The 57,671-nt window shown below is 49.4% G+C and carries 47 protein-coding genes, 1 tRNA gene, 2 pseudogenes and 1 CRISPR repeat array (2 of these 51 only partly in view); of the genes and pseudogenes, 24 read left to right on the top strand and 26 right to left on the bottom strand.

Going from position 1 to position 57,671, the window contains the following annotated elements; all coding sequences use genetic code 11:
- From ACTHSN_RS04800 to ACTHSN_RS04785, 4 genes are all read right to left on the bottom strand, one after another.
- On the bottom strand, window positions 1-1,249 hold the 5' portion of the coding sequence (locus ACTHSN_RS04800) for an NAD(P)/FAD-dependent oxidoreductase (protein WP_070461595.1). 47 nt of this gene lie to the left of the window's left edge; the window shows 1,249 of its 1,296 coding nt (coding positions 1-1,249); the start codon lies at window positions 1,247-1,249; the stop codon falls past the left edge of the window.
- Between the two features lie 148 nt (window positions 1,250-1,397).
- On the bottom strand, window positions 1,398-2,285 hold the full coding sequence (locus ACTHSN_RS04795; RefSeq protein ID WP_063076460.1) for an ABC transporter permease subunit: 888 nt from the start codon (window positions 2,283-2,285) through the stop codon (window positions 1,398-1,400).
- Window positions 2,285-3,250: an ABC transporter permease subunit gene (locus tag ACTHSN_RS04790; protein ID WP_070749865.1), complete on the bottom strand. Its 966-nt coding sequence runs from the start codon at window positions 3,248-3,250 to the stop codon at window positions 2,285-2,287. The genes ACTHSN_RS04795 and ACTHSN_RS04790 overlap by 1 nt, the downstream gene beginning before the upstream one ends.
- A gap of 15 nt (window positions 3,251-3,265) precedes the next feature.
- A complete protein-coding gene (locus ACTHSN_RS04785; protein WP_107810818.1) occupies window positions 3,266-4,390 on the bottom strand; it encodes an ABC transporter ATP-binding protein in 1,125 nt (374 codons plus the stop codon).
- A gap of 477 nt (window positions 4,391-4,867) precedes the next feature.
- Between ACTHSN_RS04785 and radC the strand changes: the two genes are divergently transcribed.
- Window positions 4,868-5,542 carry a RadC family protein gene (radC, locus tag ACTHSN_RS04780; RefSeq protein ID WP_049344162.1) on the top strand — a complete coding sequence of 225 codons (675 nt, stop codon included), beginning with the start codon at window positions 4,868-4,870 and terminating at the stop codon, window positions 5,540-5,542.
- A gap of 59 nt (window positions 5,543-5,601) precedes the next feature.
- Here the strand turns inward: radC and ACTHSN_RS04775 are convergent, their stop codons facing one another.
- The 4 genes from ACTHSN_RS04775 to ACTHSN_RS04760 all read right to left on the bottom strand — a co-directional run bounded on the left by ACTHSN_RS04775 (window position 5,602) and on the right by ACTHSN_RS04760 (window position 10,417).
- The gene (locus tag ACTHSN_RS04775) at window positions 5,602-5,880 is read right to left on the bottom strand and encodes an NF038104 family lipoprotein (protein WP_049344164.1); all 279 of its coding nucleotides are present in this window, start codon (window positions 5,878-5,880) and stop codon (window positions 5,602-5,604) included.
- Window positions 5,868-6,200 carry a hypothetical protein gene (locus ACTHSN_RS04770; protein WP_049344250.1) on the bottom strand — a complete coding sequence of 111 codons (333 nt, stop codon included), beginning with the start codon at window positions 6,198-6,200 and terminating at the stop codon, window positions 5,868-5,870. Before ACTHSN_RS04770 ends, ACTHSN_RS04775 begins: the two co-directional genes overlap by 13 nt.
- A 147-nt stretch (window positions 6,201-6,347) precedes the next feature.
- Window positions 6,348-7,043: an aquaporin Z gene (gene aqpZ, locus ACTHSN_RS04765; protein ID WP_107867623.1), complete on the bottom strand. Its 696-nt coding sequence runs from the start codon at window positions 7,041-7,043 to the stop codon at window positions 6,348-6,350.
- Between the two features lie 329 nt (window positions 7,044-7,372).
- Window positions 7,373-10,417, bottom strand: coding sequence for a DNA translocase FtsK (locus ACTHSN_RS04760; protein WP_440365128.1), 3,045 nt, complete (start codon window positions 10,415-10,417; stop codon window positions 7,373-7,375).
- A 164-nt stretch (window positions 10,418-10,581) separates the two neighbouring features.
- On the opposite strand from ACTHSN_RS04760, the gene ACTHSN_RS04755 reads away from it, so the two are divergent.
- Together ACTHSN_RS04755 and ACTHSN_RS04750 are read left to right on the top strand one after the other, a co-directional pair.
- The gene (locus ACTHSN_RS04755) at window positions 10,582-11,259 is read left to right on the top strand and encodes an energy-coupling factor ABC transporter permease (protein WP_039862495.1); all 678 of its coding nucleotides are present in this window, start codon (window positions 10,582-10,584) and stop codon (window positions 11,257-11,259) included.
- 81 nt (window positions 11,260-11,340) lie between these two features.
- Entirely contained in the window at window positions 11,341-11,700 is a 360-nt protein-coding gene (locus ACTHSN_RS04750; protein WP_003679592.1) for a CrcB family protein, read from the top strand.
- A 76-nt stretch (window positions 11,701-11,776) separates the two neighbouring features.
- Here ACTHSN_RS04750 and ACTHSN_RS04745 read toward each other — a convergent pair whose 3' ends face one another.
- The 5 genes from ACTHSN_RS04745 to ppx form a co-directional block, all read right to left on the bottom strand.
- Window positions 11,777-12,466: a suppressor of fused domain protein gene (locus tag ACTHSN_RS04745; RefSeq protein WP_004520782.1), complete on the bottom strand. Its 690-nt coding sequence runs from the start codon at window positions 12,464-12,466 to the stop codon at window positions 11,777-11,779.
- Between the two features lie 112 nt (window positions 12,467-12,578).
- Entirely contained in the window at window positions 12,579-13,205 is a 627-nt protein-coding gene (locus ACTHSN_RS04740) for an NAD(P)H-hydrate epimerase (RefSeq protein WP_004520781.1), read from the bottom strand.
- Between the two features lie 22 nt (window positions 13,206-13,227).
- Window positions 13,228-14,142 carry a tRNA pseudouridine(55) synthase TruB gene (truB, locus tag ACTHSN_RS04735; protein WP_440365127.1) on the bottom strand — a complete coding sequence of 305 codons (915 nt, stop codon included), beginning with the start codon at window positions 14,140-14,142 and terminating at the stop codon, window positions 13,228-13,230.
- A 69-nt stretch (window positions 14,143-14,211) separates the two neighbouring features.
- Window positions 14,212-14,583, bottom strand: coding sequence for a 30S ribosome-binding factor RbfA (rbfA, locus tag ACTHSN_RS04730; protein WP_070504737.1), 372 nt, complete (start codon window positions 14,581-14,583; stop codon window positions 14,212-14,214).
- Window positions 14,584-14,670: 87 nt separating this feature from the next.
- Window positions 14,671-16,179 (bottom strand): exopolyphosphatase, encoded by a 1,509-nt coding sequence (gene ppx / locus ACTHSN_RS04725; RefSeq protein ID WP_004520779.1) that lies wholly within the window; start codon window positions 16,177-16,179, stop codon window positions 14,671-14,673.
- Window positions 16,180-16,351: 172 nt separating this feature from the next.
- Between ppx and ACTHSN_RS04720 the strand changes: the two genes are divergently transcribed.
- The 3 genes from ACTHSN_RS04720 (at window position 16,352) to ACTHSN_RS04710 (ending at window position 19,089) form a co-directional block, all read left to right on the top strand.
- Window positions 16,352-16,975, top strand: coding sequence for a lytic transglycosylase domain-containing protein (locus ACTHSN_RS04720; protein ID WP_039863563.1), 624 nt, complete (start codon window positions 16,352-16,354; stop codon window positions 16,973-16,975).
- A 202-nt stretch (window positions 16,976-17,177) separates the two neighbouring features.
- A complete protein-coding gene (locus tag ACTHSN_RS04715) occupies window positions 17,178-18,560 on the top strand; it encodes an MFS transporter (RefSeq protein ID WP_308538276.1) in 1,383 nt (460 codons plus the stop codon).
- A 1-nt stretch (window position 18,561) separates the two neighbouring features.
- The gene (locus ACTHSN_RS04710; protein WP_004520776.1) at window positions 18,562-19,089 is read left to right on the top strand and encodes a single-stranded DNA-binding protein; all 528 of its coding nucleotides are present in this window, start codon (window positions 18,562-18,564) and stop codon (window positions 19,087-19,089) included.
- A 73-nt stretch (window positions 19,090-19,162) separates the two neighbouring features.
- On the opposite strand, the gene ACTHSN_RS04705 is transcribed toward ACTHSN_RS04710, so the two are convergent.
- From ACTHSN_RS04705 to argB, 5 genes are all read right to left on the bottom strand, one after another.
- Window positions 19,163-19,870, bottom strand: a complete 708-nt coding sequence (locus ACTHSN_RS04705) for an SIMPL domain-containing protein (protein ID WP_039862478.1) — start codon at window positions 19,868-19,870, stop codon at window positions 19,163-19,165.
- A gap of 112 nt (window positions 19,871-19,982) precedes the next feature.
- Window positions 19,983-20,474, bottom strand: coding sequence for a DUF1841 family protein (locus ACTHSN_RS04700; protein ID WP_049335876.1), 492 nt, complete (start codon window positions 20,472-20,474; stop codon window positions 19,983-19,985).
- A 101-nt stretch (window positions 20,475-20,575) separates the two neighbouring features.
- Window positions 20,576-20,851 carry a cell division protein FtsB gene (ftsB, locus tag ACTHSN_RS04695; protein WP_003679613.1) on the bottom strand — a complete coding sequence of 92 codons (276 nt, stop codon included), beginning with the start codon at window positions 20,849-20,851 and terminating at the stop codon, window positions 20,576-20,578.
- A 23-nt stretch (window positions 20,852-20,874) separates the two neighbouring features.
- Entirely contained in the window at window positions 20,875-22,161 is a 1,287-nt protein-coding gene (gene eno / locus ACTHSN_RS04690) for a phosphopyruvate hydratase (RefSeq protein ID WP_004520772.1), read from the bottom strand.
- Between the two features lie 261 nt (window positions 22,162-22,422).
- Window positions 22,423-23,310, bottom strand: coding sequence for an acetylglutamate kinase (argB, locus tag ACTHSN_RS04685; protein ID WP_004520770.1), 888 nt, complete (start codon window positions 23,308-23,310; stop codon window positions 22,423-22,425).
- Between the two features lie 174 nt (window positions 23,311-23,484).
- Here argB and ACTHSN_RS04680 point away from each other — a divergent pair, with 174 nt between their 5' ends.
- Window positions 23,485-24,615, top strand: a complete 1,131-nt coding sequence (locus tag ACTHSN_RS04680) for a M14 family metallopeptidase (protein ID WP_004520769.1) — start codon at window positions 23,485-23,487, stop codon at window positions 24,613-24,615.
- A gap of 74 nt (window positions 24,616-24,689) precedes the next feature.
- Window positions 24,690-25,550, top strand: a complete 861-nt coding sequence (gene lgt, locus ACTHSN_RS04675; RefSeq protein WP_004520768.1) for a prolipoprotein diacylglyceryl transferase — start codon at window positions 24,690-24,692, stop codon at window positions 25,548-25,550.
- Between the two features lie 77 nt (window positions 25,551-25,627).
- Here the strand turns inward: lgt and trkA are convergent, their stop codons facing one another.
- The 5 genes and pseudogenes from trkA to ACTHSN_RS04650 form a co-directional block, all read right to left on the bottom strand.
- Complete coding sequence (gene trkA / locus ACTHSN_RS04670) at window positions 25,628-27,040, bottom strand: Trk system potassium transporter TrkA (protein ID WP_440365126.1); 1,413 nt, start codon at window positions 27,038-27,040, stop codon at window positions 25,628-25,630.
- A 94-nt stretch (window positions 27,041-27,134) separates the two neighbouring features.
- Complete coding sequence (locus tag ACTHSN_RS04665; RefSeq protein ID WP_070460288.1) at window positions 27,135-28,586, bottom strand: DASS family sodium-coupled anion symporter; 1,452 nt, start codon at window positions 28,584-28,586, stop codon at window positions 27,135-27,137.
- Between the two features lie 212 nt (window positions 28,587-28,798).
- A complete protein-coding gene (locus ACTHSN_RS04660; RefSeq protein ID WP_070460286.1) occupies window positions 28,799-30,052 on the bottom strand; it encodes a complex I 51 kDa subunit family protein in 1,254 nt (417 codons plus the stop codon).
- Window positions 30,049-31,674 (bottom strand): FAD-binding protein, encoded by a 1,626-nt coding sequence (locus ACTHSN_RS04655; protein WP_440365125.1) that lies wholly within the window; start codon window positions 31,672-31,674, stop codon window positions 30,049-30,051. Before ACTHSN_RS04655 ends, ACTHSN_RS04660 begins: the two co-directional genes overlap by 4 nt.
- Window positions 31,674-32,312, bottom strand: a pseudogene (locus tag ACTHSN_RS04650) (4Fe-4S dicluster domain-containing protein). Before ACTHSN_RS04650 ends, ACTHSN_RS04655 begins: the two are co-directional and overlap by 1 nt.
- 851 nt (window positions 32,313-33,163) lie before the next feature.
- On the opposite strand from ACTHSN_RS04650, the gene ACTHSN_RS04645 reads away from it, so the two are divergent.
- Window positions 33,164-34,687 (top strand): fumarate hydratase, encoded by a 1,524-nt coding sequence (locus tag ACTHSN_RS04645; RefSeq protein WP_070460281.1) that lies wholly within the window; start codon window positions 33,164-33,166, stop codon window positions 34,685-34,687.
- A gap of 154 nt (window positions 34,688-34,841) precedes the next feature.
- Window positions 34,842-34,918 (top strand) — tRNA-Pro (locus tag ACTHSN_RS04640).
- A gap of 154 nt (window positions 34,919-35,072) precedes the next feature.
- Here the strand turns inward: ACTHSN_RS04640 and ACTHSN_RS04635 are convergent.
- On the bottom strand, window positions 35,073-35,864 hold the full coding sequence (locus ACTHSN_RS04635; RefSeq protein WP_070460278.1) for a formate/nitrite transporter family protein: 792 nt from the start codon (window positions 35,862-35,864) through the stop codon (window positions 35,073-35,075).
- A 246-nt stretch (window positions 35,865-36,110) separates the two neighbouring features.
- A complete protein-coding gene (gene yciA, locus ACTHSN_RS04630; RefSeq protein ID WP_003680677.1) occupies window positions 36,111-36,545 on the bottom strand; it encodes an acyl-CoA thioester hydrolase YciA in 435 nt (144 codons plus the stop codon).
- Between the two features lie 124 nt (window positions 36,546-36,669).
- Between yciA and pip the strand changes: the two genes are divergently transcribed.
- The 13 genes and pseudogenes from pip (at window position 36,670) to fghA (ending at window position 53,338) form a co-directional block, all read left to right on the top strand.
- On the top strand, window positions 36,670-37,599 hold the full coding sequence (pip, locus tag ACTHSN_RS04625) for a prolyl aminopeptidase (RefSeq protein WP_070460276.1): 930 nt from the start codon (window positions 36,670-36,672) through the stop codon (window positions 37,597-37,599).
- 122 nt (window positions 37,600-37,721) lie between these two features.
- Entirely contained in the window at window positions 37,722-40,010 is a 2,289-nt protein-coding gene (locus ACTHSN_RS04620; protein WP_107791806.1) for a CRISPR-associated helicase/endonuclease Cas3, read from the top strand.
- Between the two features lie 93 nt (window positions 40,011-40,103).
- Window positions 40,104-41,426 (top strand): hypothetical protein, encoded by a 1,323-nt coding sequence (locus ACTHSN_RS04615; RefSeq protein WP_107768948.1) that lies wholly within the window; start codon window positions 40,104-40,106, stop codon window positions 41,424-41,426.
- A gap of 159 nt (window positions 41,427-41,585) precedes the next feature.
- A complete protein-coding gene (cas5c, locus tag ACTHSN_RS04610) occupies window positions 41,586-42,260 on the top strand; it encodes a type I-C CRISPR-associated protein Cas5c (RefSeq protein ID WP_107768949.1) in 675 nt (224 codons plus the stop codon).
- Entirely contained in the window at window positions 42,257-44,047 is a 1,791-nt protein-coding gene (gene cas8c, locus ACTHSN_RS04605; RefSeq protein ID WP_107768950.1) for a type I-C CRISPR-associated protein Cas8c/Csd1, read from the top strand. Before cas5c ends, cas8c begins: the two co-directional genes overlap by 4 nt.
- 11 nt (window positions 44,048-44,058) lie before the next feature.
- Window positions 44,059-44,931 carry a type I-C CRISPR-associated protein Cas7/Csd2 gene (gene cas7c / locus ACTHSN_RS04600; protein WP_107768951.1) on the top strand — a complete coding sequence of 291 codons (873 nt, stop codon included), beginning with the start codon at window positions 44,059-44,061 and terminating at the stop codon, window positions 44,929-44,931.
- A 14-nt stretch (window positions 44,932-44,945) separates the two neighbouring features.
- The gene (gene cas4, locus ACTHSN_RS04595; RefSeq protein WP_107769078.1) at window positions 44,946-45,596 is read left to right on the top strand and encodes a CRISPR-associated protein Cas4; all 651 of its coding nucleotides are present in this window, start codon (window positions 44,946-44,948) and stop codon (window positions 45,594-45,596) included.
- A 46-nt stretch (window positions 45,597-45,642) separates the two neighbouring features.
- The gene (locus ACTHSN_RS04590) at window positions 45,643-46,623 is read left to right on the top strand and encodes a hypothetical protein (protein ID WP_107768952.1); all 981 of its coding nucleotides are present in this window, start codon (window positions 45,643-45,645) and stop codon (window positions 46,621-46,623) included.
- Between the two features lie 175 nt (window positions 46,624-46,798).
- Window positions 46,799-47,812, top strand: a complete 1,014-nt coding sequence (gene cas1c, locus ACTHSN_RS04585; RefSeq protein ID WP_107768953.1) for a type I-C CRISPR-associated endonuclease Cas1c — start codon at window positions 46,799-46,801, stop codon at window positions 47,810-47,812.
- A 74-nt stretch (window positions 47,813-47,886) separates the two neighbouring features.
- Entirely contained in the window at window positions 47,887-48,180 is a 294-nt protein-coding gene (gene cas2, locus ACTHSN_RS04580; RefSeq protein ID WP_070460254.1) for a CRISPR-associated endonuclease Cas2, read from the top strand.
- 189 nt (window positions 48,181-48,369) lie between these two features.
- Window positions 48,370-50,668: a CRISPR direct-repeat array (repeat unit 32 nt; unit sequence CCAGCCGCCTTTAGGCGGCTGTGTGTTGAAAC).
- Between the two features lie 343 nt (window positions 50,669-51,011).
- Window positions 51,012-51,272: pseudogene (locus ACTHSN_RS04575) on the top strand (CRISPR-associated helicase/endonuclease Cas3); the annotation flags it as partial.
- Window positions 51,273-51,365: 93 nt separating this feature from the next.
- On the top strand, window positions 51,366-52,502 hold the full coding sequence (locus ACTHSN_RS04570) for an S-(hydroxymethyl)glutathione dehydrogenase/class III alcohol dehydrogenase (RefSeq protein ID WP_070461659.1): 1,137 nt from the start codon (window positions 51,366-51,368) through the stop codon (window positions 52,500-52,502).
- An 8-nt stretch (window positions 52,503-52,510) separates the two neighbouring features.
- The gene (gene fghA, locus ACTHSN_RS04565; RefSeq protein WP_107810904.1) at window positions 52,511-53,338 is read left to right on the top strand and encodes an S-formylglutathione hydrolase; all 828 of its coding nucleotides are present in this window, start codon (window positions 52,511-52,513) and stop codon (window positions 53,336-53,338) included.
- Window positions 53,339-53,490: 152 nt separating this feature from the next.
- On the opposite strand, the gene rtcR is transcribed toward fghA, so the two are convergent.
- Window positions 53,491-55,119, bottom strand: coding sequence for an RNA repair transcriptional activator RtcR (gene rtcR / locus ACTHSN_RS04560; protein ID WP_070461661.1), 1,629 nt, complete (start codon window positions 55,117-55,119; stop codon window positions 53,491-53,493).
- 1,118 nt (window positions 55,120-56,237) lie between these two features.
- Between rtcR and ACTHSN_RS04555 the strand changes: the two genes are divergently transcribed.
- Window positions 56,238-57,671, top strand: the 5' portion of a protein-coding gene (locus ACTHSN_RS04555) for a vWA domain-containing protein (RefSeq protein ID WP_070461662.1). Its footprint extends 141 nt past the window's final position; 1,434 of the gene's 1,575 nt are visible here — the first part of the coding sequence; its start codon is at window positions 56,238-56,240; the stop codon falls past the right edge of the window.

The raw sequence follows: 57,671 nt of genomic DNA, 5'->3' as shown, positions 1-57,671 counted from the left end.
CGAGTTTGCGCAGGAATGGTTGGGTGATGATGTTGCTGTGGCGCAGTTGCTCGAAAGGTTTCAGACGGCCGTCATCGCCCATGATGGCTTCGGCAATCGCCAAACCGGCAATGCCGGTAATCGCCATGCCGTGTCCGGAATAGCCTTGGGCGTAGAAAACGGTAGGGGCGAGGCGGCCGAAATGTGGGGCGAGGTTGCGCGTAATGTCGCATTCGCCGCCCCAAGAATGCTCGATTCTGATATCGGCAAGTTGCGGGAAAACTTTCAGCATATCTTGGCGGACGAGTTCAGTCATGCGGTCAGGGTCATCGATAAACTCGTTGTCTTTGCCGCCGAAGAGCAGGCGGCCGTCGGCGCTGAGGCGGTAGTAGTCGAGGACGTGGCGGTTGTCGCAGATGGCCATATTATTGCGGATCAGGTCTTTGGCGCGTTCGCACAGTGGCTCGGTGGCGATGATAAAGGTGCTGACTGCAATGGCTTTTTGTTCCAATACTTTGAATTTTGGGTGTAAGCCTGCATAAGTATTGACGGCATAAACGAGGTTTTTGCACTCAACACTGCCATTGGGCGTATGAACCAGCCAGCCGTTATCGCATGGCTCGATACGCGTCATCGGGGATTGCTCAAAAAGTTGTGCTTCTGCATCGGTTGCCGCTTTGGCAATGCCTAGGGTGTAATTGAGTGGGTGTAAGTGGCCGGATAAAGGATCAAATTGCGCGCCTTGATACATATCGCTGGCAAGTTGCTGCTTCAGCGTGGCTTTATCCCAAAGCTGGTAATGGCTTGCGCCATAATGTTTTTGAGCGTGTTCGTGCCATTGTTGCAATTCTTCCCAATGCTGAGGACGGACGGCGACGGTAGCGTAGCCGCGTTGCCAATCGCATTGGATATTGTGTTTTTGAATGCGGGAGTCAACCAGTTCAACGGCTTGCAGAGATTGCTGCCAGAACCATTGAGCCTGTTCCAAACCGACTTGTTTTTCGATTTCTTCCATGCCGCAGGCAAAGTCGCTGATGACTTGTCCGCCGCTGCGGCCTGATGCGCCGAAACCGATACGGGCGGCTTCAAGTACGATGACTTCATGGCCGTTTTCGGCAAGCGGTAGGGCGGTGCATAAGCCGGACAGGCCACCGCCGATAACGCAGGTTTCAGTTTTCAGACGGCCTTCCTGCGTCGGATAAGACGGATGGGGATTAGCCGTGCTGACATAGTAGGAAGGAAGGTATTCTTTGAAGCTGGGATTGATCATGATTTGAGCTTTAGGTTGGTTTTCACTTCATTGAAATTGGTTTTCAGACGGCCTGGAATGTGGGTTTGGGTTCAGGCCGTCTGAAAGGATAAGATGCAGTTAATAAAACAGGCTGTTCCGACACTTTATCGGACAGCCTGTCTGCATATTAGGCGGCTTTCTCGGCTGCCAATTTTTCTTGGCGGTAGGCTTCGGCAGCCTCGCGTTCCCGTTTGGTTGCCTGACGCATCATCCAGTAGTTGACGACAATCACCAGCGTACCGATGATACCGATCAGGATGGTTGCCAAAACGTTCATCTGAGGGTCAAGACCGAGTTTGATTTTGGAGAAAATTACTTGCGGCAATGTCGATGAACCCGGGCCTGACAGGAAAGAGGTAATTACCAAGTCGTCCAAAGACAGGGTAATGCCCAAGAGGAAGCCGGAAGCAATCGCAGGGGCAATCAACGGCAGGGTAATCACGAAGAAAATCTTCAGCGGACGGGCACCCAAGTCCATAGCGGCTTCTTCCAAGGATTGGTCCAATTCCACCAAGCGCGAACGGATAACGACGGTAATGTACGCCATGCAAAGCGTGGTGTGGCCAAGGAAGATAGTGAAGAAGCCGCGATCGAAGTAGAGCGATTGCAGCAATTCACTGCCTTGCAGGAACATTTGCACCTGAATAATCAACAGCAGCATGGACAAACCGGTAATCACATCAGGCATCACCATAGGCGCGGAAATCATACCGGCAAACAGGGTGCTGCCGCGGAAGCGTTTGATACGCGCCATGGCGTAACCAGCCAATGTGCCGAGTGCCACGGCGGCAAGTGAGGAAACGATGGCGATACGCAATGACAGCCAGGCTGCTTCCAAGATGGTGTCGTTTTCCATCAATGCGCCGTACCATTTGGTTGAAAAACCGCCCCAAACGGTAACCAGTTTGGATTCATTGAAAGAATAGACGACCAAAACCACCAGCGGAATATAGAGGAATGCCAGCGAGAGCAGGAGCATCAGTTTCAAGAACCAGGATAATTTGGTTTTCTGCATTATTTGCCTCCTTCTTCCAATTCGCGGTTTTCATAGTGCTGGAACAGGGCAATCGGTACAACCAGCAGGGCAACCATAACGACGGCGACGGCAGAAGCCAGCGGCCAGTTGTTTTGGTCGAAGAATGCCTGCCACAATACTTTACCGATCATCAGGTTTTCAGAACCTCCCACCAATTCAGGAATCACAAATTCGCCGACGGCCGGCACGAAGACCAGCATAGAGCCTGCGATGATGCCTGTTTTGGATAAAGGCAGGGTAATGGTAAAGAACGATTTGATCGGACCTGCGCCCAAGTCGGAAGCGGCTTCGAGCAGACGGTTGTCCAGTTTTACCAGTTGTGTGTACAGCGGCAAAATCATAAACGGCAAATAGGCGTAAACCATCACCAAATTCAGTGAAAAAGCATTATAGAACAGGTCTAAAGGCTCGCTAATGATTCCATATTTGATTAAGAAATTGTTGATGATGCCGTTGTGACCCAATAAGCCCATCCATGCGTAAACACGCAACAGGAAAGAGGTCCAGAAAGGCAGCATGATCGCCAACAGCAGGCCGTTGCGCGCAGCCGGATTGGCGCGTGAAATGGCATAAGCGGTTGGATAACCAATCAGCAGGCAGATGATGGTCGTCGTCAGCGCAGTCTTAATCGAAGACCAGTAGGTCATCAGATAGATATTGCTGTTTTCACTGTCGCCAAACGGATTGAGCGTATTCCAAAAGTTTTGGAAGATGTCGGCGTAGTTCTGATAGCTGATGGCAATGTTCAGACGGCCTAAGTCTTCATCAATCGTCGTCAACGGCGTAAATGGCGGAATGGCGATTTCTTGTTCAGCGAAGCTGATTTTCAAGACGATGGCGAACGGAATCAGAAACAGCACCAAAAGCCAGATATACGGCACGGCGATGACCGCACGCTGACCCGGGCGGCGGAACAGTTTGTTTTTCAGTTTTTTAAGGTTCATCTCATTCCCCTTAAATTAACGGAACAACGGAGTCGGTTGGTTTTCCGGCCAGCTGATATAGACGGTTTCGTCCCAAGTCGGCGGCGTGATGTTACGCACGTACCAATAAGGTGCGGGAACTTGGCTTTTGACGACGCGGCCGTTGGCGAGTTTGATGTGGTAGATGGCGAAGCTGCCCAAGTAGGCGATTTCTTCCACTGTGCCTTTTGCCCAGTTGAAGCTGCCCAAGTGGTCGGGTTTTTCTTTGTACAAATCAATATCTTCGGGACGGATGCTGACCCAAATGTCTTGTTCGCTCGGGCCGCCCAGACCGTGGTCGATGCGGACGTGGTTTTCCAAGCCTTCGCATTCGATGACGGCATAATCGGCATGGTCTTCAATCACGACGCCGCTGAAAATATTGGTTTCGCCGATAAATTCGGCAGTAAAGCGGCTGTTTGGATAGTCGTACACATCGCTAGGCGTACCGACTTGTTGCAACTGACCGTCGGACATAATGGCGATGCGGGTCGCCATCGTCATCGCTTCTTCTTGGTCGTGGGTAACCATGATGCAGGTTACGCCGACTTGCTCCAGCGTATTGACCAATTCGAGCTGGGTTTGTTGGCGCAATTTTTTATCGAGTGCGCCCAAAGGTTCGTCAAGCAGCAGGATTTTAGGACGTTTTGCCAGGCTGCGCGCTAAAGCGATACGCTGTTGCTGGCCGCCGGAGAGTTGGTGCGGCTTGCGTTTGGCGTATTTGGTCATTTGCACCAGGCGCAACATTTCTTCGACGCGGGCGTCGATTTCGCCTTTAGGCATTTTGTCTTGTTTCAGACCGAAAGCGATGTTTTGTTCAACACTCATGTGTGGGAACAGGGCATAGCTTTGGAACATCATGTTGATTGGGCGCTCGTACGGAGCAAGCTTGGTAATGTCTTGGCCGTCGAGAATGATTTTGCCCTGATTTGGGCTTTCCATGCCTGCCAACATGCGCAGCAGCGTGGATTTGCCACTGCCTGAGCTGCCCAAGAGGGCAAAGATTTCATGTTGGTAAATGTCCAAGTCGATGTTATCGACAGCGTAATTGTCACCAAACTTTTTCACCAAGCCTTGGATTTGCAGATAAGGTTTGGCTGAAGACGCAGTGGTTGCGGTCATAATGGCAATACTCCAAAAAGAAAGACGAGTACCGGCAAAACGGATTTTCGAATGGGCGATAAAAAGCTGTTTGATTGCTGGCGGGAGTCGGACGGAGGCCGTCTGAAACTCTTGTAAAGCGCACGGGCAGCGTGGATAGAAAGCAATTTAAGCCTAAGCTTTTGCTCTCGGCAAACTCAATATTATATTAGCCTAAGCCTCATAGGGGCAATATGAAATTGCTTGTATCGGCTGATTTGAAACAAATAGGAAAGGAAAGGCAGGCAGGGAAATAAGATAGTAAAAATGGGTAACGTTGTTTTTCTGCACAAAAGGGGGTAATTATTATCTATATGTCTTAAATAATTATTCAAAATAGAATAAAATACGCAAATTGCATTTATTTACTAAACCCATAATGGATTACGTTTTATATCGGGCGAGGCGGTTTTACTCGGAATTAAAACTAAATCCGCTATATAAATAAAAAGGGAAAACATGAGTATCAAAGAATGGCCCGAAGGGGAGCGACCGCGTGAGAAGCTCTTAGCGCACGGTGCGGCGGCATTGAGTGATGCGGAGTTGCTGGCGATTTTGCTGCGTGTCGGAACGCGTGGTATGAGCGCGGTTGATTTGGCACGTTATTTGTTGAGTGAGTTTGGCAGTTTGGGGAAGCTGATGAGTGCGGATGCCAAAACACTCGCTGCTTATAAGGGCATGGGTTTGGCAAGCTATACTCAATTTGCTGTGGTCAAAGAAATCGGGCGGCGGATTTTGGGTGAAGATTTGCAGGAGCAGATTGTTTTGTCAAACCCGAAATCGGTTGCGGATTATCTGCGCCTGCATCTTGGGCATGAAAAAATCGAGGTTAGCGTTGCTTTGCTGCTCAATCGTCAAAATCAATTGATTGCGGTACGGGAGTTGTCGCGTGGTACGGTGGCGGAAAATACGGTTTATATCCGTGAAATCGTCAAATTGGCATTGGATGAATACGCCGACAGTTTGATTTTGGCACACAACCATCCGGGCGGTTTGGCAAGGCCGTCTGAATCTGATGTGCAGTTTACAGAGCGTTTGAAACAGGCTTTAAGTTTGGTCGATATTACGCTGTTGGACCATTTTATCGTGACGGCAAAAGAAACCTGCTCTTTGCGCGAACAGGGCTATATGTAAGGATGAATGTTCAGACGGCCTCAGTAGGATTGGTTACCTTGCTGAGGCCGTCTGAAGGATTATTGCGTTACTTCGTCGGAGGATTCTTCTTTATAGACGATTTCTTCCGATTTTGGTTTTCCTTTGCTCTTTTCTTTTTCTTTTTCTTTATCCTTGTCTTTTTTACCGTCGGGAATGGCGGCATCAATCACTGCCCCCGTTCCTTTGACAACCAACTTTCCGGCAGTCAGGACGGTTGTGGCGGCCAAATCGACAGCCGCACCTACAACGCAGCCGTTAAGCGTCAGGCAAAGGGCAAGTGCCGGAATCAGGCGTTTTGTGCATCTCAATGGCTGCATCCGCAGTGTCCTTCGTGATGATGGCCGCATCCGAGTGCTTCTTGCCAAGCATCATCATCACCGTCAAATTCTTCAACTTCGTCAAATTCGCCGTTTTCTACCATGCTTACCAGCTCTTCCAGGCTTTCTGCGCCTTTTACCCAAAAGCAGGGAATATCGGGTGGTGTGTCGGGGGCAAGCAGGGCGGCCTGTTGGTTGTGCCAAGCAATCCAATAGCCGTTTTGCGTTTGTACGAATACGGCATCGGGATGGATGGTTTCGTTTTCGGTATTGACCAGCATTCTGTCAGCGATATCGGTTTGAAAAGGTAAGGTTTGCATGATGGTTTGAGAATGTGGGAAAAGAAAGTATTGTAACATGGCAAAAACAAACGCACCGTCTGAGTCAGGCGGTGCGTTTGTGTCTCGGCAACTTGGGTGCAGTCGGTTTAGAGTATCAGCCGCACCGGGAATGTCATTCCGTCAAGATTATTTGTCGTCATTAGCCAAAACGAAGCGGTAAATAGCCGCGCCAACTGCTGCGCCGGCAATAGGAGCCAACCAGAACAACCATAGTTGTTCAATAGCCCAGCCACCTTGGAACAAGGCAACGCCGGTAGAACGTGCAGGGTTAACGGAAGTATTGGTTACAGGAATGCTGATTAAGTGAATCAGGGTCAGACCCAGGCCGATGGCGATAGGGGCAAAGCCGGCCGGAGCCAGTTTGTCGGTAGAACCCATGATGATGATCAGGAAGAATGCGGTCAGTACGAACTCGATCAGTAACGCTGCCATCATGTCGTAACCGTTAGGAGAGTGTTCGCCGAAACCGTTGCTGGCAAAGCCGGAAGCAACAGCATCAAAACCAGTTTTACCGGAAGCAATCAGATACAGAACGCCCGCAGCGGCAATCGCACCGATAACTTGGGATACGATGTAAGGCAGCAGGTCTTTACCGTTGAAACGGCCACCGATGAAAAGGCCGACGGAAACGGCAGGGTTGAAGTGGCCGCCGGAAATGTGGCCGACAGCGTAAGCCATGGTCAGTACGGTCAAACCGAACGCCAAGGCGACACCGGCAAAGCCAATGCCAAGTTCTGGGTAGGCTGCTGCCAAAACTGCGCTGCCGCAGCCACCGAATACCAGCCAGAAAGTGCCGAAAAATTCTGCAAAATATTTTTTCATTTGTTTTTCCTCGTAAAGGGTGGGGTGTTGCCGAAGGCATGAATCATAATAAGATTGCTTCTAATCGAAAAACGGATTTACCTGTTTTTTCCGGTCTTGACAAAAGGCCGTCTGAAATGAATAGGGATATATCTGGCAGGTCGAGTTTTGTTTATTGAGGCTGGTTTTATTTAATAGCGAGGCAAATGCCGTTAATGGAAAAGCCTTTGGTTTTGTAGATAATATTATTTATAGATTATTAATTTGATCGGAATCTTTGAACCCATTATCTGATTTAAAAAGGCCGTCTGAAAAGTTTTCAGACGGCCTTAATTTTAAACAAGGATAAATTAATCCAGATGGTCGCTGCTTTGCGCCAAGATGGTGCGGTTGCCATTGTTTTCCGCCGGGGAAACAATACCGTCGGCTTCCATTTGGTCAATCAGGCGGGCAGCGCGGTTGTAGCCGATGCGTAGTTGGCGTTGGATATTGGAAATGCTGGCCTTACGCGATTTTAAGACAACGGAAACGGCTTCGTCATACATGGGGTCGAGGTCGCTGTCGTTGCTGCGGCTGGTGCCGGTAAAGTCCTCGGTCGAACCGCTGCTTAAAATATCGTCGATATAGTCAGGCGTGCTGAATTGTTTCAAGTATTCCACTACGCGGTGTACTTCGTTGTCTGATGCGAATGCGCCGTGTACGCGTTGCGGATAGACGATGCCGGGCGGCAGGAACAGCATATCGCCTTGGCCGAGCAGGTTTTCCGCGCCCATTTGGTCAAGAATCGTGCGGCTGTCGATTTTGCTGGACACTTGGAAGGCAATGCGTGTCGGAATATTAGCTTTAATCAGGCCGGTAATGACATCCACGCTTGGGCGTTGGGTGGCAAGAATCAAATGGATGCCGGCTGCGCGTGCTTTTTGGGCGAGGCGGGCAATCAGTTCTTCAATTTTCTTACCGGCGGTCATCATCAGGTCGGCAAATTCATCTACGATGACTACGATAAACGGCAGTTTTTCCAATGGCTCAGGGTCTTCAGGCGTGAGGCTGAACGGGCTGCCGATTTTTTCGCCACGAGCGGAGGCTTCGGCAATTTTTTGGTTGAAACCGGCAAGGTTGCGCACACCCATAAAGCTCATCAGGCGGTAGCGTTTTTCCATTTCGTTGACGCACCAGTTCAGAGCGTTTGCGGCCAGCTTCATATCGGTTACGACAGGGGCGAGCAGGTGCGGAATGCCTTCGTAAATGCTCAGCTCCAGCATTTTCGGGTCAATCATAATCATGCGCACGTCTTCAGGCGTTGCTTTGAAGAGCATGGACAGAATCATGGCGTTCACGCCTACGGATTTACCCGAACCGGTCGTACCGGCAACCAGCAGATGCGGCGCTTTGGCCAAGTCTGTCACAACAGGCTGGCCGGTAATATCTTGGCCGAGGGCGAGGGTCAGTTTGGATTTGGATTCGGTAAACGCAGGCGAATTGAAGATTTCGCTCAGGCGGATCATTTGGCGTTTCGGATTAGGCAATTCTAAGCCCATGCAGGTTTTGCCGGGGATGGTTTCCACCACGCGGATAGAAGCCACGCCAAGTGAGCGCGCCAAGTCTTTTTCAAGGTTCAAAACGGCACTGCCGCGTACGCCGACATCAGGCTCAATCTCGTAGCGCGTAATGACCGGGCCGGAATAGGAGTCCATCACTTTGACCTTAACTTTGAACTCGGCCAGTTTTTCTTCGATAGTAATGCTGTTTTCCAGCAACTGTTCTTCAGTTTGCGAGGCGCTCGGGTCAAACTGCGGCGGCAGAAGCAGGGCAGTGGTCGGCAGGTGTGCCTCGGTAAGTGTTGCCGAAGTTGGAATAGCTATGCTTGGCGTACTCTCTTGAACGCTTGGTTCTACGGTTTGAACAGGTGTTTCAACGACTGTCTGTGTATATTCAGACGGCCTTGCGATTGTTTCAACAGGTTCAATCGTTTCAACCGCTTGAATCGCTTCTGTTTCCGCTTGTACAGGCGCTTCCGGCTCACCATCGAATTCTGTTTCTTCTTCCGCAGATTCGCTGATTAAATAATCGCGGATACTGCGTTCAGGCTGATTGCTAACATGCGCATTGACTTGCGAATCAAAAATCGGTACCTGGATTTTATGTTCAAAAGCAGGCGGCTCGAGGATATCAATCGGTGCAATCGAGGTTTGGAAAACGGGCGGCTCGGGAATATCGGTTTTCGCCATCGGGACAACCGGTACGGCAGGCGGCTCGACTACGGTTGCGTTTGGCGCGGCAGGTCGGGAGATATAAGGGGATTTTTTAACAGGCGCAGCCGGTTTTGGACGGGACGGCGTTGCCGATACGGCAGGTTGTGGTGCAACAGCTTCCGTGGCAGCTTGTTTGCGCGCCCATCTTTCGGCGGCCGCTTCGGTATGGCGAACTTGACGGCGCAGGCTGGCAGGACGGCTGATTTGTCCCAAATTGGCCAGAATTTCGTCATTTTCGATGGTGCGCGGAGAGTAGTCGCGCAATGGGGCGACGGCTGCGGCCAGTTTGTGGCGTGCGGCGGTACGGCGGGCAAGGTTGTCGTGAATATCTTCCGCTTGGATTTCAGAAGGGAATGCCTGCATGGAAGTATAGGGGAGGATGGCTTCTTTTTCGGCAGTTCTTAAGGCCGTCTGAACGGTTTCGATATGCGGCGCATTGGCTTCTGCCACGCGGACATTATTGGCACGCGCCAAGGCACGCTCGCGTGTGCGGCGCAAGATAGGGTCGTTGTAGTCGATGATTTCCATGCCGGTCATCGGCAGGGATGAAGCGCGCAATAATGGAGTTTCAACTTCGTCTTTGTAAATCGGCGCATTTTTTTCTGCCAAATGCTCGTTCCATTCTTCAACCGCTGCTTCGTGCAGGGAACGGGTGGCTTCTTCTAATGTGATTTCTTCAAAATTGCTGTTTTGCACCAAAGACGGGCTGTATTCGGGAGTTTCCATTTGTGCAAACGGCGTGATTTTAGGAATACGTTCCGGTTTGGCAGATTTACGGGTTTTAGGCGCAACTTTGATTTCTTCTTCGGTAGCTGCGATGTGTTCCGGCTCTTCGGCAAACGGCTCTGCTGCATGCTCTTCGTTTGTTTCGGCGCGTTGCGTTTTATTGTGTTCGAGCGCAGAAAGCAGGCGGATGCGGGCGATTTTATGGTTGTCGGCAGTGTGCTTGTTCATACTGAACAAACGTTTCAGGCTGTCCAGTTGGTCGGAAAAACCGACCGGGCTGTCTTCTTCGTTTATTTCTTGTTCGTCGCCACTGAGTCGGGCCAATTCTTGGCGCCACTTTTGCTCTTGTTTCTGGCGCCACCAGAACAAGCCGGCTATGACAGCAAGCAGAATTAAAGCCAATATTGTCCAAAGCATGCGTCCATCCCCTTAATTAAACGGCAAAGTCCGTTATTCTAACGCTTTTTTCGGGTAAACAAAACCAGCCGAAACAAGCTTTAACGGCAAAGGCAGACAGGATTGTCAAAGCTATGGCTTGAGACGCGTATAATAGGCCGTCTGAACATTTTGCGGATGAGATGATGATTTTTCAAAACGGATGGTTTCCCGTTGGTGTCGTGATGGCGGCATGGCCTGTGTTGCTGGTGATTTTTGCTTTGTGTGCAAAGCAGGCATGGGTGTCGGTATCGCAGCATCGTTCCGCTTTTTTGGTGGCTGCCGTGATGTTGCCGCTGGCTTGGAGTTTGAATGCCTCCCCGGAAAGCGGACAACTAGCCGGCATGAGCTATCATTTGCTTGCCTTAAACTTGACAGCTTTAATGCTGGGCGCTTCTGCCGCTTTCTGCCTTGGCGTATTGCTGTTTTTTCCGTATTTGTGGCTTTGGGGCGATTGGCATATGTTCCCCATCAATGCCTTGTCCGTATTGCTTCCGCCTTTATTGGTGAACTTGGGTTTCCGCCATTGGGTGTCGCGTTTGCCTGCCAATATATTTATCTTTATTTTTCTGAATGGTTTTTGGGCTGCGGCGGTCGGAATGGTGTTTACCGGCGTAATTTTGGTCGGTTTGTTAGACTGGGCGGATGTATTTGATACGACGGTATTATGGAAAACCGCCTTTCCTGTTTTCTTCTTAATCGCTTGGGCAGAGGCATTTTTGAGCGGTATTTCAACAGCTATTTTCATCGCGCTCAAGCCGCAATGGATTTGTACTTTCGATGACGACAGGTATTTGAAATCCGCGCCTAAGATTTGGCAATAAGATATGAAGGCATCCTTGCTGGGTTTTCAGACGGCCTCATGACCGGATGGCCTGTTTTTTGAATTGAATGTTTAACTTGTTATGTTTGCGTATATTTTTCCTATTGTTTGCGGTGCCGCTGTTGGGGCTGTATTGCGTTGGTTGTTTGGCTTAGTGCTGGTGTCTTCTGCGCCTTTTTCTATCGGTACATTGGCGGCAAACTGGCTGGGAGCGCTGCTAATCGGCGTATTGGCAGAACTCTTAACCGATCCGCAATGGCGTTTGCTTTGGATTACCGGCTTTCTCGGCAGCTTGACCACATTTTCAGGTTTTTCAGTGGAGATGGTGGGTTTGATGCAGGCGCAACGTTGGGGCATGGCTTTGATGGCGACCTGTCTGCATGTTTTCGGTTCGTTTGGTTTGACGGCGCTGGGGATTAAATTGGCTCAGATTTGGAAGTAAGTTGCTATTTTTTATTTGAAATATAAACTAAAGGCCGTCTGAAAATTTGTTTTCAGGCGGCCTTTGGCTTTATCAATTAGGGTTGTACATAGCTTTTTGTACGCGCTAAATCGGTAATCAACAGCGGATTGTCTTTGCGCATCATATCGATCAGCTCTTGGCAACGTTTGGTTGTTGGATCTTGCCAGAGCCAGTCAAGCTCGGGCTGGGTAAGGCCGACCATCTGCAGAAATTGAACTTCACCGTTTGGCGTTTTGATAGCGGGCAGCTTGGGGTCTGGTGCGAAGGCTACGCCGACGATGGCGGTTTCTGTATCCATTCGGATAGGGTCGTTAGTTGAAGTAAAGTGATAGGCTTCAAACCAGTTACCACTTTCAAAAACGTAACGGCCAAGATTATTCATTAGATTAATTGCCCAGTAAGGCTCGTGTTTGGTGTTGTAGCCAGAATCCGGATCCTGATCGTAAGGGGGAGTACGGAAGGTAAATTCAAATCCCCATTTACTGTAATCTGCACCGGCAAGTTCTGGATTAAAGTAAAGTTCGCTCATGCCGTAGGAAACAATGTGGCGATGGAAGGTTTGCTCTTCGCAATCATAAATACTACTGCCGTCTAATGGGTCATCACCACCTAGAATGTATTTGATAATAGAGCCGTAATGACGAGGTTTGATATCACCATAAAGTGCTTTAAGCACAGCATCGATGGCTTCCCAGCCGACGGCTTGATCTTCTTTAAAAGTTTGGCGGTATTCTTGTTCGTTCATTATCTGTTTCCGTGTCGTTGATAATTTGGTCGTAAATTAATTGGCGTGTTTCTTTTAGAATGTGTTGTTTCTAAAAATAAAGCGATTTAAATATGACATCTTATTTGCTTTTTTAATCAATGCCAATAGGTAAACAGACGGTTTCTTGACAATAGGTTTTGCCGGATTCGCTTAAATGTGCCGGTTTGTAGGCGGCAAAGGTGTAGGTCAGGTCTGCGCGGAATGTGTCGGGATCGGCTTCGGCGGTGTCGCAGTTGAGGCCGGTGGGGATATCGAGGGCGACCTTCAGGCCGTTTGAATGATTGAGTTGGCTGCAGAGGGCGGCGATTTCGGTTGGAAGTGCGCCACTGAAGCCTGTGCCGAATATGCCTTCGATAATGATGTCGTAACCTTTTTTCAGACGGCCTTCCAGTTCTTGTGCGGATATCAATTCAATATGGGGCAAACCGTTGAGGCGTTCGCGATTGGTTTGAGCTAAAGGGGAGAGGTTTTCTCCGAGTGAAAACAGAATATCGATGTGCCACCCTTGCGCCTGCATATATCTTGCCATGACTAAGCCGTCGCCGCCGTTGTTGCCTTTGCCGCAAACAATCAGGGCGCATCCGGCTTGAGGATGACGCTGCATGAGGTCTCGGGCGGCAGAACTGCCGGCGTTTTCCATTAGTTGGTCGAAGCTTGTGCCTTTATCGACGGCTGCTTGTTCGCGTTCGCGCATTTGGGCGGCGGTATAGACTTTCATGATCGGCTCTCTTTGCAGGAAGTTATTTATCGGCGGTATTCATCAGGCGCAAGGCTTTCAGACGGCCTATTTCTTTTTGATATTCCACCAGTCCGATAAATGCGCCGTCTCGGTTGTATACACGGATGGGCTGTTCGGCGGAAATGTCTTCGGTAAACTGGGGGCGTTGGCCGTGTTTGAGCATGGTAATGGCGTAGTCGTTTAACTCAAGTTTGGGGAAATGTTGCACCAAGGCATCGCAAGGCAGCAATAGGGCATCGCGTTCGGCTTCATCCAATTCTGTCAAGGCTTCGAGCGTGTGGCTTTGGGCAATGGTAAAGCCGGCGGTTTCAGTACGGCGCAGGGCGGTCAAGTGGGCGAATGTGCCGATGTGTTTGGCGATGTCTTCGCTGAGTGTGCGGATGTAGGTACCCTTGCTGCAACGTACGTCTATCACGGCTTTAGGTGCATAAAATTCAGTGATATCAATGGAGTAAATGGTGATGTCGCGCGCTTTGCGTTCGATAACGATGCCTTTGCGTGCGTATTCGTATAGCGGTTTGCCTTCGTGCTTGAGGGCGGAAAACATCGGCGGCACTTGGCGGATATCACCCGTTAAGGCTTGGCAGGCCGTCTGAAATTCGGACAATGAAATATCGGCGCGTGCGGTGGCAATGATTTCACCTTCGGCGTCGCCCGTACTGCTGGCTTCGCCCAGTTTCAGAGTGGCCGTATAGGCTTTGTCGGCATCAATCAGATATTGGGCAAACTTGGTCGCTTCACCGAAACAAACAGGTAGAAGCCCTGTAGCCAAAGGATCAAGTACGCCGGTATGCCCGGCTTTTTCGGCACGGAACAAGCGCCGCGCCTTTTGCAGGGCGGTATTGCTGGAAAGGCTTTCAGGTTTGTCGAGGAGAAGAACGCCGTTGACAGGGCGTTTGGTGGGTTTGGCTGTCATATTAAGTTGGGGGAGTGTTAATGTTTAGGCCGTCTGAAAGGGTTCAGACGGCCTGTGTGTTTTAATCAATCAGTCTTCAACCGGTTTTTCCGCCGCTACTTGGTCGATCAGGCTGGAAATACTCATGCCGCGTTCGAGTGATTCGTCGTATTTGAAGTGCAGCTCAGGCGTTTTGAAGAGTTTGATGCGTTTGGCCAATTCGCTGCGCAAATGGCCTTTGGCGTGTTCTAAAGCTTCTTCGGTGATGTCGCGTGTGCTGTCGTCGAGGACGGTGTAGAACACGGTTGCGTGGCTGTAATCGCCGGTAACTTCGACTTCGTTGATGGTGATGAAGCCTGCGCGCGGGTCTTTCAGGCCGGTGCGGACGAGTTCGGCAAGCTCGCGCATGATTTGTTCTTTGACACGGTCTTGGCGGGCATAGCCACGTTGGGGTTTTCTCATGGTTTTCCTTGATGTATGGCAGGCTGTCGTTTTCAGACGGCCTGCGGTTTGGATTTTGAACAGCTGCCTATTATAACGGAGCGCGGTTTATTGTGCTTGAACCGAGAAAGGCATATCGATTTTTTGCCATTGCGCGCTTTCGTAGTCCAGCGCATCGGCGATGAGGGGGTGTTGCTCCAGCCATTGGGCGTTGATGCGCAAGATGAAGCTGTGGTTGTTTTCATCGATGCGAAGCTGGGTTTGCGGCGGCAAATCAAGCGGCAGGCGCGAGCGGCAGAAGAGGGCTGCCAGGCGCAGGGACAATACGGCACACCACATGATTTCGTTGTTACCGATAATGTCTGCCATTTTCTTAAGGTCGCCGCGATGGCCGATAACCAGTTGCGCCAAAATGGTTTGCTCTTTGCGTGAGAAGCCCGGCATATCGGCGTTTTCGAGAATGTAGGCGGAGTGTTTGTGATAACCGGTATGGGCAATATCCAAGCCGATTTCATGCAGACGGCCTGCGCGGCTGAGGTATTGGTTCCACAGGGCAAGTTCTTGAACGGTTACGTTTTTGGCGTGGCACAGGCTGTTCATGAAGGCTTGCGCGGTATCGGCAACGCGTTTGGCTTGGTTGAGGCTGACGTGGTAGCGTTTTTGGAACTCCGCCGTTGTCTGTTCGCGCATATCGACATTGAGGCTGCGGCCGATTAAGTCGTAGAACACGCCGTCGCGGAGGGCAGCCTCGGTAACGGTCATTTTGGTCAGCGAAAGCTCTTCAAAAGCGGCCATCATCACGGCCAATCCGCCTGCAAAAACTTCGATTCGTTCGGGTTTGAGGTTTTCAAATTTGGCTTTTTTAACCGAACCGGCTTCGATAATCCTATCGGCAAGATAACGCATGCCTTGGGCGGTAATGTCGGCTTCTTGCGGCAATTCGGCTGCCAAAACGTCGCGTATGGATTTTGCCGAACCGGACGTGCCGATGGCGAAATCCCAACCGGTACGCTTCATCATTTTGCTGATGCGTTGGATTTCAATACGCGCGGCGGAAACGGCGGCTTGGAAATCTTTGGCGGTCACTTTGTTTTGGAAGAAGCGCATGCTGTACGTTACGCAGCCCAAAGGCAGGCTTTCTGTGGTCAGAGGTTGCAAATCCGAGCCAATGACAAATTCGGTCGAACCGCCGCCGATGTCGATAACCAGCATTTTGTCGCCTTTGGGCGGCAGGGTATGCACTACGCCGGTGTAAATCAGACGCGCTTCTTCGCGGCCGGCAATCACTTCGATGGGGAAACCCAGCGCTGCTTCGGCACGGGGCAGAAATTGGGCGATGTTTTTGGCGACGCGGAAAGTGTTGGTGGCCACCACTCGCACGTTTTCAGGTTGGAATCCGCGCAGGCGTTCGCCAAATTTTGCCAAACATTCCAAGGCTTGTTCTTGAGAGGCTTCACTCAGGTTTTTTTGTTCGTCCAAGCCGGCGGCAAAGCGAACCATTTGTTTGAACGAGTCGATGACTTTCAGCTGGCCGTTGTTGTTTTCACAAATTTGCAGGCGGAAACTGTTGGAACCCAAGTCGACGGAGGCTAAAACGTTGGCGGGAGTGGTGGTCATAAAAAATACCGCTTGATTAGAAAAACCTAAATGTTACTTGAGGCGGTATCACTTGACAATAAAAGGAATACAGCTCTTTGATTCTGCTCATAGATGTATTTTATAATGCTGATTTTAAGCAAATATATCAAAGGCCGTCTGAACTTTTCAGACGGCCTAAAAAGAGAAACACATGAAATCGGAAAACCAAGATTCCTTATTTTTATCGCGCCGCCGTCTGTTGCAAGTGGGCGGAGCCATGCTTTTGACGCCTGCGACCGCATGGGCGGGGGCGCAACGTGAAGAAACGCTGGCCGATGATGTGGCTTCCGTGATGCGTAGTTCGATCAATAGTGCCAGCCCTGCGCGGCTGGTGTTTGCCGATTCGAGGGAAGGGGAACGTTGGTTGGCGGCGATGTCTTCCCGATTGGCACGCTTTATTCCCGATGAGGGCGAGCGCCGCCGTTTGTTGGTCAATATTCAATACGAAAGCAGTCGTGCCGGACTCAACACCCAAGTGATTCTGGGTTTGATTGAAGTAGAAAGCGCGTTTCGTCAATATGCCATCAGCGGAGTGGGAGCGCGCGGTTTGATGCAGGTGATGCCGTTTTGGAAAAACTATATTGGCAATCCGTCGCACAATCTTTTCGATATCCGCACCAATCTGCGCTATGGCTGCACCATTCTTCGCCATTACAACAATATCGAAAAAGGCAATATTGTCCGCGCTTTGGCAAGGTTTAACGGCAGTTTGGGCAGTAATAAATATCCGAACGCCGTGTTAGGCGCGTGGCGAAATAGATGGCAGTGGGGTTGATTCAGGATAAATGGGATAGGGCGGATCTTGCGTGATGCTGGTTTTCAGTTGAAACTGTTTTATACCGATGAAGCAGGTTTGCGATAAACAGCTTGCGATTTGACCCCATGCAATTCCTTTGAATCCTGTATAATCAGAAAATCTGTTAATTCACACTTTCAGACGGCCTTTCGCAAACTTAAGGCCGTCTGAAACATTCTTTATGGCAAGAGATAACCGCATTCAAATGTTTCCGCACGAGTGGCGTGCCAGTACCACACTTTCCGGCGTTTACGCACTGCGTATGTTGGGGATGTTTTTGGTGTTGCCTGTTTTGGCGATGTATGCCGCTTCGTTGCCCGGCGCAGAAAACAATAAAGCTCTGGTCGGCATGGCAATGGGTATTTACGGGCTGACACAGGCTTTGCTGCAACTGCCTTTGGGCATGGCTTCCGACAAGTTCGGCCGTAAAAAAGTGATTTATGCCGGCCTGATTGTGTTTGCGGCGGGTAGTTTTTTGGCTGCAGTTGCCGACAGCCTGCAGATGTTGGTTGCCGCGCGTGCCATTCAAGGCGCGGGTGCCGTCAGTGCGGCGGTAACGGCTTTGCTGGCGGATTTGACCCGTAATGAAGTGCGGACGCGTGCGATGGCGATGATCGGCCTGAGTATCGGCTTGACCTTCTCCGTCAGCCTAGTGCTGGCACCGATGATTGCCAGCTTTATCGGCGTATCCGGCCTGTTTGCGCTGACCGGTATTCTGACTGTAATCAGTATCGGCGTGGTTGCTTGGATGACGCCTGATCCCGAAGTGTCAAAAATGCACGAAGACACGCAGGCGCAGCCTTCGCGTATGGGCGAGGTATTGAAAAACCGCCAACTGCTCAATCTCGACTTCGGTATTTTTGCCTTGCATGCGGCGCAAATGGCTTTATTTACCGCATTGCCGTTTGCCATGACGCAGTTGGGTTTGGAAAAAATCCATCACTGGCAAGTCTATCTGCCGTCAACCATTACCGGCCTGATTATTATGGTGCCGCTGATTATCGTCGGCGAAACGCGCAACAAGCTCAAACAAGTGTTTATCCTTGGTATCGTCTGCATTACCGCGGCGCAAATAGGTTTGCTGTTTGGAATGCACTCGGTATGGTTGATTACCGCTTATCTGATTGTTTACTTTATTGGTTTCAATGTATTGGAAGCCAGCTTGCCGTCTATGGTGTCAAAAATTGCTCCGTCCGATTTGAAAGGTACGGCGATGGGCGTATATAACACCATGCAGTCGGTCGGCTTGTTTGTCGGCGGCGCAACCGGTGGTTTATTGTTCCAAAAATACGGTTTTGCAGGCGTATTTGCCTTTTGTAGCGTACTGATGTTGCTGTGGCTGGTATTGGCAGTCATTTCGCCGGCACCGAAGCCTGTCAAAAACCTCAGCTATCCGCTTAACGCCGAATGGCAACAAAATCCGGATTTGCTCTACCAAAAATTGACCGAAATTGAAGGCGTTGAAAGCATCAGCTTTAGCGCAGACAAGCAAACCATTTATATCAAGGCCTTGCAAAAAGGATTCGACCAAGAGGCCGCCGAAAAAATCATCACAGGAGTGTAAAATGTCATTGAATAAAGTTATCCTCATCGGCCGCCTCGGCCGTGACCCGGAAGTCCGCTATATGCCCAACGGCGAGGCCGTCTGTAACTTCAGCGTTGCCACCAGCGAAACTTGGAACGACCGTAACGGCCAGCGCGTAGAACGTACTGAATGGCACAACATTACCATGTACCGCAAGCTCGCCGAGATCGCCGGTCAATACCTGCGTAAAGGCAGCCAAGTGTACCTGGAAGGCCGTATCCAAAGCCGTAAATACCAAGGCAAAGACGGCATCGAGCGCACCGCTTACGACATTATCGCCAACGAAATGAAAATGCTTGGCGGCCGCAACGACAACAGCGGCGGCGCACCATACGATGACGGCTACAACCAAGGCGCTCATTCAAGCCAAGGCAGTTACCAACAAGCGCCACAACAGCAATACCAATCTGCTCCGGCTCAAGAACCCCCAGCAGCCCCAGCCCGTCGTCCCGCTCCGGCACAACCGACCGCTCCGGTTGATGATATCGACGACGATATTCCATTCTAATCATTGAGTAATATAAAAGGCCGTCTGAAAAATATACTTTCAGACGGCCTTTAAAATGATTTCAAAGAAAATCCTACATTTGCACCGAGCCGTTGACGGTCAGGCTGATCTCTTCCGAACCTGGGGAGGCTGGTACGCCATCTTCTATTCCTGCCGCTACTTCTGCGGCGGGGATTGCACGCAGCATTTTGGCGCGTGCAAAATTGCCGCCGACTTGACGGTTGCCGATGTGACCCAGGTTGAGTTTAACGATTTTGTAGCTGGAGAAGCCGAGTGTTTGGGCGAGGTTTTGGGCGCGATCTTTGAAGCGCAGGATGACGGCCTTGCTCAGTTGGTCGACGGTTTCTTCGCGTTTTTCTTTGGATACGGAAAACGAGGAGCTTTCCAAAATGGCGATATTGATGCTGTCGGCAATCAGGCGGTTGAGTGCTTCAAAGTCTTTGCTTTCTACTTTGAAGTAGGCGTGTTCTTCCCAGCCGGTTTGGGTGCGTTTGCCGTTGGTGTATTGATAGCGCGGGGATGCGTTGCGCTCCATCAGCTCGGCTTTAAGTTTGCTGTTTTGGGAGATTTTGTTGAACTGGTTGAATTTCTTCATGAAAGCTTGGTTGGCGGCTTGACGGTCTTTGCCTTCTGCGTTGATGCTGAAATGCGCGGTCATGGTATCTCGCGGCACTTCCATGTTGGCGGATTCGGAAAATTCAACGATGTTGTAATTGAGGCTTTCTGCTGCAACGGGCAGGGAGACGGCTAGTAGTAGGGCGGTAAGGGCTGGGCGGAGCATTTTGGTTTTCCTTGTAATGCGGATTTCAAAAAAGTAATTTAGCATGAAAGATGGAAATGTTGGCTTTGGCAAGCGTAAGGATTTGTATGGGGTGAAGCCGTCTGAAAAGAAGTTACTTTGTATCCATCAGGCCGACTTCATGGGGATTGAGGCGGGCTTTTTCTTCTTGGCCTAAGCCGACCAATTTCCGTAATCGGGTCATGTAGGCATTGACGTCAAGGCCCCGTCCGTAGCGTTGCGCTTCCCAGATGGTTTCTGCCAAGGCTTCCATCATATCGTGTTCGGCTTTGACCCAGTCGCCGTTGTAACGGGCGCAAAGTTGGTGGTGGATGGCACGGATGCCCGGGGGCTGGTCGATGGCGCTTTGCTCTTGCAGGGAAAGGTGTAGCGACATATGCAGGAATGGGTTGCTTTCGCCGTCTTCGGGCAGCCATTCTTTATCTAAATATTGTTCGATGTCTTCGAGATAGTGTCCGTATTCGGGATGGGCTTCGATAATGCGCAATGCTTTTTGTTGCAGGCCGTCCAATTGGAGCGGTGCGAGTCTGTGTTGCCAGACGTGGGCAAAGAATCGGCGGACATCGTGGGTGTTTACGTCATACATGATGAGTGTGATTTGATTTTGGGATATGTGATTATATAGCGATTGCGATGAAAAAGGCCGTCTGAAAAATATGTTTTCAGACGGCCTTTGTTTTGCAGGGTTTAGCGGCGGTCGATGATTCGGTAATACACTTCGCCGTCTTGGACATAGCCCAATTCGACGCGGGCAATTTCGGCGATGGCCTCTTGTCCGTGTGCCAAGTCTTCAACTTCCGCATTGAGGAAATTGTTGCGCAAAGTGAGCGTTTGGTTTTTTTCCTCCTGACGGACGAGCTGCTCCTGCAATTCTTCCGTATGCCCGACGCTGCCTTTACCAAACCAAAGGCTGTACTGACAGCACAAAAGTGCGAAGGTTAAAACAAAAGTCACCCACTTCATACAATCAATATCCTATATTCTGCTTATTTGCCCAATTGGTAGAATGCGGCTTTGCCAGGGTAGTAAGCGGCTTCGGCCAATTCTTCTTCGATGCGCAACAATTGGTTATATTTCGCCATGCGGTCAGAACGGGACAGGGAGCCGGTTTTGATTTGCATACAGTTGGTAGCAACTGCCAAGTCGGCAATGGTGCTGTCTTCGGTTTCACCGGAACGGTGGCTCATTACGCTGGTGTAGCGGTTGCGTTTGGCCAAGTCAACGGCTTTCAGGGTTTCGCTCAATGTACCGATTTGGTTGACTTTGACCAGCAATGCGTTTGCCACGCCTTTTTCGATGCCTTCAGCCAAGATTTTTGGATTGGTTACGAACAAGTCGTCGCCGACCAATTGAACTTTGCCGCCCAATTTTTCGGTCAGCAGTTTCCAGCCTTCCCAGTCGTTTTCGTCCATACCGTCTTCGATGGAAACAATTGGGAATTCGTTAACCAGGCCTTCCAAGTATTCGGCAAATTCTGCGCTGGTGTAAGAGCGGCCTTCGGCTTCCAAGTGGTATTTGCCGTCTTTGTAGAACTCGCTGGATGCGCAGTCCAGGGCGAACAATACGTCTTCGCCTGCTTTGTAGCCTGCGGCTTCGGTTGCTTCTACGATCAGTTGCAGGGCTTCTTTGTGGCTGTTCAGGTTAGGTGCGAAACCGCCTTCGTCGCCCACGGTAGTTGGGAAGCCTTTGGCATCACACAGTTTTTTCAGTGCGTGGAAAATTTCGGCGCCGCAACGCAGAGCTTCGCGGAAAGATTTTGCGCCGACAGGCATGATCATGAATTCTTGGATGTTCAGGCTGTTGTTGGCATGTTCGCCGCCGTTGATTACGTTCATCATCGGAACAGGCAGAGCCATTGGGCCTGCGCCGCCCAAGTAACGGTACAGCGGCAGGCCTGAATCTTCAGCGGCTGCGCGTGCTACGGCCATGGAAACGGCCAAAGTGGCGTTGGCACCTAAGTTGCCTTTGTTTTCAGTACCGTCCAATTCGATCATGATTTGGTCGATATAAGATTGTTCGTTGGCATCGATACCGATGAGGGCTTGCGCGATTTGGTTATTGACGTGGTCAACGGCTTTCAATACGCCTTTGCCCAAGTAACGGGATTTGTCGCCGTCACGCAGTTCCAAAGCTTCTTTTTGGCCGGTTGATGCGCCGCTTGGTACGGCTGCGCGTCCCATGACGCCGGATTCCAACAATACGTCACACTCTACAGTAGGGTTGCCGCGGGAGTCCAAAATTTCGCGTGCAAAAATATCAACGATTGCGCTCATGAATATCTCCAAATAGGATGGTAAAAGAAAAGTAGCTTTGTTACGTTTCAGACGGCCTTAAGGATGATTGCCAAAGTCTGATGAATGCAGACATTATACCGTCTTTGCCAGGTATGGCATCGGAGTCGGTATGAAACCGACTGTAAGTTTGTTTCACGTCAATATCGCTCAAACAAACATAAGCCGTATAGTGTAACATTTTTTACCCTTTTTAGGGTGAAAAGCTGATTAAATAAGGCATAAGGCCGTCTGAAAAACGGATTAGCCTTCGCCCAAAATCATCGAGCCTACGCCGTCATCGGTCAGTACTTCCAAGAGCAGGGCGTTGGGAACGCGGCCGTCTATGATATGCGTAGCTTTGACCCCGCTTTTGGCGGCCTCGACGGCGGAGGCAATTTTAGGCAGCATTCCGCCGTACAGCGTACCGTCTTCAATCAGTTCGTCAATGCGGCTTGGCGTGAGGGTGGTCAATAATTTGCCTTCTTTATCCAGTACGCCGGGGATATTGGTCATCATCAGCAGTTTTTCGGCTTGAAGTTTTTCCGCCAGTTTGCCGGCAACCAAGTCGGCATTGATGTTGAACGCTTCGCCGTTTTGGCCTACGCCGATGGGTGCAATGACAGGAATGCAGCCGCGCTCAACCAAGCCTTCCACCAAACGGGTATCGATGTCGGCCACTGTGCCGACTTGGCCGATGTTCACGCCTTTTTGTTCAGGCGTGTCGATCAGGAGTTTTTCCGCTTTGATGAAGTGGTTGTCCCGGCCGGTAATGCCGACGGCGCGACCGCCGAAGGTAGTAATCATGGAAACGATTTCTTTATTGACGTGTCCGCCCAAAACCATTTCTACAATGTCCATGGTTTCGCTGTCGGTCACGCGCATGCCTTGAACAAATTCTCCTTTTTTGCCGACTTTTTCCAACATTTCATTAATTTGCGGGCCGCCGCCGTGAACGATGACGGGATGCAGGCCGATTAGTTTGAGCAGGACGACATCGCGTGCGAAACCCTCTTTTAAGGCAGGTTCGGTCATGGCATTGCCGCCGTATTTGATGACGATGATGGAGCCGGAAAAACGGCGGATATAAGGTAAAGATTCAGCAAGGACGCGCGCCTTGATGGAAGGGGAGACAGATTGTTGCTGGGTCATGGTTTCAACCTTGTTTCATGATTTCTGCCTTTATCTTAATCCCAAAGGCCGTCTGAAACAATATTTCCAAGCGCTTGAAATCCTGTTAAATCAGTTAAATGGTTGAAACCAGCCTCATGCAAACGGTAAAATGACGGTTTGCTTCGGCCTCTTCGCCGATTACTAAGGATACCCATGATGAAAATCAGCACCCAATTCGATGCCGGTTCGGTCGTTGTCAAAGACTTGAGCAACCCTGCCGATATCCGTCTCGCCCTGCGTCCCGACAATGCTTCGGAGTTTGCCCAATGGTTTTACTTCCGTTTGCAGGGTGCGGCCTATCAAAACTGCGTGATGCATTTTGAAAATGCGGCGGACGCTGCGTATCCTTTGGGCTGGGAGGACTATCAGGCTTGCGCTTCTTACGACCGCCAAAATTGGTTCCGCGTGCCGACCAGCTACGAAAACGGCGTATTGACCATCAACCATACGCCTTTGTCCAACAGCGTTTACTACGCTTATTTCGAGCCTTATTCCAACGAGCAGCATTTGAACCTTTTGGGCGATGCTCAGGGCAGCGGTTTGTGCCGTATCGACGATTTGGGCAGTACCGTTCAAGGCCGCGACATCAACCTTCTGACCATCGGTAACCAAGTCGAAAGCGATATGAAAGTCTGGATTATCGCCCGTCAGCATCCGGGCGAAACCATGGCGGAATGGTTTGTCGAAGGTTTGCTGGGTCGCCTGCTTGATCCGCAAGATCCGACCGCGCGCATGCTGCTTGACCGTGCAACTTTTTACATTGTGCCGAATATGAATCCGGACGGTTCGGTTTTGGGTAATCTACGCACCAATGCCGCCGGCGCCAACCTCAACCGCGAATGGGAAACCCCGACTTTGGAGCGAAGCCCCGAAGTCTTTACCGTCCGTGAAAAAATGATGGAAACCGGCGTGGATTTGTTCTTGGATATTCATGGCGATGAAGGTCTGCCGTTTGTCTTTGTGGCCGGTACCGAAGGCGTGCCGAACTACAACGAGCGCATCGAAGCCTTGGAAGACCAATTCAAGCTCGCGTTGCTCAATGCCAGCCCCGATTTCCAAGACGATTACGGCTATGACAAAGATGCGCCGGGTCAGGCAAACATGACTTTGGCGACCAACTGGGTCGGCAATCATTTCAACTGCCTTGCCTATACTTTGGAAATGCCGTTTAAAGACAATGCCAACCTGCCGGACGACGATTTCGGCTGGAACGGCCAACGCTCGCTGCGCTTGGGCGAGGCAATGTTGTCTGCTATTTTGAATGTGGTTGGCGATTTGCGTTAAACTATCCGATACCGCATACAGGCCGTCTGAAAGTTCAGGCTTTCAGACGGCCTTTGAGATAAGGAACACACATTATGATGATACATCCCCAGTTTGATCCGGTGCTGATCAGCATCGGCCCGCTTGCCATCCGCTGGTATGCCTTGAGCTATATTGTTGGCTTTATCCTGTTTACGATTTTGGGCCGTCGCCGTATCGCGCAGGGCAATTCTGTGTTTACCAAAGAAACACTCGACGATTTCCTGACTTGGGGTATCTTGGGCGTGATCTTGGGCGGCCGTATCGGCTACGTTTTGTTTTATAAATTTTCCGACTATCTGGCCAACCCGTTGGATATTTTCAAAGTTTGGGAAGGCGGTATGTCGTTTCACGGCGGCTTTTTGGGTGTGGTCGTTGCCATGTGGCTGTTTGGCCGTAAGCACAACATCAGCATTTTAAAATTGATGGATACCGTTGCGCCACTCGTACCGCTGGGCTTGGCTTCCGGCCGTATCGGCAACTTTATCAACGGCGAACTTTGGGGACGCGTGACCGAACTCAATGCTTTTTGGGCAATGGGTTTTCCGCAAGCGCGTTACGAAGATGCGGAAGCTGCGGCGCACAATCCTTTGTGGGCCGAATGGCTGCAACAATACGGCATGCTGCCGCGCCATCCGTCTCAGCTTTACCAGTTTGCCCTTGAAGGCATTTGCCTGTTTGTCATCGTTTGGATTTTCTCGAAAAAACCACGTCCGGCCGGACAAACGGCGGCATTGTTCTTGGGCGGTTACGGTTTGTTCCGCTTTATTGCCGAATTTGCCCGCCAGCCTGACGACTATCTCGGCCTGTTGACCTTGGGTTTGTCCATGGGTCAATGGTTGAGCGTACCGATGATTGTATTGGGTGCGATTGGTTTTGTTTGGTTTGGTCGTAAAAACAGCGTTGCTAAAGCATAAATAAAACAAGAAATAAAGGCCGTCTGAAAAGGTTTTCAGACGGCCTTTTTATGACTTCAAGCAAACGGATTTTGGGTTTAACCGAAAAAGCCCATTTTAACTTGAATGAGTTTCTCCAGTTCCGGCAGAACGCGGCGGCGTGAGACGAAGAAGATAATGTGGTCGCCGTCTTGGAGGATGGTTTCGGTGTGGTGTCCCATGATGACCTCGCCGGTTGCGCCGCGGACGATGGCGGAGATGTAGCAGTCGCTTGGCCATTTGATGCCGCTGATACGGCGGCCGACGATGGCGGAAGTGTTTTTGTCGCCGTGTACCACCACTTCAATGGCTTCGGCCGTGCCACGGCGCAGGGGGTGGACGGCAACGATGTCGCCGCGGCGGATGTGGGCGAGGATGGAGCCGATGGTAATCAGGTGGGGGGAAACGACGATATCGATTTTGTTGCCTTCGAGCAAATCGACGTAGCTTGAGCGGTTGACGATGGTGATCACGCGTTTGGCACCAAGGTTTTTCGCCAACAGGCTGGACATGATGTTGTTTTCGTCATCATTGGTCAGCGCGCAGAAGACGTCGATTTCGTCGATGTATTCTTCGTCCAGTAGGGTTTCGTCGGTGGCGGAACCTTGCAGGACGAGGGTGTTGTCCAGATTTTCGGCCAGCCATTCGGCGCGGTGGGGTTTGTATTCGATAATTTTGATGTCGTATTTGGATTCGAGCTGCTTGGCGAGGCGGTAGCCGATGTTGCCGCCGCCGGCGATCATGATGCGGCGGGTACGCGCTTCTTTCGGACGCAATTCGCGCATGATGGCTTCCACGCTGTTGATGTCGGCGGCAAACAGGACTTCATCGCCTTCGATGATGACGGTTTGCGGGGTGGGGACGATCAGGCGGTTGTTGCGGTAGATGGCGCAGATTTGGCAGTCCACGCCTTCGAGCAGGTGTTGGTTGATGTCGGCAATTTCACGGCCGATCAGCAAACCGCCTTTGCGTGCTTGAACAATCACCATGCGCACTTTATCGTTGGCAAAACTGAGTACCTGCAATGAGCTGGTGTAGTTGAGCAGGCCGACGAGTTGTTCGGTAACCAGCTGTTCGGGGCTGATGGTTTCGGTAATGCCGAAGATGTTGAGGCTGCCTTCTTCGGGGTTGTCGCTGCCGTCAACCGGATATTCGAGGTATTCGCTTGAGCGCACGCGTGCGATGCGGCTGGGGATGTTAAATAGGTCGGCGGCGATTTTGGAGGCGACAATGTTGGTTTCATCGCTGCGTGTCAGGGCAAGCAGGAGGTCGGAGTCCGCCGCGCCTGCCTGTTCGAGAGTAAAGGGCGATGCGCCGTTGCCGACGATGGTTTGGACATCGAGGCGGCTGCTGATGCGGTTGAGCGCTTTTTCATCGATGTCGATGATGGTAACGTCGTTGCTGGGAACGGAGGCGAGATTTTGGGCGACGGTCGAGCCGACTTGGCCGCTGCCGAGAATGAGTATTTTCACGGTAATTGAGTGTGTTCGGTAAAAATGAAATTGTAACAAAAGGCCGTCTGAAATTGGAGTTTCAGACGGCCTGATTTTTCAATCGGCTAAAGGGTTACCAATAGCCCAAGGCTTTCCACCACAAGATGCCGACAGTGCTGAAAATCAGGATTTCGACCACGCTCATGATGAAGCCGGCTTTCCACCATTCGGTCATGTTGACGTAGTTCGAGCCGTAAATGACAGGTGCGGAACCGGTGGCGTAGTGGGTCAGCGACATCATGATGCCGGTAGCGGCTGCCATAATCAGGGCAAACAGCATCGGTGGTGCGCCCAAGGCCAAGCCTGCGCCGTAGAATGCGCCGAACATGGCGGTAACGTGTGCCGTACCGCTGGCGAAAACGTAGTGGGAGTAGAGGTAGGCCAGCATCAACAGGGCGCAACCGGCTTCCCAACCCAAGCCCATGTGGGCGATGCCGTTTTGCATGGAGTCGGACAACCAACTGATGAGGCCCAGTTTGTTGAGGAAGTTTGCCATCATCACCAAGGCAGCAAACCAAACAATGGTATCCCACGCGCTTTTTTCTTTCAGCGCGTCGTCCCAAGTCAGTACGCCGGTCAACAGGCACAAGCTCAAGCCGAGGAAGGTGGTGGCGGTAGCGTCAACTTTCACGCCGAACAGCATCTCGGGAATACCCGCCCACAACAGCAGCAGAACCAGGAAAATACCCAGCATGATTTTTTCTTCACGCTTCATCGGCCCCATGGCAGCCAAATGCTCTTTTGCCAATGCAGTGGCGTTAGGGGTTTGTTTGATTTCAGGCGGATACAGGAAATACAACACCAGCGGCATCAGCAGCATGGCAAGCAGGCCGGGTACTACCATTGCCAAGAACCAAGTACCCCAAGAGAGTTGGATTTGTGAATTGGTGGCTTTGGCAACCAATTCGACTACCAGCGGATTGGGTGCGGTGGCAGTGATAAAAATCAGACAGGTAATTACGTTGGAGTGGAAGTTGACCAGTGAAAGGTATTTACCGATTTTGCCTTCCGTACCTTTTTCAGGGTCAGAGTCGAAGCTCAGGGCAATGGATTTCATAATCGGATGTACGATGGCACCGCCGCGCGCGGTATTACTCGGCGTTACCGGACCGATGACCAAGTCGGCCAATGCCAAGCTGTAACCTACGCCCAGCGTGCGTTTGCCGAAGAGAGAAATCAAAAGATAGCCAATACGCATACCCAAGCCGGTTTTCAACAGGCCGCGCGAGATGATGATGGCGATACCGATCATCCAGATAAGTGGGTTGTTGAGGCTGCTCAAAGCGTCTTTGGTTGCGTCTGCAGCTTTTTCGTTGGTCACGCCGGTCAGTGCAACCAAGGTAATGCCCAAAATCGCCATTGCGCCGATAGGCATGGCTTTGCCGATGATGCCGGCAATGATGCCGACAAACAATGCCAAAAGATGCCATGCGTCAGGCGATACGCCTTGAGGAACGGGGATAACGAACCAGATAAGCAGCGTCAGCACAAGTGCGACCGCCGCAGGAATTGGCTTGAAGCCCATGTTGAATCTCCTAATTTGAGGATTAAAGTATTGGGAAATCTGTTTTCAGACGGCCTGAGTGTTGCTAAAGCCTGTCTGAACGTATTTTGGTAGGTTCGGAAGGTATTTTTCTTATTGGGTTTCTCTTCAATCTTGGAAAGAAGAGAATGGGAGTCGAGTATCGTCTTTCAGACGGCCTTTACAGAAACAGGCCGTCTGAAAACAACGCCGTTTTACTCCTGTTCTTGCGGCAGGCCGTACTCTTCGGGGAAGGTACGCAGCGAGCTTTGCAACACGGTAACCGCGCCGTCAATCAAACCGCAACGGCCGCTTCGTGGCAACAGTTGGCACAGGCTTTGCAGGGCGCGCAGGTCGTCGGGAGTGCCGATGCCGGTGTCCACGCGGTTGAGCAGGCGGGAAAGCTGGAATGTGCCGCCTTTACACGGCGGGCATTGACCGCATGAGTTGGAAGCAAAAAATTCCACATACTCGGCCACTTTACGCACCACGCTGGTGCCTTCGGAAATCACAATCATCGCGCCGGTACCGAGGCTGGATTTGCGTTCGCGTACGGAAACGAAGTCCAAAGGCACATCCAAATCTTTTACAGTCAAAAGCGTATTGGACGGGCCGCCGGTAAATACGGCTTTAAACGTGCGGCCTTCGAGCATACCGCCGCCGTGATCGTAAATCAGCGATTGCAGGGTCGTACCCATCGGCAGTTCGTACAGGCCCGGATTCAATACGTCGCCGGAGAGCGAGTAGAGTTTCGTACCTGCCGCATCACCCAAACCCAAAGATTTGTACCATTCCGCGCCTTTGGCAAGGATTTGCGGAATATTGGCGAAGGTTTCGGTATTGTTGATAAGGGTCGGCTCACCGTTGACACCGCTTTCGGCAGGGAAAGGCGGCTTGCGGCGAGGGAAGGGGAACCCGCCTTCCAACCATGAAATCACGGCAGTTTCTTCGCCGCCGATATAACGGCCTGAAGTTTCAACCAGTTGCAAGTCCAAAGGTTTACCCAAGTAGTTTTCGATGCGGATAAACAAATCGCTGTTTTTCCATTGCTCGATGGCCGGTGTGATGGAAGCGATGGATTCGGTTTGATGAGGGTTGACGTACAAAATCGCTTTATTGGCACGGCAGGCAACGGCGGCAATCAGGACGCCTTCGATGACTTGGTGCGGCGTATTTGCCAGCAGTACACGGTCTTTAAATGTACCCGGTTCGTCTTCGTTGGCATTGCAGACAACGTATTTGTCACCATTTTTGCTTTGGGCAGCAACGGCGGCCTCCCATTTGCGCCAAGTCGGGAAACCTGCACCGCCCATACCGCAAAGATTGGCATCTTGCAGTTTGGAAACAATGCTTTGAGGATCGGCAAGCGCAGCCAGCAGGCCTTCGCCGCCGCCGACTTTGCGCCACGCGGCTAAATCTGCGCCGACTTGGCGGGAAGGATGCAGTAAGTTTTGATTGGCTTGATTCATGATTGTTGCTCCTGCAAACCGGCGTGTTCGCGCAAATCGAATTTGCCGTAGTCGGGATATAAAACGGGGGCTTTGATGTCGCTGGTCAGGCCGGCACGGGTCATTTCGCGTTGCAGGTCGTGGACGTGTCCGACACCACCGCGTACTTTTTTCAGCGGCAGGCCGCAATTTGCTGCGGCTTTACCGGCACGGCGGCCGAAGTTGATGATGTCCAAAAGCGCATTGCCCATCAGACGGTTGCGGCCGTGGATGCCGCCGGTTACTTCGCCGGCGCAATAGAGGCCTTCGACACAGGTTGCGCCGTCACCGTTGATTTCGATACCGCCGTTTTGATAGTGCAGGGTCGGATGAATCATGACCGGCTCAACGGCAGGGTCGATGCCGCATTTGTGGGCAATGTGACCGAGTGTTACTAGACGGTTCAATACGTCAGGGTCGTTAGCAATCAGGCGCGGGGTGTCGAGGAACACGCCGACTTGTCCGTCGCGTACAACGCCGCGGCCTTCGCGGCATTCGCGCAGAATCGCAGCGGCAACAACGTCGCGCGGCTGCAATTCGTCAACAAAACGTTCGCCCAAACCGTTGACCAGTTTGGTACCTGCAGAGCGCACGGCTTCGGAAATCAGCGCGCCTGCCAAGTGTGGAGGGTGGGCAACGCCGGTCGGGTGGTATTGGAAAGAATCGACATCGCGCAGTTTGGCGCCGATACGGTAAGCCATTACCAGGCCGTCTGCAGTAGCGCCATAGTGGTTGGAAGTGGCGAAACCCTGCAAATGCAGGCGTCCGCTGCCGCCGGTTGCCAATACCACGGCTTTGGCGTGAACCAACACCAAAGAGCGTTTTTCCAAATCGTACAAAATCGCGCCGACGCAGCGGCCGTGTTCGTCTGATAATAATTCGATGGCAGGGTGGCGGTTGAGCTGTGTGATGTTTTCGTCGAGCTCGACTGCCTCGCGCAGTACGCGTATCATTTCGAGGCCGGTAAAGTCGCGGTAGCTCAGAATGCGCGGCACGGTCGTACCGCCTGCACGCTTGCGGCTCAACATGCCGTTGCTGTCCGCACCTTTGGCAAGATCGAAAGTCATGCCCAAGCCGATCAGCCAGCGGATGGCGGACGGCGCGTCGGTAACCATTTGTGCCACCAATTCTTTTTTGCCTGCGTTGTGGCCGCCTTTGATGGTGTCGTCAAAGTGCTGCTGCAGGCTGTCTTCCGTGCCGACTGCTGCCTGAATACCACCTTCGGCCATCACGGTATTGCTGTCGCCGATACGCAGCTTGTTTGCCATGATAACGCGTGCGCCGGCTTCAGTCGCAGACAATGCCGCCGCACCTGCACCTCCGCCGCCGATCACCAATACGTCAGTGTTCAAGTGTTCTGCGCCTGACAAATCATAGTCGTCAATCAGAGGCTGACTGATTAAGAGTTTGGCCAAATCAGGATGGCAGTAATCGCCTTGGTTTGGGCCGATAGGCAGTTTCACACGTGCATTTGCCTGATAGTCAGGGTGAAATTGGCTCAATAATTCGTTTTTTTCAGGTAAATCGCCGCGCAGCTCCAATGAGGACGCTCGCAGGTTGGCAAGGGCGGTTTCGTAGTCTATGCCTTGGATTTTGTTAACCATTACACTGACTCCTCTTCAAATTCGACTTTCATTTTGCCGCTGTCGATTTCGCGCAGGCGGCGCATCAAATCCACAGGGCGCAATGTACGCGCCGCTTTCATACGGCGTGCGAACAGGCCCAAGTGGTTCGGACGGATGTGTTCGGGGCAGGAGAGGGTGCAGAGGTTGCACATCACGCATTGGTCAAAGGTCAGCGCAGCCGCGCCGAAATCGCCAGAAACTACCTGCGCTACGCCGTTTTCCACTTGCAAACCTTTAGGACAGGCTCGGTTACAGCCGCCGCAATGACGGCAATTTTGCGCTTCAGGGAAGGCTTTGGCGGTATCGTCCAACCAGTTCCAGCCATCACCAATTTCGCCGACGTCGTAATATTGGATGTGCTCCGGAATAAAGTAGTCCAAGAAGCTGACCTGCATGCCTTCTTCAACTTTGGTCTCGCATGCCAGTGCTGTGGTGACTTCACGCTCGCCTTCTTTACGAATCATGCAGCGGCAGGAACCGCATACGCCTTGACTCATACAGCCGACATTGGCAGTAATCGCATTGCCTGAACGGGCATAGGCTTAGATGATTGACGAGTCGGTGGAAGCTTTGACTTCATGGCCGTCTATGGTCAGGGTTAACAAATTTTCACTCATGGTTTGTTCCTGTGAAATTGGAAGTTGGAATAGTGGGTAATTTGATTAATTGTATTTTTATTACATTTATTGCGTATGAGGAAAATATCCAAGTGATTTACTCAGAAATTCTTTTAAAATCAATGTTTATCTATATAAGGCGAAGTGTTCAGAATTTAGTGGTTTTGATGATAGGGGCAATCTAAGGTTTCATATAGGAAGGATTGTAAATAAAATATGCCTATTATTTAGACAAAATTATTATATTTATTTAATTTTAAAGGTAAAATAAAATTACTTTTTTAATGTAAATTTTGAAATATTCGTCTATTTACTAGTAAAAATCATTATTATATATCAGATAATTTTGCATAGATTGTTGTATATATTGAATAATGTTCTGATAGGCAAGCAAGTGAAAAGATTGTTATAAAATTTCAGAAGATCAAACAAGTTTGATATCAGTCAAGAAGATTGAGGGAGAAAATGACACGGATTTTACAATTGTGTATTGTATTGAAGAATAAAAAAGGCCGTCTGAAATTTAGGTAGTTTCCTTTTAAATACAGGATACTAAATTTTTCTCAGATACTTAAGGCAAGCATTTTCAGACGGCCTTGGAATAAGATTATCATTTAAAAATAATGTAATTTTATTTCTATGTAAGTGAATAGCCAGTAGATATGGGTTATCAATAACCAAGTGATTTAATGCGATATTAAATTCTATTTAAATCAATAAGGTATGAAAATGATATTGTCTGGATTATTCATTTGAAAGCACTATTACACTATTGAAGGCCGTCTGAAAAAATCGGTCTCTTAAGAAATAAACAAATCCTCCCTACCATGACTCCGAAAAGGAACACAATCATGACCGTCATCAAGCAAGAAGACTTTATCCAAAGTATTTTCGACGCTTTCCAATTCATCAGCTACTACCATCCTAAAGACTACATTCAGGCTTTATACAAGGCTTACCAAAAAGAAGAGAACCCTGCCGCCAAAGATGCGATGGCGCAGATTTTGGTCAATAGCCGTATGTGTGCTGAAGGCCATCGTCCGATTTGTCAGGATACCGGTATTGCGACCGTATTCTTGAAAGTGGGCATGGATGTACAGTGGGATGCCGAGATGAGCGTACAGGAAATGGTTAACGAAGGCGTACGCCGTGCATACACCTATCCTGACAACAAACTGCGCGCCTCTGTATTGGCCGACCCGGCTGGCAAACGTCAAAATACCAAAGACAACACGCCTGCCGTTGTACACATGGAAATCGTAAAAGGCGACAAAGTCGAAGTTACTTGTGCAGCCAAAGGCGGCGGTTCTGAAAACAAAACCAAAGTTGCCATGCTCAACCCTTCAGACAATATCGTTGATTGGGTATTGAAAACCGTTCCTCAAATGGGTGCAGGCTGGTGTCCTCCGGGCATCTTGGGTATCGGTATCGGCGGTACGCCTGAAAAAGCAGTTTTGATGGCCAAAGAAAGCCTGATGAGCCATATCGATATTCAGGAACTCAAAGAAAAAGCCGATTCCGGTGCAGAATTGTCTACAACCGAAGCCCTGCGCTTGGAACTCTACAAAAAAGTAAATGCCTTGGGCATCGGCGCACAAGGTTTGGGCGGTTTGAGCACCGTGCTGGATGTCAAAATCCTTGATTACCCAACCCACGCGGCTTCCAAACCGATTGCCATGATTCCAAACTGCGCAGCTACTCGCCATATCGAATTTGAATTGGACGGCTCAGGCCCGGCCAAACTGGAAGCCCCGTCTTTGGAAGACTGGCCGGATCTGACTTACAGCCCTGACAACGGCAAACGTGTCGATGTCAACAATCTGACCAAAGAAGAAGTGGCCACATGGAAAACCGGCGATGTATTGTTGCTGAACGGTAAAATCCTGACCGGCCGCGATGCCGCGCACAAACGTTTGGTTGATATGCTCAACAAAGGCGAAGAATTGCCGGTAGATTTCATCAACAAACTGATTTACTACGTTGGCCCGGTTGATCCAGTCCGTGACGAAGTTGTTGGCCCAGCCGGTCCGACTACTTCCACCCGTATGGATAAATTTACCCGTCAAATGCTGGAACAAACCGGCCTCTTGGGTATGATCGGCAAATCCGAACGCGGCGCAGCAACTTGCCAAGCCATTGCCGATAACAAAGCCGTTTATCTAATGGCTGTCGGTGGCGCGGCATATCTGGTTGCCAAAGCCATTAAAGCATCTAAAGTCTTGGCGTTCCCAGAATTGGGCATGGAAGCGATTTACGAATTTGAAGTCAAAGACATGCCTGTTACCGTTGCGGTGGATAGCAATGGTGAATCGGTTCACGCCATTGCACCAAAACAATGGCAGGCAAAAATCGGTATTATTCCGGTTGAAGCTTGATATTTGACTGAATAATCAAAGGCCGTCTGAATGATTTCAGACGGCCTTTTTTTGCTTACAAATAATTCAAATGTTTTCAAACGAGTAAATTTCCTTTTCTAAAAAGCACTTGTCAAAATCAGCGTTTGAAACTAAAATTCACAGCTTATCGAGTCGGAGTGTGGCGCAGTCTGGTAGCGCACTTGCATGGGGTGCAAGGGGTCGAAGGTTCGAATCCTTTCACTCCGACCAAAAAATTGGAAAGAGCCGTTTTAAAAACGACTCTTTTTTCGTTTGGATGATTTATCTGAATAATGTGTCCGAATGGATTTTAAAACTTAATACCAATGGCGTCTGAAACAAAACCTGCTTTCTCAAAGCAGGTTTTGTTGTTTCTAAAGCAGGACTATTCGGTACTATCTTTCAGCGTGTCTCTATAAGTATAAAGATAAGATGCGCCGACAAAGGATGCGCCACCGATGACATTGCCCAGGAATACGGGAATCATGTTGAAGAAAAACTGCCCCCATGTGATGTTTGCACCTGCCAAAATACCCGCTGGGATAACGAACATATTGGCGACAAGGTGTTGGAAGCCGTTTAATACGAAAATCATGACGGGGAACCAAATGGCCAGCATTCGTCCAGTTGTGTTTTTAGCGGCAAAATGCAGCCACGCGCCCATGCAGACCATCCAGTTACATGCGACTGCCGATACAAAAGCGCGGCCGAAATCCATATGGACTTTTGCTTCCGCCACAGCAATGGTTTTTTCTGCCACGCTGCCTTCAATCATGCCGACATAGTATCCAAGGAAAAAAGCCATTGCCAGCGTGCCTACCAAATTGCCCATGCAGACGATAACCCAGTTGCGCAGCAGCATTTTGGAGGAAATCCGTCCGGCCAATCTGCCTAAAGACATAATCATCATATTGCTGGTTACCAGCTCGCCACCGCCAAGCAGGATACAAATCAAAGCGATTGGGAACACGGCGGCACCGAGTAAAGTCGCAACTCCGCCCCATTCGTGCGGAATGCCGCTGACTACTTTTAAATAGGCAAGATAACCGAAGCCGATGTATCCGCCGGCCAAAACGCTTAAGATTGCCAGTGTAGGGATGCTGGATTGTGCTTTGGCGCAGCTTTTGTCGAGAACAACCTGTAAAATTTCCTGTGGGTATAAATCGCGCGAAGCCATGATGTTCCTTAAAGTGGGTTGAGGAGGAAACGCCGTTTCAAAAGTGGCGCAAACTGTCGCGGTAGGGCAGTGTTATAGGAAGCCGGTGTATGGTCTTTGTCTTATCAATCAGCCTGAATTAAACCTAAAAAACAGATACTTCGCCTTGCTTTAGCTCAAAAGAAATATTATTACATTTTGCTTCTGTATTAAAAAAGGCCGTCTGAACGTTGAGGTTTCAGACGGCCTTGTTTTGAATTTTTAAACTTACAAATGTGCCAGCTTTGCATTGCCTTCGCGAGGAATAGGGCGCGGATTGCCTTGTGAATCGATGGCGACGTAAGTGAACACGGCTTCGGTGACCAGTTGACGGTCTTCCGTTACCATATCGTTCATCAAAGTCTTCACCCACACTTCGATTTTCAGTTGCAAAGAAGTATTGCCTACTCGGACGCAATGACCGTAGCAGCACACGACGTTGCCGACCTTTACCGGTCTGATGAAATTCATTTCTTGAACAGCCACGGTTACAATTCGTCCCTGTGCGATTTCTGCCGCCAAAATACCGCCGCCCAGATCCATTTGCGACATAATCCAGCCGCCGAAGATATCCTGATTAGGATTGGTATCACGCGGCATGGCTACCGTACGCAATAAAAGTTGTCCTTCGGGTGCAGCATGTGTTTGTTTGTTGTCAGACATAAATAATCCTGTCAAAAAAGTGGTATTTTACGCCATTTATGGCGCCAAACCTATGTAGGCCGTCTGAAAAATCAGAAGGCAAAGTGTTACAATCAACATATTCATCAGACAAAGGAGAAAGCTCATGCATCCGATTCAAGAACCACGAAATAGCGGCCTTTTGCGCGTATCCGACATTCACGAGATCTACTGGGAAGAATCAGGCAATCCTGATGGCCACCCCGTGATTTTCCTGCATGGCGGCCCCGGAGCAGGCGCATCACCTGCCTGTCGCGGCTTTTTCAATCCAGAGCATTTCCGCATCGTTATTATCGACCAACGCGGTTGCGGACGTTCCAAACCCTATGCCTGTATCGAAGACAATACCACATGGGATTTGGTTGCCGATATTGAAAAAGTGCGCGAAATGCTCGGTATTCAAAAATGGCTGGTTTTCGGCGGCTCATGGGGCAGCACCTTGTCGCTGACTTATGCCGAAACCCATCCCGATCGCGTCAGCGGCTTAGTTTTGCGCGGTATTTTCCTGTGCAGGCCGTCTGAAATGGCATGGTTGAACGAAGCAGGCGGCGTAAGCCAAATTTATCCGGCCCAATGGCAAAAATTCATTGCCCCCGTGGCCGAAAACAAACGCCAAGCCCTAATTAAAGCCTACCATGAAATGCTGTTTAGCGAAGATGAAGCCACACGCCTCAAAGCAGCCAAATCATGGGCAGACTGGGAAAGCTACCTTATTCAGTTTGAACCTAAAGACGTGGATGAAGATCCGCAAGCCTCCCTTGCCATCGCAAGAATGGAAAACCATTACTTCGTGAACGAAGGCTGGTTGCAGGGCGATAAAGCCATCTTGGCAAATATCGACAAAATCCGCCATATCCCAACCATCATCGTCCAAGGCCGCTACGACCTATGCACCCCGATGCAAAGCGCGTGGGAGCTCTCGCAAGCCTTCCCTGAAGCGGAATTGAGAATCGTCCAAGCAGGCCATTCTTCTTTTGATCCTTTGCTTTCCGAGGCTTTAGTGAAAGCAGTAGAGGATATTAGAAGCAAGTTATAAAGATTAATAAATGACAATGCCGTCTGAAAAAGTTTCAGACGGCATTTTTTCTATTTACATATTAAATTTAATATCATATTATCATTGCATATGTATCAATTTGAATTTTTTAGAATTTCAATATGAAACCCCTAATTTACTACGCCCATTCCGCGCAAGATAAACTCGGCAATCTCTTGCCTTACGAACATTGGCAAACCTTGCAAAGCCATTCGGTAAATGTTGGCGAAATGGCGGCGGAGTTTGCGCGAGTATTCGGGGCGCAGGAACAGGCCTGCCAGACGGGACAGCTGCATGACTTAGGGAAATATTCAGAAGCCTTTAACCGCCGATTGCATGGCGGCGCATCAGTCGATCATGCTACCGCCGGAGCCAAAATTGCCGTTGAGCTTTGGGGAAATGTTATCGGTAAGTTAATGGCGTTTTGCATTGCGGGGCATCATGCAGGGTTGGCTAATGGATGTGGTGAGGGCGATAACCGCAGTACTTTGAAACAGCGTCTAGCTTTGCAATTTGGCGAAGATATTCCCGCTCTCGATAATCTGTGGCAACAAGAAATCAAGCTCCCTCAAGCCCTGTCCGCACCGCTACTCAAAGCCGACGCGCATCATCCTTTTTTCTCCTACGCCTTCTTCACCCGAATGCTCTATTCCTGCTTGGTGGATGCCGATTATCTCGACACCGAAGCCTTTTATTCAAACCTAGAAAACAAAGCCGTCGAGCGAGGCGGTTATCCCGATTTAAACGCCTTACAACACAATTTCAATCAATTCATCAACGATTTCAGACGACGTATCGCTCAAACTCCAAAGAAAACCGAAGCCGAAAAACGCAATGCCGCTTTAAACCGCCTACGCAGTGAAATTCTCGATTACGCCGTAGAACAAGCGACACAAGCGCAAGGGCTGTTCACGCTCACGGTGCCTACCGGTGGCGGAAAAACTTTCACTTCCATGGCATTCGCACTGGAACACGCCAAACATCACGGCATGCGTCGCGTGATTTACGTCATCCCTTTCACCAGCATCATCGAACAAAATGCCGCCGAATTCCGCAAAGCCTTTGGCGAATTGGGCGAACAAGCCGTGCTGGAACACCACAGTACCTTCGACGACGGCAAACTGCAAAATGAGGCCACCAAAGACAAATTGCGCCTTGCCTCGGAAAACTGGGATGCGCCGATTATCGTGACCACCGCCGTGCAATTCTTCGAATCCCTCTTTGCCGACCGCTCCTCGCGCTGCCGCAAACTGCACAACATCGCAGGCTCCGTCATCATCCTCGACGAAGCGCAAATGCTGCCGCTCAATCTTTTGCTGCCCATCATGCAAGCCATCAAAGAATTGGCGCAAAACTACCGCTGCAGCATCGTCATGTGCACCGCCACCCAGCCAGCCGTGCAAGCCGAAAACGGCTTCTATCGCGGCTTTGAAAACGTGCGCGAAATTGCCCCAAAACCGACCGCACTTTTCGACAGACTGCGCCGCACCACCGTGCAACACATCGGCACACAAACCGACGCCGACCTGCTCGCCAAATTTGCCGAACACCCGCAAATGCTCGTCATCGTCAATAACCGTCGCCATGCCCGCAGCCTATACGACCAAGCCAAACACCTTGACGGCACGTTCCACCTGACTACCTTAATGTGCGCCAAACACCGCAGCCAAAAGCTCGATGAAATCCGAGACCGTCTGAAAAAGGGCGAACCCTGCCGCGTCATCGCCACCTCTTTAATTGAAGCCGGCGTTGATGTGGATTTTCCGCTGGTGATGCGCGCCGAAGCAGGTTTAGACAGCGTTGCGCAAGCTGCCGGACGCTGTAACCGCGAAGGCAAAAGGCCGTCTGAAAACAGCTTTGTCTGGATATTTGCGCCCGAAGAACAATGGAAAGCCCCACCTGAACTTGCCGCCCAAGCCGCCGTTATGCGCCTGACCGCCGACAGCTTTTCAGACGACCTCTTATCCACCCAAGCCGTCGCCGCCTATTTCGCTGAGCTTTATCAATTAAAAGGCAGCGAACTGGACAATAAAAAAATCCTGAAAATGCACAACGATACAGGGCAAAGCCTCGATTTCCCATTCCAAACCATCGCTGACAAGTTCCGCATGATTGAAAGCCATATGCAGCCGCTGATTATTCCGTTCGATGTTGATGCCGAAAACCTCATTAGCAGCCTGCACCACGCCGACCACATCGGCGGACTCTTACGCAAACTGCAACCCTATACCGTCCAAATCCCCGAAAAAGCCCTCGCCGCCTTGTATAAAGCAGGGCGTATCGAACCGATTAACGAGAAAAACTTCGGCAAACAGTTTTATATGCTGATTGGGCTGGATTTGTATGATGACGTGGCGGGGCTGAGTTGGGAGGATACTAATTTTATAAAAGAGGAGGGCTTGATATTTTAAGTTTAGATTTTTTATTTAACTTCCCTAGAAGTTGATTGCTGAGGGCGGGAATAATATGTTCCGCAATATTATCTATAACCTTAAGGAAACGTTATGAACCAAACTTTGTTAGATATTAAAAATGAATTAAATAACATCATTAAAGAATTAGAATCTTCTGTTTCTAGTGATGAGGCTTTTAATTACGCTCACGACCACTGGGCACTCCCCGGAATAACAAAAGCTGAGTTAATTACAGAAACGAAGAATCTAATCTCTCTTATCGATAACAAAGGTAGTGATGAAATTGATGATAAAAATGGAACTTTAGCACGATATTTAAAAGCACTAGATTTTTTAAAATCTCATACTGTACCTGAAATCTGGCAAAGTCCGTATGAAGCTGTTCCCGCTTACATCATTACAATTCATGCTTTAAAGACAGCCTTAGAACCTTTTTTAATTAAAGATGACAGTAAAGAGTTAGCTATTCAATTAAGAAACCAAAGAAGAAGAGTCCGAAGTTTAGAAGCCAGTCTGAATGAACTTGAGCCTAGAACATCCCCATTAAAGGATATGGTTTCCAGTATAGAACAAGCTCATGAAACAGCAGAGCAATTACCTACAGATTTGGCATCCTTAAAGGAAGCTAGGGAGACTATCGGTAAATTAGTAACTGAATCTACTGCAGATAAAGCGGCAGCTTTATCTGCTAAAACTGAAATTGAAAAACTTCAAGCAGAATTAAAAGATGCTTCTAAAGAAGCCAAAGATATATTAGAAGAATGTAAAAGTACCTATGCTGCAGCTACAAGTGTGGGGTTAGCAGCGGCCTTTTCCGAACGCTCTGATAGTTTATCTAAATCTATGTGGGTATGGGTTGGTGGATTGGTTTTATCGCTTGGTGCAGGTGGTTACTTTGGATCAGTTCAATTACAAAAGTTACTAGAGTTAATGGCACAGAAGGATATTTCTAGTTTAAGTATGTCTATCAATTTCATTATGGCAATTTTGTCAATTGGTGCACCAATATGGTTCTCTTGGTTGGCAACCAAACAAATTGGGCAACGGTTTAAATTATCGGAAGATTACGCCTTTAAAGCCTCTGTTTCTCGTGCTTATGAAGGTTTCCGTAAAGAAACTACGAGATTCGATAAAGAAATGGAAGCTAAATTGCTTAGTTCTGCTTTAACTCGATTAGATGAATTACCTTTACGCTTGGTTGAAGCTGAAAATCATGGGAGTCCTTGGCATGAGTTAGCTTCATCAAATATTGTTAAACAAGCCATGTCTAAAATTCCAAGTTTTCCAGATAACGTGAAGGAACTTGCAAGAAATGCGATGAATAAGGAGCAAGAATCAACTAAGGTTGCTCAGGTAACAAATAAGAACGTGCCAAGAAAAAATGATGATTCATCAGATGAAGACGATGTTTAATTGATAACAGAAAAGTGCGGTCAGTTTTTCCGTTGTTTTTTAGGTCGTCTGAAAACTTTTCGCACTTAACCGTGCGTGGATTGAAACTAAAGTAGTTAGATTAGTCAGCTAATCCGCCCCTTCTTTGTGAAGGGGCGTGTGTACAAAAAGGAGAACCAAATGAACCAAATCCGCCTACACATTTGGGGCGATTATGCCTGTTTTACCCGTCCGGAGATGAAGGTGGAGCGGGTATCTTATGATGTCATCACGCCGTCGGCGGCGCGCGGGATTTTGGCGGCGGTGCATTGGAAGCCGGCGATTCGGTGGGTGATTGACCGGATTTATGTGTTGAAACCGATTCGGTTTGAGTCGGTGCGGCGCAATGAGTTGGGCGGCAAGATTTCGGCGGGTAAGGTTAGCGGTGCGATGAAGCGTAAAAGCGTTGCCGATTTATATACGCTGATTGAAGACGACCGCCAGCAGCGCGCGGCGACGGTGCTTAAAGACGTGGCTTATGTGATTGAAGCCCATGCGGTGCTGACGGCAAAAGCGGGGGCGGATGAGACCGTTACCAAGCATATTGAGATGTTCAAACGTCGTGCGAAAAAGGGGCAATGCTTTCAGCAGCCTTGTTTGGGCGTGCGTGAATTTCCTGCCGATTTTGCGTTGATTGACGAGGGCGAACCGCTGCCGCTGTCGGCGTTATCGGAAAGCGAGGCAAACCGCGATTTGGGCTGGATGTTGCATGATATTGATTTTGACCACGGCAACACGCCGCATTTTTTCCGCGCGCAAATGAAAGACGGCGTGATTGATGTGCCGCCGTTTTACGCCGAGGAGGTAAAAGCATGATTCTTGCATCCCTTGCCCGCTATTACCGCCGTTTGGCAGCGGAAACCGATGAAATGGGCAACCCGAAAGTGCCGCCTTATGGCTTTAGCGAGGAGAAAATCGGCTGGATTTTGGTGTTGGATAAAGAAGGCCGTCTGAAAACCGTTGTGCCGAATCTGACTGCCGATAAAAAGCCGCAGCCGAAGCTGATGAGCGTGCCGCGCCCTGAAAAACGCACATCGGGCATCAAGCCGAATTTTTTGTGGGATAAAACTGCTTATACGCTCGGCGTGGAAGCCAATAAAAACAAAGCTGAAGTCAAAGAAAAACCGTTTACGTCGTCTGAAAAAACCTTTGAAGCCTTTAAGCAATACCATCTTGCTTTACTGCAAAACAGCGACGATGAAGACTTGCAAGCCTTGTGTCGTTTTCTGCAAAACTGGCTACCTGAAAATTTCGCTGCTGAAAATCTGCCTGCCGAAATGCTGGATGCCAACATCGCATTTTCTCTTGAAAAACCAACCGCACTTATCCATAAACGCGAAGCTGCGCAAAGCTTGTGGGCAGGCTGCCTGAAAAGCGATGAAGCGCTCGAAGGCCTGTGCCTGATTAGTGGCGATACTGCCCCAATTGCAAGGCTGCATCCGGCGATTAAAGGCGTGTTTGGCGGGCAAAGCTCCGGCGGCTCGATTATCTCATTCAACAAAGAAGCCTTTGTCTCTTTCGGCAAGGAGCAAGGCGCAAATGCGCCTGTTTCCGAACAATCCGCGTTTGCCTACACCACTGCACTGAACTATCTGTTGCGCCAACGTAATCAAGAAGCGAATAATCACTGCCTGACCATTGGCGATACCAGCACGGTCTTTTGGGCGGAAGCGGACGATAGCACAACTGCGCAGGCTGCCGAGGGCTTCTTCGCGCAAGTGTTCACGCCGCCGGATGATGAACAAGAAAGCGCCAAAGTTTTCAAAGTGTTAGAACAAATGGGTAAAGGTCGTCCGCTGCAAGAAATTGCGCCCGAACTCTCTCCCAATACCCGTTTTTATATCTTAGGGCTTGCCCCTAATGCCGCTCGGATTTCTGTTCGGTTTTGGCTGGACACAACGTTTGGGCAGTTGGCGGAAAATTTGGCGCAGCATTGGCAAGATTTAGCCCTTGAGCCTTGCGCGTGGAAAACGCCGCCGTCTATTTGGCGACTTTTATTGCAAACTGCCGTGCTGGGCAAAAGCGAAAATATCTCGCCTGTGTTGGCTGGTGAAATGACCCGCGCCGTGATTTGCGGCACGCCGTATCCTTTAAGTTTGCTGTCGCAACTGATTACCCGAATCCGCGCCGACGGCGATGTGAACGGCTTGCGCGTGGCAATGATGAAAGCCGTATTAGAGCGGCGTTTTAGAAAAGGTTTTATCGAAGAAGGAGTTCCTATGAGTTTGAACAATGAAAGCCCGAATCGCGCCTATCTTTTAGGGCGGCTGTTTGCCGTGTTGGAGCGCATCCAATATCAGGCGTTGGGCGAATTAAATGCCGGCATTGCCGACCGCTATTACGGCTCTGCATCCGCCGTGCCGTTTTCCATTTTTCCGCGTCTTTTGTCGGGTGCAAAACACCATTTGTCGCGCTTGCGTAAAGATAAAGCCGGCATGGCGGTGAATTTGGATAAAGATTTGGGCGAAATCATTGCCAAACTGCCCGAAACCTTTCCGCGCCATTTGAGCATTGACGAGCAAGGCCGCTTTGCCATCGGCTATTACCATCAAAAACAAAGCTATTTTGCTAAAAAAGAAACCGCTGAAACTATTGAAAACTAAGGAGCCAGAAAATGTCTGCCATTCAAAACCGCTATGAATTTGTTTACTTTTTTGATGTAACCAACGGCAACCCCAACGGTGATCCCGATGCGGGCAATATGCCGCGCCTCGATCCCGAATCCAGCAAAGGCTTGGTCACTGACGTCTGCTTAAAACGCAAAATCCGTAATTTTGTGGAAATCAGCAGCGAAAATGAAGCCGGTTACGAAATCTACGTCAAAGAAAAAAGCGTGTTAAACCTGCAAAACAAACGCGCTTATGAGGCTTTAGGGATTGAACCAAATACTAAAGAAAAAAAACTGCCAAAAGACGAAGCCAAAGCCCGCGACATTACCGCTTGGATGTGTAAAAACTTCTTTGATATCCGCACTTTCGGCGCGGTGATGACCACCGAAGTCAACAGCGGACAAGTGCGCGGTCCGGTGCAACTGGCATTTGCCCAATCCATCGACCCGATTGTGCCGCTGGAAGTTTCCATCACCCGCATGGCGGTAACCAACGAAAAAGACTTGGAAAAAGAACGCACTATGGGGCGAAAATACATCGTCCCTTATGCGCTCTACCGCGTGCACGGCTTTATCTCCGCCAACCTTGCCGCCAAAACCGGTTTTTCAGACGACGACTTAGCCAAACTCTGGCAAGCCCTGACGCTGATGTTTGAACACGACCGCTCCGCAGCCCGTGGCGAAATGGCGGCGCGCAAACTGATCGTTTTCAAACACGACAGCGCACTCGGCAGCCAGCCTGCACATAAATTGTTTGATGCCGTGAAAGTTGAACGCGTAAACGGCGAATCAGGTACGCCCGCAAGCAGTTTTGGCGATTACAAAATCAGCGTGGTTTCAGACGGCCTGAATAGCGTGAGTGTAGAAGAATATTTGTAAAAATGTCTGAAAAGATGACCGCTTGTATTGCAGAAGCAGAAAAGGAGAATCAGGACACGCGCCTGATTCCCCTTTCCGCCCTGCAACACTATGCCTTTTGCCCGCGCCAATGTGCGTTGATTCACAACGAGCAGGCGTGGGCGGAGAACTATTTGACCGCGCAGGGTAAGGCGCTGCATGAGCGGGTGGATTCTGGCGAACCGGAAACGCGCAAGGGCGTGCGCTTTGAGCGGACGGTGCATGTTTCGGCGGAGAAGTTGGGCATCAGCGGCGTGCTGGATTTGGTGGAAGTGGATACGAAAACAGGCCGTCTGAAACCCGTGGAATACAAACGCGGCAAACCCAAACCCGACCCAATGGACGAAATCCAGCTTTGCGCCCAAGGCTTGTGCTTGGAAGAAATGACGGGACAAACCATCTTCGAGGGCGCGCTGTGGTATATGCAAACTCGCCACCGCGTCCCCGTCGTGTTTTCAGACGACCTGCGCGCCCAAACCCTTGCCACCATCGCTGCCGTGCGCGAACTTTTAAACAGCTATCAAACCCCGCCACCCGACTACGGCAAACGCTGCAAAGCCTGCTCACTGGTGGAGATTTGCCAGCCGGAGTTGCTGGGGAAACGGGATAGGAGTGTGGGGTATGTGGAGGGGTTGTTTGGGGAGTGATGCTTAATTAGGAATTTTTACAGAATAGAATAAAGGATAATTAATTATGGTTAATAAAAATATGATAAAGAGTAAAAAAGTATTTCGGTTTGAAGATGGTGAGATAAATTTTAAAGCTGAGAAATTTTTATTTAAATTGGAAGTTGATAATACTATTTCCGTAGCGAATCATATACAATTTCATCCAGTTAGATCTTATAAACACAGTTTAAAACAAGTGCTTAGACCCATAGAGGGAGTAGCTGATTTGTTCATTGGTTGCATAGAAGAAAAATTTAATAATTACGATGATGAAATGAATGAGGCATTAATTGAGCTTGTTGAGAATATGTTACACAATATAATATCCCATGTTGATACATGTAAAAACATTATAAAACAATTAAGTGGCGAAATGAAAAGTAATGATATTCAAAATGAGTTTTTAAATAGTATAGAATCATATAGATCTTTTTTTGCAAAGCAAATTAATTTAGTTAAGCATAATAGTCGATTCATTAGGATAATAAGAGGACGTGATGAAAAAGAGGAAGGAAATTTTGTTATTGGGTATTATATAGAAGGAAAGCATGAGTTAGTGGATTCTGAAAACTCAACCAAAGGTGCTGTAGGGCCGGATCCTAACGTACATGAATTATATATGGGTAGAACAACTGCGTTTTCTTTAAATAAACATCTGAGGTTAATTATATGGTTTTTGCTTTTTATATCACAAAACTTATATGATTCAATAAAAAAGATTGAGTCACTAAAAACCATTCGTTGTTCTAAAAAAAATAATAATTTTATAAATATTTATCCATTAGTGAAAAAAATTATGAAAATACCTCAGTGCTATTTTCCAGATGAAGTAAATATTAGTAAGTTTGATGCTCCATATATAAATAAAGTTAAAAATAACATAAATATAGGGAATGTTATTTCTGAATATAGTTTAGATTTAATTACTCTACCATCATTTAAGATAACTTATTCAATTAGTCTAGATAATGAACATATATTTTTAATTCCTTATCTAATGAAATAAGTATTCAGCTGCATGCTGACTATTTGTGTATGGCAATTGTTTGATATTTAGATTATTTAAAATCATTACTGCAATTTTGAAAATGTCGGATTCAAGAGTCTGACCTACCATTTTTCAGGTGGATCAACCCTGTTAAATACCCAAAAAAGTGCGGTTAAACCCCAAGGAGTCCCCCATGCGCAAACTACAAAACACGCTCTACATCACCACCCAAGGCAGTTATCTGCATAAGGAGCGGGAGACGCTGGTGGTGGAGCAGGATCGTAAGAAAGTAGCGCAGTTGCCGGTGCATTCCATCGGGCATATTTTCTGTTTTGGGAATGTGCTGGTGTCGCCTTTTCTGCTGGGGTTTTGCGGTGAAAATAATGTGAATTTGGCGTTTTTTACCGAAAACGGACGTTTCTTGGGGCGGCTTCAGGGGCGGCAGAGCGGCAATGTGCTGCTGCGTCGGGCGCAGTATCGGGTGTCGGAGCAAAATCCTGTGCCGATTGCACGCAATATCATTGCGGCGAAGATTCAGGCGAGTAAACGGGTGCTTCAGCGGCAGATTCGCAATTACGGCGAGAATGCGGCGATTCAAAGTGCAGTCGATGCTTTGAACATTTCGCTGCGGCAGTTGAAGGGCGCGGCGGAGCTGGACGTGGTGCGTGGTATTGAGGGCGATGCGGCGGCGCGTTATTTCGGCGTGTTCGGGCAGCTTTTGAGCGAAAAAAGCGGCTTTTCTTTTGACGGGCGTAACCGCCGTCCACCCAGAGACGGGGTGAATGCGCTGTTGTCGTTTGTGTACAGTCTGTTGGGCAAGGACATCAGCGGCGCGCTGCAAGGCGTGGGGCTAGACCCGCAGGTGGGCTTTCTACACGCCGACCGACCGGGGCGCGACAGTTTGGCGCAGGATATTTTGGAAGAATTCCGCGCGTGGTGGGCGGACAGGTTGGTGTTGTCACTGATTAATCGCGGGCAAATAAAACCACAGGATTTTGTTGCCGAGGCAAGCGGCGCGGTAAGCTTAAAAGCAGAGGCGCGTAAGCTGTTGTTCCAAGCTTTGCAGGCGAAAAAGCAGGAGAAAATCGTTCATCCGTTTTTGGGCGAGGAAGTGGAAATCGGGCTGCTGCCGTATATTCAGGCGATGCTGTTGGCGCGGCACTTGCGAGGAGATTTGGCGGAATATCCGCCGTTTTTGATGAGATAGGTTTGCAGGCCGTCTGAAAACGGATCGGATATTTTCAGACGGCCTTTAAAGCAGCCTGTATATGGGAATACAAAATGCTAATGCTGATTACTTACGATATTTCGTTGGAAGACGCGGACGGACAGGCAAGGCTACGGCGCGTGGCGAAATTGTGTTTGGACTACGGCGTGCGCGTGCAGTATTCGGTGTTCGAATGCGACATCGCGCCCGACCAGTGGGTTGTTTTAAAAGACAAACTCTTGAAAATCTACAACCCTGAAACCGACAGTCTGCGTTTTTACCATTTAGGCAGCAAATGGAGGCGGAAAGTAGAACACCACGGCGCAAGACCGGCAGTAGATGTGTTTAAGGATACGTTGATTGTGTGAATCGCCAACCTGCGGTTCTCATGAAAATGCGGCAGGGTTGGCGAACTGGGATTGTTCTTTAACAATCAGGATATTGCGAATACGGACGCAACGGAAAAGGCTGTGTTATACTCGCATTTCTGCTTTTCTTGGGAGCTTAGCGAAATTGGTGCTGTGAAACCTGATGGAGCAAGGCTTTTGAGAGAGGCCCCAGCCGCCTTCGGGCTGCTGTGTGTTGAAACTTGGTATAAATGTGTTACAAACCTTGATAATCCCCCAGCCGCCTTCGGGCTGCTGTGTGTTGAAACTTGGTATAAGTGTGTAACGAGCCTGGATAATCCCCCAGCCGCCTTCGGGCTGCTGTGTGTTGAAACTTGGTATAAGTGTGTAACGAGCCTGGATAATCCCGCCCAGCCGCCTTCGGGCTGCTGTGTGTTGAAACCAAAATGGTGCAAAGGTCGGCAGTTAAGAGATATCCAGCCGCCTTCGGGCTGCTGTGTGTTGAAACATTGGAGATTCTCCTTACTCATAATTTCACTTACCCAGCCGCCTTCGGGCTGCTGTGTGTTGAAACCATAAAAACGCAGAGCGGTTCATAGCTGATTTGTCCAGCCGCCTTCGGGCTGCTGTGTGTTGAAACTATAAAAGCTGTTACCAACTTGGCCCGGATAACGCCAGCCGCCTTCGGGCTGCTGTGTGTTGAAACAGCAACAAGATAGCCTGAATACGCATTACAAAAATCCCAGCCGCCTTCGGGCTGCTGTGTGTTGAAACAAATGCTCGAAAGCAGCTTTATCGACTAAGCCGGCCAGCCGCCTTCGGGCTGCTGTGTGTTGAAACACTCAAAAAATTGGTTTGTCAACTCGCTATGGTTTGCCAGCCGCCTTCGGGCTGCTGTGTGTTGAAACAGGCAAAGCAGCATAAGCAGATGTGGCCAGTGACCCAGCCGCCTTCGGGCTGCTGTGTGTTGAAACAAGGTGTGTATGTTTTGAAACGAGATTGCGTACAACCAGCCGCCTTCGGGCTGCTGTGTGTTGAAACAAGTTGCTTCAGTGCTTTGCGTATCAGCAATATAAGCCAGCCGCCTTTAGGCGGCTGTGTGTTGAAACTTAGTATAGGGTTTATACATGCGCAATATATCCCCCCAGCCGCCTTTAGGCGGCTGTGTGTTGAAACTTAATATAGGGTTTATACATGCGCAATATATCCCCCCAGCCGCCTTTAGGCGGCTGTGTGTTGAAACACATAGCCCGCAAACACATTTTTTAAACATTTCCCCAGCCGCCTTTAGGCGGCTGTGTGTTGAAACTCGCCAAACAGTGCGTCCATCGCGCCCAATCGGTCCCAGCCGCCTTTAGGCGGCTGTGTGTTGAAACGGAATCCGCTGATTGATGCGGTGTGTAATGCCGTCCAGCCGCCTTTAGGCGGCTGTGTGTTGAAACGTTGAAAAATCCTGCCAGCTTCTCAAGCTCGTTGACCAGCCGCCTTTAGGCGGCTGTGTGTTGAAACATCCGTGCCGCATCCATGCTTGCTGAAGAAATTTCCAGCCGCCTTTAGGCGGCTGTGTGTTGAAACATTGCTTCTGCCGCGATAGTCTCGCCGTCCGAATCCAGCCGCCTTTAGGCGGCTGTGTGTTGAAACCGTTTAAAAAAGAATGATAAAGAAATTCTCGATTCCAGCCGCCTTTAGGCGGCTGTGTGTTGAAACATTATGGCGGTCAGCGAGAAACAATGCTGGTTGAACCAGCCGCCTTTAGGCGGCTGTGTGTTGAAACTGCTGCCGGTCGGCCGCAACCTCTACAAAGAGTACCAGCCGCCTTTAGGCGGCTGTGTGTTGAAACAAAACATGGGCAGAATTTAAAACATGGGTAGATGCCCAGCCGCCTTTAGGCGGCTGTGTGTTGAAACCATCACAAAATGCAACGGAAAGGATTTGCAACAGGCCAGCCGCCTTTAGGCGGCTGTGTGTTGAAACACATAGCCCGCAAACACATTTTTTAAACATTTCCCAGCCGCCTTTAGGCGGCTGTGTGTTGAAACGGGGGCGGCTAAAGATGAAGAGAAGCGTTTTTAACTGACCAGCCGCCTTTAGGCGGCTGTGTGTTGAAACGGGGCGGAGGAAGGCAGATTTTGCAGTTTCTCCACCCAGCCGCCTTTAGGCGGCTGTGTGTTGAAACGTCATTTAGAGGTAAAGCCAGATATAAAAATGGACCCAGCCGCCTTCAGGCGGCTGTGTGTTGAAACTTGTGATTCCTCTAAAGAACAACCGCAAAAGACAATCAGCCGCCTTCAGGCGGCTGAGTGTTGAAACTTTTAATTGTTGCAGCAAATTAACCAGCTTATAGAGTCAGCCGCCTTCAGGCGGCTGTGTGTTGAAACTTCGCGCATCAGGCGCGTGCCGATGCGCGTGAACCCAGCCACCTTCGGGCGGCTGTGTGTTGAAACCGCAAGGGCGATATGATCGTGATTTCCAACCGTCCAGCCACCTTCAGGTGGCTGTGTGTTGAAACCGCCCATGATGCTAAAGCAACCTTGGAAAAGCTTGACAGCCACCTTCGGGTCGCTGTGTGTTAAAACTCTAGCAGCTACAAACTTTATGCCGACCTATCCCGTCAGCAGCCTTCGGGAGGCTGTGTGTTCAAATATCGTCCAAGCAGGCCGCTCTTCTTTTGATCCTTCGCTTTCCGAGGCCTTAGTGAAAGCAGTAGAGGATATTAGAAGCAAGTTATAAAGGTTAATCAATAACAATGCCGTCTGAAAAAGTTTCAGACGGCATTTTTTCTATTTACATATTAAATTTAATATCATATTATCATTGTATCTGTATCAATTTGAATTTTTTAGAATTTCAATATGAAACCCCTAATTTACTACGTCCATTCCGTCCAATATGAACTCGGCAATCTCTTACCTTACGAACATTGGCAAACCTTATAAAGCGATTCGGTAAATGTTGGCGAAATGGTGGCGGAGTTTGCCCGAGTTTTTGGGGCACAGGAAATTACCTGTTAAACGGGACAGATTCATGACTTAGGGAAATATTCGGAAGCCTTTAATTATCGATTGCATGGCGATCCTTCAGGTGATCATGCTACCGCCGGAGCGAAAATTGCAAAAATGCTTGCTTTAGAGTGGAGGTCAAAGTATAACCTGTGGTTATCTTACTTAGGCTAGATAACTTTATTAATGAATTAAAAGGCAAAAATAATGGAAACGAAACAAACCAATTCAACCATCAAATCGCGTGCGGCGGTGGCATTCGCCCCAAATCAACCCTTACAAATTGTGGAAATCGACGTAGAAATGCCGCACAAAGGCGAGGTGTTAATTCGTAACACGCACACTGGCGTGTGCCACACTGATGCATTTACGTTATCAGGAAGCGATCCGGAAGGCGTATTTCCTGTGGTGCTTGGGCATGAAGGTGCGGGTGTGGTCGTTGCTGTGGGCGAAGGTGTGTCAAGCGTAAAACCGGGTGATCATGTCATTCCTCTTTACACCGCTGAATGTGGCGAATGTGAGTTTTGCCGTTCAGGTAAAACTAACTTGTGCGTCTCAGTGCGTGATACACAAGGTAAAGGTTTAATGCCGGACGGTACGACGCGTTTTTCTTATCAAGGTCAGCCGATCTATCACTATATGGGCTGTTCGACCTTCAGCGAATACTCAGTTGTTGCCGAAGTTTCACTGGCAAAAATCAACCCAGAAGCCAACCACGAACAAGTATGTTTGCTCGGCTGCGGCGTTACTACAGGTATTGGTGCGGTACATAATACGGCAAAAGTGCAAGAAGGCGACTCTGTTGCCGTGTTTGGCTTGGGGGCGATTGGTTTGGCGGTGGTGCAAGGTGCGCGTCAAGCCAAAGCGGGTCGCATTATCGCTATTGATACCAATCCTTCAAAATTCGAGTTGGCAAAAAAGTTCGGTGCAACGGATTGTTTAAATCCGAACGATTACGATAAACCGATCAAAGATGTGTTGTTAGACATCAATAAATGGGGCATTGACCATACCTTTGAATGTATCGGCAATGTAAACGTAATGCGTCAAGCATTAGAAAGTGCGCACCGTGGCTGGGGACAATCCATTATCATCGGCGTAGCGGGTGCGGGACAAGAAATTTCAACTCGTCCGTTTCAGTTGGTAACAGGTCGTGTTTGGAAAGGCACGGCATTTGGTGGCGTGAAAGGTCGCTCTGAACTTCCGAAAATGGTGGAAGATTCAATGAAAGGCGACATCCAGTTGGAACCATTTGTGACCCACACAATGACACTCAATCAAATCAATGAAGCCTTTGAGTTAATGCACGAAGGTAAATCGATCCGCGCTGTTATTCATTACTAAGGTATGCGATGAAACTGATTGAACAACATCAAATTTTTGGTGGTTCGCAACAAGTTTGGGCACATGATGCCCAAACGCTTCAATGCGAAATGAAATTTGCCGTCTATTTGCCGGATAATCCAGAGAATCGACCGCTTGGTGTGATTTATTGGCTTTCCGGCTTAACGTGTACGGAACAAAATTTCATTACCAAATCGGGCTTTCAGCGTTATGCGGCAGAACATCAAGTGATTGTGGTTGCCCCCGATACCAGCCCTCGCGGAGAGCAAGTGCCGAACGATGCTGCTTATGATTTAGGGCAGGGTGCGGGTTTTTATCTTAATGCGACCGAGCAGCCTTGGGCGACGAATTATCAAATGTATGATTATATTTTGAATGAGTTGCCTGGTCTGATTGAGGAAAATTTCTCTACCAACGGCAAACGTTCCATTATGGGACATTCAATGGGCGGACATGGCGCATTGGTATTGGCACTGCGAAACCGGGAACGTTATCAAAGTGTTTCTGCCTTTTCGCCCATTTTGTTGCCAAGTCTCGTGCCTTGGGGGGAGAAAGCCTTTTCTGCCTATTTAGGAAAAGATCGCGAAAAATGGCAGCAATATGATGCCAACTCGCTCATTCAACAAGGCTATAAAGTGCAAGGTATGCGCATTGATCAGGGCTTGGAAGATGAGTTTTTGCCGACACAATTGCGTACCGAAGATTTTATTGAAACCTGTCGTGCGGCAAATCAACCGGCCGATGTGCGCTTCCACAAAGGCTATGATCATAGCTATTACTTCATCGCCAGTTTTATTGGCGAGCATATTGCCTATCATGCGGCATTTTTGAAGTAAACCAAAGAAGTGATTCGTGAATCGACCAAACGTTGGTATGAACGTTAATTTTTTATGTTAACGAAAATAAAAGGCATCGGATTGATGCCTTTTATTTTTTTATAAATGATGAAAAATGATGCTATCAAAATGAGCTAGCTTGCACACTCTATTCAAATATCCCCCCATTCCAGTCCAAACCGTTGCAAATACTTTCTCAATCGGTCGCTGTCATTGACTTTTGCCCTTTCTGTTCGGGAGACGTTGAACAATGCACGACCAGCAGCGGCCATGTTGGGGTGTTTGCGGCATTCATCGATAACGTGTTGCAGTTGTAGTTTGTCGAACAAATCCAATGTGTCCCAATCGACTTTATCGGGGTAGTCTTGTGCTTTTTCAGACGGCCTTTTATGTAGGAGGCCGTCTGAAAAGGGTTCTTCCGACCATAACCATTTGAGGCGTTCGATTTCGGCTTGGACTTGTTCTACCTGTATCCTGCCTTGAGGTGCGAGTGTGGCCAGGCGCATGATGCTGGCGGCGAGGTCGCGGAAGTTGCCGCGCCATGGTGCTTGGTCTGAGTGGGAGAAGTCGAGGTAGGCGGCCAGGGCTTCTTTGTTGAAGCGGGTGGTTCGGCCGAGTTCTTGCGAGGCTAGGGCAAGCTGGTGTTCGACGTTGGGCTCGATGTCTTCGCGACGATTAGCGAGTGCAGGCAGTGGGTAATTCCAGATGTTGATGCGGGCGAACAGGTCTTCGCGGAAGCGTCCGGCGCGGATTTCGTGGCGCAGGTCGCGGTTGGTGCCGGCGATGAGTTGGAAGTCGCTTTTGACTTCGCTGTCGCTGCCGACGGGATAAAAGTGTTTTTCTTCAATGGCTTTGAGCAACATGGCTTGCTCGTCTAAGCCCAATTCTCCGATTTCATCTAAAAATAATACGCCGCCGTCGGCAGTTTTTAGATAGCCTTCACGTTTTTCTGCGGCGCCGGTAAAGGCGCCTTTTTTGTGGCCGAACAGGGCAGATGCCGCGCCGTCGCCGCGAAGGGTGGCGCAGTTTACATCGATAAATGTGCCTTTAATCAGATGGCGCGCTTTTTTCAATTCAAAAATCCTGCGTGCCAACATGGATTTGCCTGCGCCTGTCGGGCCGGAAAGCAGAATGGGGGAAGGGGAGTTGAGTGCGACTTGTTCGATTTCGGCAATCATGCGGTTGAAGGCGGCGTTTTGGGTGGAAATGCCGCTTTTCAGGTAGCGCACTGCATCGTCGCGTACGGCGGCAAGGCGTTCGGCCAGTACATCGTAACGAGCCAAGTCCAAATCGATGATTTCATAACTGCCGACATTGCCGTCCTCCATACTGCGTCTTTGGTTTTTGGGAGGGGCGGTTTGTAACAGTACGCCGGGGATTTGACGCGATTCCACCAATAAAAACAGGCAGATTTGGGCAACGTGTGTACCTGTCGTGATGTGGGTGAGATAGGTTTCTTCTTCTGTATCAAATGGATAGCTCGCCGCCCAATCGTGCAGCTTGGTATAAACCTCGGAGAAGTCCCACGGGTTTGCCAGCTCCATAGGCACGAGATTGACGACTGTGTGCGGCGATACCTGCTGAATATCGGCTTTTACATGATCAGCCAGTTCGCGGTATTTTTCCGCATAAAACAGCTCCATGCGGTCAAGATGAAAATCCTGACGCTGATTCATGGCGACATTCGGCCGCCACTTCTGCCAACGCCCTTGACCGAAACCGCTGTCCAATACCGTACCGAGAAAGCTGACGGCGACTTGTTTTTTAGGGATAGTATTCATGTTTCAGACGGCCTTTAAATTATTTTTTCCAATACAAATTTGCTGTTTATTTAACCGCAAGCATTTGTCCAAATCATCGAATCTCATTATATATCCTTATATATTTTATTTTCTATATAACTATCTATAAATATATTTTTTAGTATTCTACGCTTCTTGTCGATAAAAGCTACTTTAAAATATATTTTCTTTATATTCAATCAATTAAAAATTATTTTTATAAAAATTTTATTCTTGGCACACTGTTGGCTGTGTTGTGAATGTAACGATACAGCAGATGCTTCGGGAAATACAGTTACCGGAGAAAAATTTTCCGTAAATTTAGTTGCTGTGTGGTTACAGGGCGAATGCCAACAAGACTACATTTGGATTAACAGGTTCGAATCCTGTCTCGTCTGATAGACGTTGAACGTCTTGTTTATTTAGTCGCCCACCCTTTTCCAATATGGCAGGCAAATGCCTGGGGAAACTACAACATGGATATCCTTATGTCGCAGGTTCGAGTCCTGTCTCTGTTGTTCCAAATAGCAGAGTAGCTCAGTTGGTAGAGCCAAGGCATGTTTCCCTTAAAAACTTGTTGCGTGCCATATTACTTTTACGGCAGCAGGCGGATGCTTGAAGAGAGTACATTAACTTATCACGTTAAAACCGTTTCTCTTCACTTTTAGCCGCTACGCTGCCACCCATGCAAGGCCGTCTGAAATATTCAGGCGGGCTGATATAAAAACTGTTTTTGGTGCAAACGGCAAATGCCGGAGGAATTAAAGCCTGCTAAGCGCGAGGTCGCGGGTTCGAGTCCCGTCTCTGCCGCCAACTATGGCAGAGTAGTTCAGTGGATAGAGCGCGTAAAAATTTCTCCACTCTTTGTTGCCCAATGTACCACCCCTTATGGGCGAATGCCATTAGGATTACATTCCTTCCTTGCTACAAACCCGAATGATCCTAATTAAACTGGTCGCCCTACGGCAGTAGGCGGATGCCCGGAAGAGAATACATTAGCTTTCAGTTAAAAACGCTTCTCTTCATCTTTAGCCGCCACACTGCCACCCATTCAAGGCCGTCTGAAAAACAAAGCTAAAACAAGTTCAGACGGCCTCAAACCAACAATATGAAAGAAAATGAAAATGGCTAATACTACCTTGTTTCAATCGATTAAAAACCGTTTTACTAAAACCGATACCTATAATGAAGCCGGCGGCATCGCCTACACGCTGACGTCCAAACAACAGCTGGCCCAACTTGCCGCTACCGGTTGTCTGAACAATACCTACTATGCCGATGCCCAAAGTCAGCTTGACCAAGTGTTGAAATTGGCAGAAAGCCTGGATGCCGAGTTTATCGCCAAAACTGCCGTATATGCCCGTCAAAAAGGTTTGATGAAAGATATGCCTGCGCTGTTGCTTGCCGTGTTGGCGCAAAAAGACGTGAACATGCTCGCCCGCGTATTCGACCAAGTAGTGGACAACGGTAAAATGTTGCGTAACTTCGCACAAATTATCCGTAGCGGAGCAGTCGGCAGAAAATCTTTCGGCAACCGTCCGAAAAAGCTGATGCAGACTTGGCTTTTGACTGCCACCGAAAAACAACTGTTGAACGCCGCCATCGGCAATTCGCCGTCGCTGGCAGACGTGGTCAAAATGGTGCACCCCAAACCGCGAGAGGCATGGCGTGCCGCATGGTTTGCATGGCTGATCGGCAAACCTTACGATCGCGAAGCATTGTCGCCCATTACCCGTGCTTTTGAAGATTACAAACAAAGCCGAGAAGGCGAATTGCCCAACGTTCCTTTCCAAATGCTTACAGCTTTAGACTTGAACTGCGGTGACTGGGCGCAAATCGCCCGCAACGGCTCATGGCAGCAGGTTCGCCAAAACCTGAACACTTTCCTGCGCCATGAAGTATTTGCCAAAAGCAAAAACATCAAAATGGTGGCAGAAAAACTGCGTGACGAAACCGCCATTGCCCGCGCCCGCGTCCTGCCTTACCAATTGCTGACCGCGTATCAGGCAACATCTGACCAAATGCCGTTTGAAATCCGCGAAGCCCTGCAAGATGCGATGGAAACTGCCGTACAAAACGTACCGGCAATCCAAGGCAAAGTCGTGGTTTGCCCGGATGTATCCGGCTCCATGCACAGCCCGGTTACCGGCTATCGCGGCAGTGCGTCCACCAAAACCCGCTGCATCGACATTGCCGCACTTGTGTCCGCTGCCATGTTGCGTACTAATCCGCAAGCCCGCGTGATACCGTTTGAGCAAATCACGGTAAACGTGAAGCTCAACCCACGCGACAGCATCATGACCAACGCCGAAAAACTCGCCAATATCGGTGGAGGCGGAACAGCATGTAGCGCACCGCTTGCCATGTTGAACCGTGAAAAAGCTGAAGTGGATTTGGTCGTCATCGTGTCAGACAACGAAAGTTGGGCAGATGACAGCCAACGATGGGGTGGTAAAACCAGTCTGATGAAAGAATGGGACATCCTGAAAAAACGCTGTCCCGAAGCCAAACTCGTTTGCCTGGATATCCAGCCTTACACCAAGGCTCAAGCA

The sequence above is a fragment of the Neisseria sp. P0009.S010 genome, assembly GCF_051958545.1.
Taxonomy (GTDB): Bacteria; Pseudomonadota; Gammaproteobacteria; order Burkholderiales; family Neisseriaceae; genus Neisseria; species Neisseria subflava_A.
The sequence above is the reverse complement of the archived record's forward strand: the minus strand, read 5'-3'. Positions and strand labels throughout refer to the sequence as shown.

Coding starts and splice junctions, on each gene's coding strand:
- ACTHSN_RS04660 (WP_070460286.1), bottom strand. CDS start 30,052: ATGAATCAAGCCAATCAAAACTTACTGCATCCTTCCCGCCAAGTCGGC.
- pip (WP_070460276.1), top strand. CDS start 36,670: ATGCATCCGATTCAAGAACCACGAAATAGCGGCCTTTTGCGCGTATCC.
- eno (WP_004520772.1), bottom strand. CDS start 22,161: ATGAGCGCAATCGTTGATATTTTTGCACGCGAAATTTTGGACTCCCGC.
- ACTHSN_RS04775 (WP_049344164.1), bottom strand. CDS start 5,880: ATGCAGCCATTGAGATGCACAAAACGCCTGATTCCGGCACTTGCCCTT.
- ftsB (WP_003679613.1), bottom strand. CDS start 20,851: ATGAAGTGGGTGACTTTTGTTTTAACCTTCGCACTTTTGTGCTGTCAG.
- cas5c (WP_107768949.1), top strand. CDS start 41,586: ATGAACCAAATCCGCCTACACATTTGGGGCGATTATGCCTGTTTTACC.
- ACTHSN_RS04715 (WP_308538276.1), top strand. CDS start 17,178: ATGGCAAGAGATAACCGCATTCAAATGTTTCCGCACGAGTGGCGTGCC.
- ACTHSN_RS04705 (WP_039862478.1), bottom strand. CDS start 19,870: ATGCTCCGCCCAGCCCTTACCGCCCTACTACTAGCCGTCTCCCTGCCC.
- ACTHSN_RS04710 (WP_004520776.1), top strand. CDS start 18,562: ATGTCATTGAATAAAGTTATCCTCATCGGCCGCCTCGGCCGTGACCCG.
- ACTHSN_RS04790 (WP_070749865.1), bottom strand. CDS start 3,250: ATGAACCTTAAAAAACTGAAAAACAAACTGTTCCGCCGCCCGGGTCAG.
- ACTHSN_RS04745 (WP_004520782.1), bottom strand. CDS start 12,466: ATGAACGAACAAGAATACCGCCAAACTTTTAAAGAAGATCAAGCCGTC.
- argB (WP_004520770.1), bottom strand. CDS start 23,310: ATGACCCAGCAACAATCTGTCTCCCCTTCCATCAAGGCGCGCGTCCTT.
- rbfA (WP_070504737.1), bottom strand. CDS start 14,583: ATGAGAAAACCCCAACGTGGCTATGCCCGCCAAGACCGTGTCAAAGAA.
- ACTHSN_RS04615 (WP_107768948.1), top strand. CDS start 40,104: ATGAACCAAACTTTGTTAGATATTAAAAATGAATTAAATAACATCATT.
- ACTHSN_RS04645 (WP_070460281.1), top strand. CDS start 33,164: ATGACCGTCATCAAGCAAGAAGACTTTATCCAAAGTATTTTCGACGCT.
- ppx (WP_004520779.1), bottom strand. CDS start 16,179: ATGACCACCACTCCCGCCAACGTTTTAGCCTCCGTCGACTTGGGTTCC.
- ACTHSN_RS04740 (WP_004520781.1), bottom strand. CDS start 13,205: ATGAAAGTCTATACCGCCGCCCAAATGCGCGAACGCGAACAAGCAGCC.
- fghA (WP_107810904.1), top strand. CDS start 52,511: ATGAAACTGATTGAACAACATCAAATTTTTGGTGGTTCGCAACAAGTT.
- ACTHSN_RS04655 (WP_440365125.1), bottom strand. CDS start 31,674: ATGGTTAACAAAATCCAAGGCATAGACTACGAAACCGCCCTTGCCAAC.
- ACTHSN_RS04720 (WP_039863563.1), top strand. CDS start 16,352: ATGAAATCGGAAAACCAAGATTCCTTATTTTTATCGCGCCGCCGTCTG.
- aqpZ (WP_107867623.1), bottom strand. CDS start 7,043: ATGAAAAAATATTTTGCAGAATTTTTCGGCACTTTCTGGCTGGTATTC.
- lgt (WP_004520768.1), top strand. CDS start 24,690: ATGATGATACATCCCCAGTTTGATCCGGTGCTGATCAGCATCGGCCCG.
- ACTHSN_RS04700 (WP_049335876.1), bottom strand. CDS start 20,474: ATGTATGACGTAAACACCCACGATGTCCGCCGATTCTTTGCCCACGTC.
- truB (WP_440365127.1), bottom strand. CDS start 14,142: ATGACAGCCAAACCCACCAAACGCCCTGTCAACGGCGTTCTTCTCCTC.
- radC (WP_049344162.1), top strand. CDS start 4,868: ATGAGTATCAAAGAATGGCCCGAAGGGGAGCGACCGCGTGAGAAGCTC.
- ACTHSN_RS04755 (WP_039862495.1), top strand. CDS start 10,582: ATGATTTTTCAAAACGGATGGTTTCCCGTTGGTGTCGTGATGGCGGCA.
- rtcR (WP_070461661.1), bottom strand. CDS start 55,119: ATGAATACTATCCCTAAAAAACAAGTCGCCGTCAGCTTTCTCGGTACG.
- ACTHSN_RS04570 (WP_070461659.1), top strand. CDS start 51,366: ATGGAAACGAAACAAACCAATTCAACCATCAAATCGCGTGCGGCGGTG.
- ACTHSN_RS04785 (WP_107810818.1), bottom strand. CDS start 4,390: ATGACCGCAACCACTGCGTCTTCAGCCAAACCTTATCTGCAAATCCAA.
- cas7c (WP_107768951.1), top strand. CDS start 44,059: ATGTCTGCCATTCAAAACCGCTATGAATTTGTTTACTTTTTTGATGTA.
- ACTHSN_RS04590 (WP_107768952.1), top strand. CDS start 45,643: ATGGTTAATAAAAATATGATAAAGAGTAAAAAAGTATTTCGGTTTGAA.
- cas2 (WP_070460254.1), top strand. CDS start 47,887: ATGCTAATGCTGATTACTTACGATATTTCGTTGGAAGACGCGGACGGA.
- cas1c (WP_107768953.1), top strand. CDS start 46,799: ATGCGCAAACTACAAAACACGCTCTACATCACCACCCAAGGCAGTTAT.
- ACTHSN_RS04750 (WP_003679592.1), top strand. CDS start 11,341: ATGTTTGCGTATATTTTTCCTATTGTTTGCGGTGCCGCTGTTGGGGCT.
- ACTHSN_RS04635 (WP_070460278.1), bottom strand. CDS start 35,864: ATGGCTTCGCGCGATTTATACCCACAGGAAATTTTACAGGTTGTTCTC.
- ACTHSN_RS04770 (WP_049344250.1), bottom strand. CDS start 6,200: ATGCAAACCTTACCTTTTCAAACCGATATCGCTGACAGAATGCTGGTC.
- ACTHSN_RS04680 (WP_004520769.1), top strand. CDS start 23,485: ATGATGAAAATCAGCACCCAATTCGATGCCGGTTCGGTCGTTGTCAAA.
- ACTHSN_RS04795 (WP_063076460.1), bottom strand. CDS start 2,285: ATGCAGAAAACCAAATTATCCTGGTTCTTGAAACTGATGCTCCTGCTC.
- cas8c (WP_107768950.1), top strand. CDS start 42,257: ATGATTCTTGCATCCCTTGCCCGCTATTACCGCCGTTTGGCAGCGGAA.
- yciA (WP_003680677.1), bottom strand. CDS start 36,545: ATGTCTGACAACAAACAAACACATGCTGCACCCGAAGGACAACTTTTA.
- ACTHSN_RS04760 (WP_440365128.1), bottom strand. CDS start 10,417: ATGCTTTGGACAATATTGGCTTTAATTCTGCTTGCTGTCATAGCCGGC.
- ACTHSN_RS04620 (WP_107791806.1), top strand. CDS start 37,722: ATGAAACCCCTAATTTACTACGCCCATTCCGCGCAAGATAAACTCGGC.
- ACTHSN_RS04665 (WP_070460288.1), bottom strand. CDS start 28,586: ATGGGCTTCAAGCCAATTCCTGCGGCGGTCGCACTTGTGCTGACGCTG.
- cas4 (WP_107769078.1), top strand. CDS start 44,946: ATGACCGCTTGTATTGCAGAAGCAGAAAAGGAGAATCAGGACACGCGC.